Annotated in this window: 53 protein-coding genes (1 of these 53 cut by a window edge); 33 read left to right on the forward strand and 20 right to left on the reverse strand. The window is 67.9% G+C overall.

Translation table 11 applies throughout. The features are described from left to right. Positions 1-693 precede the first annotated feature (693 nt). The 8 genes from AC07PZ_RS05960 to AC07PZ_RS05995 all read right to left on the reverse strand — a co-directional run bounded on the left by AC07PZ_RS05960 (position 694) and on the right by AC07PZ_RS05995 (position 7,988). Positions 694-1,635 carry a ParB/RepB/Spo0J family partition protein gene (locus tag AC07PZ_RS05960; RefSeq protein WP_495294124.1) on the reverse strand — a complete coding sequence of 314 codons (942 nt, stop codon included), beginning with the start codon at positions 1,633-1,635 and terminating at the stop codon, positions 694-696. 3 nt (positions 1,636-1,638) lie between these two features. Then, entirely contained in the window at positions 1,639-2,229 is a 591-nt protein-coding gene (locus AC07PZ_RS05965) for an RBBP9/YdeN family alpha/beta hydrolase (RefSeq protein WP_495294125.1), read from the reverse strand. Further along, the gene (locus tag AC07PZ_RS05970; protein WP_495294126.1) at positions 2,226-3,089 is read right to left on the reverse strand and encodes a ParA family protein; all 864 of its coding nucleotides are present in this window, start codon (positions 3,087-3,089) and stop codon (positions 2,226-2,228) included. The genes AC07PZ_RS05965 and AC07PZ_RS05970 overlap by 4 nt, the downstream gene beginning before the upstream one ends. A gap of 7 nt (positions 3,090-3,096) precedes the next feature. Continuing rightward, the gene (locus tag AC07PZ_RS05975) at positions 3,097-3,711 is read right to left on the reverse strand and encodes a LysE family transporter (RefSeq protein ID WP_495294127.1); all 615 of its coding nucleotides are present in this window, start codon (positions 3,709-3,711) and stop codon (positions 3,097-3,099) included. Between the two features lie 71 nt (positions 3,712-3,782). Next, entirely contained in the window at positions 3,783-4,421 is a 639-nt protein-coding gene (gene rsmG, locus AC07PZ_RS05980; protein ID WP_495294128.1) for a 16S rRNA (guanine(527)-N(7))-methyltransferase RsmG, read from the reverse strand. After that, positions 4,418-6,388 carry a tRNA uridine-5-carboxymethylaminomethyl(34) synthesis enzyme MnmG gene (gene mnmG, locus AC07PZ_RS05985; RefSeq protein ID WP_495294129.1) on the reverse strand — a complete coding sequence of 657 codons (1,971 nt, stop codon included), beginning with the start codon at positions 6,386-6,388 and terminating at the stop codon, positions 4,418-4,420. The genes rsmG and mnmG overlap by 4 nt, the downstream gene beginning before the upstream one ends. A 167-nt stretch (positions 6,389-6,555) precedes the next feature. Continuing rightward, positions 6,556-7,533, reverse strand: coding sequence for a transglutaminase-like domain-containing protein (locus AC07PZ_RS05990; protein WP_495294130.1), 978 nt, complete (start codon positions 7,531-7,533; stop codon positions 6,556-6,558). A gap of 269 nt (positions 7,534-7,802) precedes the next feature. Then, on the reverse strand, positions 7,803-7,988 hold the full coding sequence (locus AC07PZ_RS05995) for a DUF1328 family protein (RefSeq protein ID WP_495294131.1): 186 nt from the start codon (positions 7,986-7,988) through the stop codon (positions 7,803-7,805). A 184-nt stretch (positions 7,989-8,172) separates the two neighbouring features. On the opposite strand from AC07PZ_RS05995, the gene gstA reads away from it, so the two are divergent. Next, a complete protein-coding gene (gene gstA, locus AC07PZ_RS06000; RefSeq protein ID WP_495294132.1) occupies positions 8,173-8,781 on the forward strand; it encodes a glutathione transferase GstA in 609 nt (202 codons plus the stop codon). A gap of 60 nt (positions 8,782-8,841) precedes the next feature. Here gstA and AC07PZ_RS06005 read toward each other — a convergent pair whose 3' ends face one another. After that, entirely contained in the window at positions 8,842-10,092 is a 1,251-nt protein-coding gene (locus tag AC07PZ_RS06005; RefSeq protein ID WP_495294133.1) for a YbfB/YjiJ family MFS transporter, read from the reverse strand. Positions 10,093-10,245: 153 nt separating this feature from the next. On the opposite strand from AC07PZ_RS06005, the gene AC07PZ_RS06010 reads away from it, so the two are divergent. Both AC07PZ_RS06010 and AC07PZ_RS06015 read left to right on the forward strand, forming a co-directional pair. Continuing rightward, the gene (locus tag AC07PZ_RS06010) at positions 10,246-11,349 is read left to right on the forward strand and encodes an alkene reductase (protein ID WP_495294134.1); all 1,104 of its coding nucleotides are present in this window, start codon (positions 10,246-10,248) and stop codon (positions 11,347-11,349) included. A 10-nt stretch (positions 11,350-11,359) separates the two neighbouring features. Further along, positions 11,360-11,824, forward strand: coding sequence for a GNAT family N-acetyltransferase (locus AC07PZ_RS06015; RefSeq protein ID WP_495294135.1), 465 nt, complete (start codon positions 11,360-11,362; stop codon positions 11,822-11,824). A gap of 42 nt (positions 11,825-11,866) precedes the next feature. Here the strand turns inward: AC07PZ_RS06015 and AC07PZ_RS06020 are convergent, their stop codons facing one another. Continuing rightward, the gene (locus AC07PZ_RS06020) at positions 11,867-13,267 is read right to left on the reverse strand and encodes a sensor histidine kinase (RefSeq protein WP_495294550.1); all 1,401 of its coding nucleotides are present in this window, start codon (positions 13,265-13,267) and stop codon (positions 11,867-11,869) included. A gap of 2 nt (positions 13,268-13,269) precedes the next feature. Then, positions 13,270-13,959: a response regulator gene (locus tag AC07PZ_RS06025; RefSeq protein WP_495294136.1), complete on the reverse strand. Its 690-nt coding sequence runs from the start codon at positions 13,957-13,959 to the stop codon at positions 13,270-13,272. An 83-nt stretch (positions 13,960-14,042) separates the two neighbouring features. Here AC07PZ_RS06025 and AC07PZ_RS06030 point away from each other — a divergent pair, with 83 nt between their 5' ends. The 8 genes from AC07PZ_RS06030 to AC07PZ_RS06065 are packed head-to-tail and all read left to right on the forward strand — an operon-like array spanning position 14,043 to position 24,430. Then, a complete protein-coding gene (locus AC07PZ_RS06030; protein ID WP_495294137.1) occupies positions 14,043-15,377 on the forward strand; it encodes a TolC family protein in 1,335 nt (444 codons plus the stop codon). Positions 15,378-15,382: 5 nt separating this feature from the next. After that, positions 15,383-16,591: an efflux RND transporter periplasmic adaptor subunit gene (locus AC07PZ_RS06035; RefSeq protein WP_495294138.1), complete on the forward strand. Its 1,209-nt coding sequence runs from the start codon at positions 15,383-15,385 to the stop codon at positions 16,589-16,591. Further along, the gene (locus AC07PZ_RS06040) at positions 16,588-19,692 is read left to right on the forward strand and encodes an efflux RND transporter permease subunit (protein ID WP_495294139.1); all 3,105 of its coding nucleotides are present in this window, start codon (positions 16,588-16,590) and stop codon (positions 19,690-19,692) included. The genes AC07PZ_RS06035 and AC07PZ_RS06040 overlap by 4 nt, the downstream gene beginning before the upstream one ends. After that, a complete protein-coding gene (locus AC07PZ_RS06045) occupies positions 19,689-20,531 on the forward strand; it encodes an alpha/beta hydrolase (RefSeq protein ID WP_495294140.1) in 843 nt (280 codons plus the stop codon). Before AC07PZ_RS06040 ends, AC07PZ_RS06045 begins: the two co-directional genes overlap by 4 nt. Positions 20,532-20,570: 39 nt before the next feature. Next, positions 20,571-20,855, forward strand: a complete 285-nt coding sequence (locus AC07PZ_RS06050; protein WP_495294141.1) for a phosphopantetheine-binding protein — start codon at positions 20,571-20,573, stop codon at positions 20,853-20,855. Next, complete coding sequence (locus tag AC07PZ_RS06055; protein WP_495294142.1) at positions 20,852-22,135, forward strand: beta-ketoacyl-[acyl-carrier-protein] synthase family protein; 1,284 nt, start codon at positions 20,852-20,854, stop codon at positions 22,133-22,135. Before AC07PZ_RS06050 ends, AC07PZ_RS06055 begins: the two co-directional genes overlap by 4 nt. Beyond that, positions 22,132-23,226, forward strand: a complete 1,095-nt coding sequence (locus AC07PZ_RS06060) for a DUF535 family protein (protein ID WP_495294143.1) — start codon at positions 22,132-22,134, stop codon at positions 23,224-23,226. The genes AC07PZ_RS06055 and AC07PZ_RS06060 overlap by 4 nt, the downstream gene beginning before the upstream one ends. Before the next feature lie 52 nt (positions 23,227-23,278). Then, the gene (locus tag AC07PZ_RS06065; protein WP_495294144.1) at positions 23,279-24,430 is read left to right on the forward strand and encodes a sterol desaturase family protein; all 1,152 of its coding nucleotides are present in this window, start codon (positions 23,279-23,281) and stop codon (positions 24,428-24,430) included. Here the strand turns inward: AC07PZ_RS06065 and AC07PZ_RS06070 are convergent. Beyond that, the gene (locus AC07PZ_RS06070; protein ID WP_495294145.1) at positions 24,396-26,627 is read right to left on the reverse strand and encodes a heavy metal translocating P-type ATPase; all 2,232 of its coding nucleotides are present in this window, start codon (positions 26,625-26,627) and stop codon (positions 24,396-24,398) included. The genes AC07PZ_RS06065 and AC07PZ_RS06070 overlap by 35 nt on opposite strands. Positions 26,628-26,742: 115 nt before the next feature. Between AC07PZ_RS06070 and AC07PZ_RS06075 the strand changes: the two genes are divergently transcribed. The 4 genes from AC07PZ_RS06075 to creC all read left to right on the forward strand — a co-directional run bounded on the left by AC07PZ_RS06075 (position 26,743) and on the right by creC (position 30,812). Beyond that, positions 26,743-26,937, forward strand: a complete 195-nt coding sequence (locus AC07PZ_RS06075) for a heavy-metal-associated domain-containing protein (RefSeq protein WP_495294146.1) — start codon at positions 26,743-26,745, stop codon at positions 26,935-26,937. Then, positions 26,934-27,371 carry a Cu(I)-responsive transcriptional regulator gene (gene cueR / locus AC07PZ_RS06080; protein WP_495294147.1) on the forward strand — a complete coding sequence of 146 codons (438 nt, stop codon included), beginning with the start codon at positions 26,934-26,936 and terminating at the stop codon, positions 27,369-27,371. The genes AC07PZ_RS06075 and cueR overlap by 4 nt, the downstream gene beginning before the upstream one ends. Before the next feature lie 1,219 nt (positions 27,372-28,590). Continuing rightward, entirely contained in the window at positions 28,591-29,370 is a 780-nt protein-coding gene (gene creB / locus AC07PZ_RS06085) for a two-component system response regulator CreB (protein ID WP_495294148.1), read from the forward strand. Beyond that, complete coding sequence (creC, locus tag AC07PZ_RS06090) at positions 29,370-30,812, forward strand: two-component system sensor histidine kinase CreC (RefSeq protein ID WP_495294149.1); 1,443 nt, start codon at positions 29,370-29,372, stop codon at positions 30,810-30,812. The genes creB and creC overlap by 1 nt, the downstream gene beginning before the upstream one ends. Here creC and creD read toward each other — a convergent pair. Then, the gene (gene creD / locus AC07PZ_RS06095) at positions 30,781-32,271 is read right to left on the reverse strand and encodes a cell envelope integrity protein CreD (protein ID WP_495294150.1); all 1,491 of its coding nucleotides are present in this window, start codon (positions 32,269-32,271) and stop codon (positions 30,781-30,783) included. The two genes, creC and creD, sit on opposite strands and share 32 nt — an antisense overlap. Before the next feature lie 193 nt (positions 32,272-32,464). On the opposite strand from creD, the gene AC07PZ_RS06100 reads away from it, so the two are divergent. From AC07PZ_RS06100 to AC07PZ_RS06155, 12 genes are all read left to right on the forward strand, one after another. After that, positions 32,465-32,716 carry a hypothetical protein gene (locus AC07PZ_RS06100; protein WP_495294151.1) on the forward strand — a complete coding sequence of 84 codons (252 nt, stop codon included), beginning with the start codon at positions 32,465-32,467 and terminating at the stop codon, positions 32,714-32,716. A gap of 20 nt (positions 32,717-32,736) precedes the next feature. Beyond that, a complete protein-coding gene (locus AC07PZ_RS06105) occupies positions 32,737-33,594 on the forward strand; it encodes an exosortase Q (protein ID WP_495294152.1) in 858 nt (285 codons plus the stop codon). Continuing rightward, complete coding sequence (locus AC07PZ_RS06110; RefSeq protein ID WP_495294153.1) at positions 33,575-33,805, forward strand: hypothetical protein; 231 nt, start codon at positions 33,575-33,577, stop codon at positions 33,803-33,805. The genes AC07PZ_RS06105 and AC07PZ_RS06110 overlap by 20 nt, the downstream gene beginning before the upstream one ends. 105 nt (positions 33,806-33,910) lie before the next feature. Then, on the forward strand, positions 33,911-35,173 hold the full coding sequence (locus tag AC07PZ_RS06115; RefSeq protein WP_495294154.1) for a biosynthetic peptidoglycan transglycosylase: 1,263 nt from the start codon (positions 33,911-33,913) through the stop codon (positions 35,171-35,173). A 112-nt stretch (positions 35,174-35,285) separates the two neighbouring features. Continuing rightward, complete coding sequence (locus AC07PZ_RS06120; protein ID WP_495294155.1) at positions 35,286-36,404, forward strand: ABC transporter ATP-binding protein; 1,119 nt, start codon at positions 35,286-35,288, stop codon at positions 36,402-36,404. Positions 36,405-36,466: 62 nt separating this feature from the next. After that, the gene (locus AC07PZ_RS06125; protein ID WP_495294156.1) at positions 36,467-37,744 is read left to right on the forward strand and encodes an ABC transporter substrate-binding protein; all 1,278 of its coding nucleotides are present in this window, start codon (positions 36,467-36,469) and stop codon (positions 37,742-37,744) included. 157 nt (positions 37,745-37,901) lie between these two features. Next, positions 37,902-38,819: an ABC transporter permease gene (locus tag AC07PZ_RS06130; RefSeq protein WP_495294157.1), complete on the forward strand. Its 918-nt coding sequence runs from the start codon at positions 37,902-37,904 to the stop codon at positions 38,817-38,819. Between the two features lie 296 nt (positions 38,820-39,115). Continuing rightward, positions 39,116-40,006: an ABC transporter permease gene (locus AC07PZ_RS06135; protein WP_495294158.1), complete on the forward strand. Its 891-nt coding sequence runs from the start codon at positions 39,116-39,118 to the stop codon at positions 40,004-40,006. Between the two features lie 23 nt (positions 40,007-40,029). After that, positions 40,030-40,764 carry an aspartate/glutamate racemase family protein gene (locus AC07PZ_RS06140; RefSeq protein WP_495294159.1) on the forward strand — a complete coding sequence of 245 codons (735 nt, stop codon included), beginning with the start codon at positions 40,030-40,032 and terminating at the stop codon, positions 40,762-40,764. A gap of 70 nt (positions 40,765-40,834) precedes the next feature. Continuing rightward, positions 40,835-41,158, forward strand: a complete 324-nt coding sequence (locus AC07PZ_RS06145) for a thioredoxin family protein (RefSeq protein WP_495294160.1) — start codon at positions 40,835-40,837, stop codon at positions 41,156-41,158. 121 nt (positions 41,159-41,279) lie between these two features. Then, positions 41,280-42,350, forward strand: coding sequence for a flavodoxin family protein (locus AC07PZ_RS06150; RefSeq protein WP_495294161.1), 1,071 nt, complete (start codon positions 41,280-41,282; stop codon positions 42,348-42,350). A gap of 150 nt (positions 42,351-42,500) precedes the next feature. Next, a complete protein-coding gene (locus AC07PZ_RS06155; RefSeq protein ID WP_495294162.1) occupies positions 42,501-43,088 on the forward strand; it encodes a Spy/CpxP family protein refolding chaperone in 588 nt (195 codons plus the stop codon). A gap of 117 nt (positions 43,089-43,205) precedes the next feature. Here the strand turns inward: AC07PZ_RS06155 and AC07PZ_RS06160 are convergent, their stop codons facing one another. The 3 genes from AC07PZ_RS06160 to AC07PZ_RS06170 form a co-directional block, all read right to left on the reverse strand. After that, positions 43,206-45,629, reverse strand: a complete 2,424-nt coding sequence (locus AC07PZ_RS06160) for a membrane-bound PQQ-dependent dehydrogenase, glucose/quinate/shikimate family (protein ID WP_495294163.1) — start codon at positions 45,627-45,629, stop codon at positions 43,206-43,208. 171 nt (positions 45,630-45,800) lie between these two features. Then, positions 45,801-46,373, reverse strand: a complete 573-nt coding sequence (locus AC07PZ_RS06165; RefSeq protein ID WP_495294164.1) for a TetR/AcrR family transcriptional regulator — start codon at positions 46,371-46,373, stop codon at positions 45,801-45,803. A gap of 111 nt (positions 46,374-46,484) precedes the next feature. Then, positions 46,485-46,841, reverse strand: a complete 357-nt coding sequence (locus AC07PZ_RS06170; protein ID WP_495294165.1) for a serine/threonine protein kinase — start codon at positions 46,839-46,841, stop codon at positions 46,485-46,487. Positions 46,842-47,088: 247 nt separating this feature from the next. On the opposite strand from AC07PZ_RS06170, the gene AC07PZ_RS06175 reads away from it, so the two are divergent. Genes AC07PZ_RS06175 through AC07PZ_RS06195 form a run of 5 tightly spaced genes read left to right on the forward strand, consistent with a single transcriptional unit; the run spans position 47,089 to position 52,446 of the window. After that, on the forward strand, positions 47,089-47,817 hold the full coding sequence (locus AC07PZ_RS06175; RefSeq protein WP_495294166.1) for an endonuclease/exonuclease/phosphatase family protein: 729 nt from the start codon (positions 47,089-47,091) through the stop codon (positions 47,815-47,817). Next, entirely contained in the window at positions 47,814-49,034 is a 1,221-nt protein-coding gene (gene clsB / locus AC07PZ_RS06180) for a cardiolipin synthase ClsB (RefSeq protein ID WP_495294167.1), read from the forward strand. Before AC07PZ_RS06175 ends, clsB begins: the two co-directional genes overlap by 4 nt. Before the next feature lie 19 nt (positions 49,035-49,053). Then, positions 49,054-50,088: a lysylphosphatidylglycerol synthase domain-containing protein gene (locus AC07PZ_RS06185; protein WP_495294168.1), complete on the forward strand. Its 1,035-nt coding sequence runs from the start codon at positions 49,054-49,056 to the stop codon at positions 50,086-50,088. 58 nt (positions 50,089-50,146) lie between these two features. Beyond that, a complete protein-coding gene (locus AC07PZ_RS06190; protein ID WP_495294169.1) occupies positions 50,147-51,436 on the forward strand; it encodes a putative DNA modification/repair radical SAM protein in 1,290 nt (429 codons plus the stop codon). Between the two features lie 41 nt (positions 51,437-51,477). After that, positions 51,478-52,446, forward strand: coding sequence for a TIGR03915 family putative DNA repair protein (locus AC07PZ_RS06195; RefSeq protein WP_495294170.1), 969 nt, complete (start codon positions 51,478-51,480; stop codon positions 52,444-52,446). Here the strand turns inward: AC07PZ_RS06195 and AC07PZ_RS06200 are convergent. Continuing rightward, complete coding sequence (locus tag AC07PZ_RS06200) at positions 52,434-53,150, reverse strand: acyloxyacyl hydrolase (RefSeq protein ID WP_495294171.1); 717 nt, start codon at positions 53,148-53,150, stop codon at positions 52,434-52,436. The genes AC07PZ_RS06195 and AC07PZ_RS06200 overlap by 13 nt on opposite strands. 46 nt (positions 53,151-53,196) lie before the next feature. Here AC07PZ_RS06200 and AC07PZ_RS06205 point away from each other — a divergent pair, with 46 nt between their 5' ends. Continuing rightward, complete coding sequence (locus AC07PZ_RS06205; RefSeq protein WP_495294172.1) at positions 53,197-53,703, forward strand: polyhydroxyalkanoate granule-associated phasin; 507 nt, start codon at positions 53,197-53,199, stop codon at positions 53,701-53,703. On the opposite strand, the gene AC07PZ_RS06210 is transcribed toward AC07PZ_RS06205, so the two are convergent. The 3 genes from AC07PZ_RS06210 to AC07PZ_RS06220 all read right to left on the reverse strand — a co-directional run. Beyond that, complete coding sequence (locus AC07PZ_RS06210; RefSeq protein WP_495294173.1) at positions 53,675-54,856, reverse strand: metallophosphoesterase; 1,182 nt, start codon at positions 54,854-54,856, stop codon at positions 53,675-53,677. The genes AC07PZ_RS06205 and AC07PZ_RS06210 overlap by 29 nt on opposite strands. A 135-nt stretch (positions 54,857-54,991) precedes the next feature. Further along, positions 54,992-55,468 (reverse strand): hypothetical protein, encoded by a 477-nt coding sequence (locus tag AC07PZ_RS06215; protein ID WP_495294174.1) that lies wholly within the window; start codon positions 55,466-55,468, stop codon positions 54,992-54,994. A 99-nt stretch (positions 55,469-55,567) separates the two neighbouring features. After that, on the reverse strand, positions 55,568-55,914 hold the 3' portion of the coding sequence (locus AC07PZ_RS06220) for a hypothetical protein (RefSeq protein ID WP_495294175.1). It continues 211 nt past the right edge of the window; only the last 347 of its 558 coding nucleotides appear in the window; its start codon lies off the right edge, out of view — the gene reads right to left on this strand; its stop codon occupies positions 55,568-55,570.

The raw sequence follows: 55,914 nt of genomic DNA on the forward strand, positions 1-55,914 counted from the left end.
TGCGGTTGCGGTTGCGGTTGCGGTTGCGGTTGCGGTTGCGGTTGCGGTTGCGGTTGCGGTTGCGGTTGCGGTTGCGGTTGCGGGGGAGGCGTCGGCGGATGGGATGCCTTTGGGCGGCAGACGTCTCCGGTCCTTCGGACTTCGCTGCTGCTCCTCGCGTCAGGCGGGGTCCGCGCAAACTCGCTTCGCTCAAACATGCGCGGCCCTTATCCGCCTGCCGCTGCGGTGCTCGCCGGAGCCTCAACAGCCGCCCAAAGGCATCCCACCCACCGACGCCCGACACGCCCGTTGCGTATCCGAAAGCCGAACACCCACCTGCGTTCGCTTCCAACGATGAGCTTTTGCGAACCATGGCGCAACCAAGACGCGCAGCGCTGGCTGTTCCCTTTGAGGTGCACACAACCGTCGAACACCCCCGAGCGCCCGGTATGCGGTGTGGGTCAGGCGATTCCCTTCTGCGCCGCTGAGGAGCGCAGCTTCAGGCGGATCAGGGCCGCAGCTGTTTGAGTGGAGGCGAAGCCGGAGCGAGTTCTGCGGACCCCGCCTGAAGCGAGCACCGCAAGGAAGCCCGAAGGGCCGGTGCAGCGGGTCGCCTGGCCCACACCGCATACCGGGCGCGTCCCACCAACGTCCACACGACCCGCCCACCCACGCCGAACGTCAGCCGTCAGCCGTCAGCCGTCAGCCGAAAGGCTAGCCGGCCGTCCCGCGAAGCCGCTCGATCAACCCGTTCAGTGCGTCGATCGACCCGAAATGGATCGCCAGCTCACCGCTTTGTTCGATCTTCCCGCCACGCTTGCTGCGCTTCTTGATCCGCACTTCCACTTCGGCGGTCAGCAGATCGGCGAGTTCTTCTTCCACCCGCTGCAGGTCCCGCGATTTTTCGGTGGCGCGGCGTGGCGTCGACACCGGGTTGTAATCGGCGGCCAACTTCTTGACCAACGCCTCGGTCTCGCGCACCGACAGCTTCTTGCCGGCGATCTGGTTTGCTGCCGTGATCTGCGTGGCCTTGTCCAGTGCCAGCAGCGCACGCGCGTGCCCCATATCGATGTCGCCCGCCATCAGCATCGCCTGCGCCGGCTCTGCCAGATTCAACAGTCGCAACAGATTGCTCGCCGCGCTGCGTGAACGTCCAACCGCCTGGGCAGCAGCTTCGTGAGTGAGCCCAAACTCAGCGACCAGGCGTTGAAGCCCTTGCGCTTCTTCCAGCGGATTCAGATCTTCGCGCTGGATGTTCTCGATCAGGGACATCGCCGCCGCAGCTTCGTTCGGCACGTCGCGCACCAGCACCGGCACGCTGTCCAGCCCGGCCAGCCGGGCTGCGCGGAAGCGGCGCTCGCCGGCGATGATCTCGAACTCGGCGTTCTTCGCAGCCGCCATGTCCGCATCGAGGCGGCGCACCAGGATCGGCTGCATGATGCCCTGCGCCTTGATGCTCTCGGCCAGTTCGTAGAGCGCGCCCTCGTCCATGCGCGTGCGCGGCTGGTAGACGCCAGCGACCATCTGGTCGAGCTTCAGCGTCGTCGGGTTCGGGATGACGAGGTCTTTCGCGCCGCCGGCGTCGGGACCGTTGAAGGTCGGACCCAGCAAGGCTTCGAGTCCGCGGCCGAGGCCCTTGGGTTTCTTGGTGGCCATCAGTCAGCTTTCTTTCAGGAGGTCGTTCAGCATGGCGCGGCCCTGAGGCCAGTCGCCCAGGCCGGATTCGCCATTGAGGTGGCCGCCGTCCGGCCCGGCGTCCACGAAGCGTGCACCCCAGTCACGGGCCATCTGGCGCGCACGTTCTGCGTCGCAATAAGGATCGTTGCCGGCGGCCACGAGCAGCGCAGGGAACGGCAGGCGCTGGCGGAAGATCGGCGCCCAGCCGGGGATCATCTGGCGCAGGTCGTCGCGCTCCAGATCACCCGGCGCGACCAGCAGCGCTGCCCGCACCTTCGCGGTGTTGAGCGAGTGCGCGGCCCAGGCGGCGACCAGCAGGCAGCCCAGGCTGTGCGCGACCAGCACGACCGGACGATCGGCGGCGAGCACTTCTTCTTCGAGCCGCATCGACCAGTCGCCGCGCAGCGGACGCAGCCAGTCGTGCTGCTCGACACGGTGATCGCCATACAGCGCTTCCCAGCGGCTTTGCCAATGCGCAGCCTCGCTGTTCAGCCAGCCGGGCAGCAGAAGGACACGCTGAGGGCTTTCGGGCGCCTTGCCCGCCGTCGGAGAAAGGGTCGGTTGGGCGTTCACAGCGCGCTGTCATGCGAGATGACGGCGGGCGGCGACAGATCGACCGGCGGTGGGGCCGACGGCACCGGCGGCGCCGTGCCCGTCAGCGCGCTGGCGGGCGGCATCTTGGCGACCAGCTCCTGCGCAAAGGCCACGAAGGCCTGGCTGCCCTTCGCCGCCGGGTCGAACACCACGCCGGGCAGGCCGTAACTCGGTGCCTCGGCCAGGCGCACGTTGCGCGGAATGACGGTGTCGAACACCTTCTCGCCGAAGTGCGCCTTGAGTTGATCGCTCACCTGCTGTTGCAGCGTGATGCGCGGATCGAACATCACGCGCAGCAGGCCGATGATCTGCAGATTCTTGTTGAGGTTGGCGTGCACCTGCTTGATCGTGTTGACGAGGTCGGTCAGGCCTTCAAGCGCAAAGTATTCGCACTGCATCGGCACGATCACGCCATGCGCCGCGCACAGGCCGTTCAGCGTGAGCATGCTGAGGCTGGGCGGGCAATCCATCAGGATGAAGTCGTATTCGGCGCCTACCGCCGCCAGGGCGGTGCGCAGGCGCTTCTCGCGGCGATCGAGCGCAACCATCTCGACCTCGGCGCCGGCGAGTTCGCGGTTGGCACCCAGCACGTCGTAGCCGCAGCGCTCGGCACGGACGCGGGCCTCGGCGACGGACGACGACTCCAGCAGCACGTCGTACACGGTGGTTTCAAGCTGACGCTTGTCGATGCCCGAACCCATGGTGGCATTGCCCTGCGGGTCCAGGTCGATCATCAGCACACGCTGGCCGACGGCGGCAAGGCCAGCGGCCAGATTGACGGTGGTGGTGGTCTTGCCGACGCCGCCCTTCTGGTTGGCGATACAGAAAATCTTGGCCATGGTGAGATCAGCGCGAAATCGCGAGCTTGGCGCCGAAGGCGATCAGGAACACGCCTGCGAGCTTTTCCAATGCACCGGAGATACGCGGATTGGCGCGCATTCGTTCCGCGAGAAAGTGGGTCAGCAAGGTCGCGGTGAGGCCGTAGAGAAAGGTCAGGAAGGCGATGGTCATGGCCATCACACCGAAGGTCTTCATGCCCTGATGGTGGACCGGATCGATGAACAGCGGAAAGAAGGCCATGTAGAACACGATGGCCTTCGGGTTCAGCAAGGTGATCGTGAAGGCCTGGCGCAGGTACTGGCGCGGATGGATGTTCAATATCGGCGCATCGCCCGGCTTGGCACGCAGCATCTTGAGGCCGAGCCATGCCAGGTACACGGCGCCCAGCCACTGAACGGCCTTGAAGGCTGCAGGATAGGCCGCCAGCACGGCAGCCACGCCACCCACGGCCGCCCACATCAGCACCTGGTCACCCAGGATCAGGCCCAGGGTTGCGGCGAGCCCACCCCGGATGCCGCCCTTGCCCGTGGACGTGATCAAGGCCAGGTTTCCCGGACCCGGAATCAGGAGAAACAGAACGATGGCGGCGACGAACGCGCCGTAGTCAGCGATGCCGAACATGTGGGATGTGCCTGAGATGGGAGAGCGTCGAGTCTAAGCGAGGGTCATTGCCACGAGCACTTTCCACCGATTCAGCTGACTGTTTTGCGCGCCCAGACAATGCAACGATCGGCGTCCAGACCTGGAACCTGCAGTTGTTCCACGTGAAACACACCCACGCCCGCGGGCAGTTGAGCCAGCTCATCGGCCGGCAGCTTGCCCTTCATCGCCAGCCAGACGCCGTCTGCCGCCAGCAGCTGCGACGAGCCGTTGTAGAAGTCCGGCAGCGACGCGAACGCCCGGCAGCTGATCACGTCGTAAGCCCCTGTCAGGGCTTCCACGCGTGCATGCACGCCGCGCAAGTTGGCCAACGCCAATTCGGCTGCCACCTGCTGCACGAACGCGGCCTTCTTGGCGACGGCGTCCAGACAGCTGACTTCGATGTCGGCGCGCAGGATCGCAATCACGACGCCCGGCAAGCCGGCGCCGGCGCCCACGTCCAACAGCTTTGCACTGCCCGGCCGTTCACGCTGCAGCGGCGCAATCACCGAAAGGCTGTCCAGCAAATGGTGCGTGAGCACCGAAGCCGGGTCGCGCAACGCTGTCAGGTTGTAGACCTTGTTCCACTTCAGGATGAGTGCGCCATAGGCCGCCAGACGTTCGCATTGGCGATCGTCGAGCGTCAGCCCGAGTTCGGCGGCGCCTTGGCGCAGTGCGGTGGAATCGATCATTCGGTAGTCTGGGCAGCGTTGGCATGTTCCACCGCCGGATCCGCGGCCTCGCGCGAAAAGGCGCGGTGACCGCCCTTGCGCAGATGCACCATCAGCAGGGAAATGGCAGCGGGGGTGACACCGGAAATGCGAGATGCCAGGCCAAGCGTCTCCGGCCGATGACGCGCCAGCTTCTGACGCACCTCGAAGCTCAAGGCGGTGACCTGACCGTAGTCGAAATCGTCGGGCAGCTTGAGATTCTCGAAGTGCGATGCCCGCTGGACTTCGTCGTGCTGACGATCGATGTAGCCCGAGTACTTGGCTGCAATCTCCAGCTGTTCAATTTCGGCCGCGCCCAGGGCAACGCCACTGTCGTACTTGCCGCCGTCGAGCGACATCAAGGCCGCGTAGCTCACATCCGGCCGGCGCAGCAGATCGCCGAGGTTGTACTCACGCTCGATCGCCTTGCCCAGGACACGCTCGGACTCCGAGGCGGGCAGGCTGCGCGGATTCACCCAGGTCGACTTCAGGCGCTCTGTTTCACGTGAAACAACGTCTCGCTTCCGAGAGAAAGCGTCCCACTGCGCGTCGCTGACCAAGCCTAGCTTGCGCCCTGCTTCAGTCAAGCGCATGTCGGCGTTGTCCTCGCGCAGCTGCAAACGGAACTCGGCCCGGCTCGTGAACATGCGGTACGGCTCGGTCACGCCCTTCGTGATCAGATCGTCGACGAGAACGCCCAGGTAGGCCTCGTCGCGCCGCGGCAGCCACGGGCCGTCACCGCGACATTGCAGCGCTGCGTTGATGCCCGCGAACATGCCTTGCGCAGCCGCCTCTTCATAGCCCGTCGTTCCATTGATCTGGCCCGCAAAGAAGAGGCCCTGGATGGCGCGCGTCTCGAAGCTGCTCTTGAGCTCGCGCGGATCGAAGTAGTCGTACTCGATCGCGTAGCCGGGCCGAAGGATGTGCGCGTTCTCCAGCCCCACCATCGACCGCACCAGCTGGTACTGGATGTCGAAAGGCAGGCTGGTGGAAATACCGTTCGGGTAGTACTCGTTGGTCGTCAGGCCCTCGGGCTCCAGGAAGATCTGGTGGCTTTCCTTGTCGGCGAAGCGATTGATCTTGTCCTCCACGCTGGGGCAATAGCGCGGGCCGATGCCGTCGATCTTGCCGGTGAACATCGGACTGCGGTCGAAGCCCGAACGGATGATTTCGTGCGTACGCGCATTGGTGTTGGTGACCCAGCAAGGCATCTGCTGCGGATGCATGTCGGCGCGGCCCATGAAACTGAAGACCGGCATCACGTCGGCCGTACCGCCAGGCATGCCGTCACCAGGCTGCTCGACGCACTTCGAGAAGTCGATGGTTCGGCCATCGAGCCGCGGTGGCGTGCCGGTCTTCAAGCGGCCCTGCGGTAACTTGAGCTCCTTGAGCCGTGCGGACAGGCTCACCGCCGGCGGATCGCCCGCCCTGCCCGCCTGGTAGTTGTCCAGGCCGACGTGGATCCGGCCGTCGAGAAAGGTGCCCGCCGTCAGCACCACGGTGCGCGCGCGGAAGGAAATGCCCACCTGCGTGATCGCGCCGACCACCCGATCGCCGTCGATCATCAGATCGTCGACGGCCTGCTGGAACAGCGACAGATTCGGCTGGTTCTCCAGCCGGCGCCGGATCGCCGCCTTGTAGAGCACGCGGTCGGCCTGTGCGCGCGTCGCACGAACGGCCGGGCCCTTGCTCGAATTGAGGATTCGGAACTGGATGCCCGCCTCGTCCGTGGCGATGGCCATCGCACCGCCCATCGCGTCGACCTCGCGGACCAGATGGCCCTTGCCGATGCCGCCGATGGACGGGTTGCAGCTCATCTGACCGAGCGTCTCGATGTTGTGGCTCAGGAGCAGCGTCTTCGCGCCCATTCGTGCGGAGGCGAGTGCAGCTTCGGTGCCGGCATGGCCGCCGCCGACGACGATCACGTCGAATTCTTCTGGATAAAGCATGGGGAGGAGGCGCACTTTTCGCGTGCGCAGCGCTGACTCTGCTGGAGAGGGGGCGCTGATTTTAATCCGCCGCTCCTACCACGGAACACGTGAGGGCATCCGCAGCCGCGGCTGAAAAGAAGGCAAGCGCTTATCGCAGAAGCGCTCTCGCTATCAATTGAATAGCGTCAACCAGCGCTGACGGCAACGTCGTGCGCCGCTCCCAGCGCAGGGTCGGCACGCCCCACTCGGCCCGCATCGGCCACCTCGGCATCCGCATCCGGGGCCTGCGCCATCAGCTGCGTCACCGGCACCGGTTTCTCGATACCCACGACCAGCCCGGTGGCCTTGGGTTCGACCTGCGGCGTGGCCGACTCGTCCTGGTACTCGCGCACGGTGATCGCCTTGTTCGTCATGCGCACCGGCCCGAAGATCGTGCAGAACGCCACATCCTTGGCGTCGCGCCCGGTGCCCACCCGCACCAGCCGGTCGACCGGCGCCATGCGGGTCGCGTCGAACAGCACCCATTGGCCACCGATCCAGGCCTCGAACACCGCATGGAAGTCCTGCGGCGGCTCCTCGAAATACACGTAGCCCACCACCAGCCGCGCCGGTATGTTGAGCGCCCGGCAGAAGGTGATGCCCAGATGCGCGAAATCGCGGCACACCCCGGCCCGCTGCACGAACACCTCGCGGGCGGTCGTGGTCGACTCGCTGCTGCCCGGCTCGTAGGTGATGCTGTCGTGGATCCAGTCGACGATCGCCTGGACCCGCCCGATGCCCTGCGGCAGATCGCCGAAGAGCTGCTGGGCGGCACGCGCCATGACGTCCGATTCGCAGTACCGGGTCGGCATCATGTAATGGAGGATCTCGCTCGGCACCTCGTTGACAGGCACTTCGGGAAGATCGGGCGCCACGCTCGCAAACGAGCGTTGGACGCTCGCCCGATAGCGGATCGTCAGCGGCCCTGGCGCGGCGTCGAAGCGGATGAAGCGGTTGCCGCTGTTCTCGTCGCAGAAGGCCTGCATCGGCACAGGCGGTTCCAGAACGAGGTCTTCGCTGATCAATGCCTGCGCACCGCTGCGCGCGGCCTCGATGTTGAGCAGCAGGTGCGACGGTGCCGCAACCTCGTAAGAGAGCACCGTGTCGATATGGGAAAAATGCACAGCGCCTTCTGCGCCATGCGCGCAGCCTCTGAAAGGGATCGATGAAGAAGATCAGGCTGCGGCGAACGCGCACGCCTGTGGAAGATGCAGACAGGCGGCATGGGATGCCGCCGAAGAAGCAGGAACCGGCCCGCCCCGACGCCCTCTTCGCTCAGGCAATTGCCAGTGCGACTGCGTGACGTGCAGCACCCGCATCACACGGTGCGCGGGCGACTGCAGCAACACGCCGAGCGGGCGCACACGGGGCCAGCGAGCCTCGAGCCGGGTCATCAGTCGATGGCCTTTCGCACCGCGCCCACGCCCAGCGCAGCCAGCACCAGGAACACGACGGCCAGAACCAGGAACAGCCCGAACAGGATCTTGGCAATACCGGCCGCACCAGCCGCCACGCCGCCGAAACCCAGCGCGCCGGCAACGATCGACACGATGGCAAAAATAATCGCGTACTTCAACATCACGCATCTCCTTGAAACGGCACATCGCCGCAATGGAACAGAGCTTAAAAAGCTGCCCCCGGCGTCCGGATAGTCGGCGCGCCCAAGCAGCCGTAGGACAAAAACGCCGCGCGAACCGGCTAGCATCCGCGTGCGATCCGTTCCTTTAAAACCCGTCACAGACATCCCTTCGGAGCCCGACACCATGAAGCTGTATTACTCCCCTGGCGCCTGCTCGCTGTCGCCCCACATCGCGCTGCACGAAGCCGGCATCGCCTTCGAGGCCGTGCTCGCCAGCACCAAGACCCACAAGCTGCTGGACGGCACGGACTACTACGGCATCAACCCGCTGGGCTACGTGCCGCTGCTCGAACTCGACGACGGCACGCTGCTGCGCGAAGGCCCGGCCATCGTGCAGTACATCGCCGACCAGGCGCCGCTGAAGAACCTGGCACCCGCCAACGGCACGCTCGCGCGCTACCGCCTGCAGGAGTGGCTGACCTTCATCGGCACCGAGCTGCACAAGGGCTTCAGCCCGCTGTTCAACCCGGCGATGCCCGACGAGGCCAAGACCATTTCGCGCACCCGCCTGCTGTCGCGCTACACCTGGCTCGACAAGGAACTCGCCGGCAAGGACTTCGTGATGGGCGAGCACTTCAGCGTCGCCGACGGTTACCTCTTCACGGTGACCAACTGGGCCAAGGCGATGAAATTCGACATGTCGGCCTTCCCCAACGTGCTCGCCTGGCATGACCGCGTCGGCGCCCGTCCGGCCGTTCAGGCTGCCTTGAAGGCCGAGAGCGCAACCCGATAAACGCCACGTAAGCCTGCGCACACTTCTGGCGCAGCTGCAGCCGTTTCGACGATCGGGTGATCAGGTCGGGCTCAATGGCTGCTGGCGCGCCGCCAGGAGCGCGCCCGCCCACAGCGCCAGTGCGGACGCCACCAGTCCGCGCGCCAGCCCGCCCGGGCCGTCCGAGATCCAGCCGGTCGCGGTCGGCCCGACGATCTGCCCCAGTGCGAAGGCGATCGTGAAGGCGCTGATGCCCGTCGCCCATCGCGCAGGCGGCAGGTTGTGCCGCACCAGCGCCGTGGTCGACGCCACCACGGACAGGAAGACCCCGCCGAACAGCAGCCCCGAAGCCAGCGCGACGGGCCAGGCATGGCTCAGCACCGGCAGCAAGGTCGCGACGCCCAGCAGCGCATTCAACACGGCCTGCGGCCTGCCGCCACGGTGCCGATCGAGCAGGCCGGCCCAGAGGCGCGACGAGGCGACGACGGCCAGGCCCAGCAGCGCATAGAACCAGGTGATGCCGACGCCGCTCGCGCCCTGCTCCCGCAGCAGCGCGATCACGAAGGTCATGTAGCCGATGTACCCCGCACCGAACAGCGCATAGCCCGTCAGCGCCCAGCCGAAACGCCGGATCGGCGCACCTGCCGGCGCGACCGCCGTGGCCGCACCGGCAGCCGTCGGCGCAGCCGCGGACTCCGGCCCGGACCGGAGCCCTCGTGCCGCCAGCGCGAGCCAGGCCGTCGCCAATCCGCTGGCGATGGCCAAGGCCCACCAGGCCCATGCCCACCCGTGCAGCCGGCCTTCCGCGGCATGCAGCACCTGCGGCACCAGCAACGCCGACAGCAGGATTCCGAAACCCGTGCCGCCGTAGTACACGCCCAGCAGGAAGCCCATGCGGGACGGATGCTGTGCACCCAGCCGTGCGGCCAGCAGCCCGCCCGCGACGAACACCCAGGCGCTCGCCACGCCCGCCAGCAAGCGCTGCAGCAGCAACGAAGGCGCAGCGCTGAAGAAACCACTGGCGGCCATGAACAGACTCGCGAGCAACGCACCCACGACCAGCAGCCGCGTCGGCCCGACCCGCCGCATCAGCGCGGGTGTCATGAGGGCGCCGAGCAGATAGCCGGCCGCGTTCGCCGTGTTCATGCCGCCGGCGAGCGTGTAGCTCCAGTCCAGGTCGGCGCGCATCGGCGGCAGCAGCAGCCCGTACGCGAAACGCGTGATGCCCAGCGAGATCGCCGCACCCATCGACAGCCCGAGTGCCAGGCCGAAAACCCGCCATGGCGAGTCCTGCGGCACAGCGGAGGAAGACGGGGAAAGCGGTTTCGTCATGCGCAGCCATTCTCGCGCAGGCAGGCATCGGCTGCCTCGGGCCGCACCCGCGCCGGCACCTAGCAAAACTTCGACAACCTTGCGACAGCAGGTTTGTGCAGCGGCGCTTAGGCTTGCCCACCCTTGACCCTCCAATCTCACCGAGAAACACCGATGCCCACCCTCTTCGACCCCGTCCAAGCCGGCGACCTGCAGCTTGCCAACCGCATCGTCATGGCGCCGCTCACGCGCAACCGCTCGCCGAACGCCGTGCCGCCGGCCATCGCAGCCACCTACTACGCCCAACGCGCCAGCGCCGGCCTGCTGATCAGCGAAGCCACCGCCATCAGCCACCAGGGCCAGGGTTATGCCGACGTGCCCGGCCTGTACGGCACCGAGCAGCTCGATGCCTGGAAGCACGTGACCGACGCCGTGCATGCCGCCGGCGGCAAGATCGTCACGCAGCTCTGGCACGTCGGCCGCGTCTCGCACACCAGCCTGCAACCGGACGGCGGCGCACCGGTTGCGCCTTCGGCCATCGCGGCCAACACCAAGACCGTGCTGATCGAGAACGGCGCGGCGACCTTCGTCGAGACCTCGAAGCCACGCGCGCTCGATGCCGGCGAACTGCCGGGCATCGTCCACACCTACGCCGCCGCCGCACGCAACGCGGTCGAGACCGCGGGCTTCGACGGCGTGGAAATCCATGGCGCCAACGGCTATCTGCTCGACCAGTTCCTGAAGACCGGCAGCAACCAGCGCACCGACGACTACGGCGGCAGCATCGAGAACCGGGCCCGCCTGCTGCTCGAGGTGACGCGTGCCGTGGTCGACGCCATCGGCGGCGGCAAGACCGGCATCCGGCTGTCGCCCGTGACGCCCGCCAACGACGTGAACGACCCCGACGCGCAGGCGCTGTTCACCTACGTCGTGCGCCAGCTCGCGACGCTGAACCTGGCCTACCTGCACATCATCGAAGGCGCCACCGGCGGCCCGCGCGAGATCGCCGATCGCCCGTTCGACTACGAAGCGCTGAAGGCCGCCTACCGCACGGCCGGTGGCCGCGGTGCCTGGATGGTGAACAACGGCTACGACAAGCCGATGGCCGAAACCGCCGTGGGCGAAGGCGACGACCTGGTCGCCTTCGGCCGCCCGTTCATCTCGAACCCGGACCTGGTGCGCCGCATTCGCGAAGGTGCCGCCTTCGCACCCATCGACAAGGCGACGATGTACGGTGGCGGCGCCAAGGGCTACACCGACTACCCGACGCTGGGCTGAGCCCGCTGCCATGGCCGCGTTGCCGATCCGGCTCGCCCATGCCGCCGATGCGCCGGGCGTCGCGCGCTGCGTGTCCGATGCCTTCGTGCACTACATCGATCGCCTGGGCCGCACGCCCAGGCCGATGCAGGCGGACTTCCCTGCGCTGATCCGCGCGGAGCAGGTCTGGGTGGTGGCCGACGGCGACGCGATCGCCGGCGCGCTGGTGCTCGACCCGCAGCATGAAGGCGGCTTCTACGTCGACACCGTGGCGGTCTCGCCCTCGCACCAGGGCACCGGCCTCGGCCGTGCGCTGCTGCACTTCGCGGAAGACATGGCGGCACGCGCCGGCCATGCGTCGATCCATCTCGTGACCAACGCGAAGATGACCGAGAACCAGCGGCTGTACCCCTACCTGGGCTATGTCGAGACCGGCCGCGGCATCACCGAAGGCTACGACCGCGTGTTCTACCGGAAGACCTTCGCCAACGGCTGAGGCCGCTGCGCACCGCCCCCGCCACCAGCAGCGCGGGACGGCTCAATGCCGCGGCAGCACGACCTGCGCGCGCAGACCGCCTTCGGGCCCCGCGGCGTCCAGCGTGAGTTCGGAGCCGAGCAGTTGCGCATAACGCGCGACGATCGCCAGGCCCAGCCCGGCACCCTGCCCCAGCTTCTGCCCGTCCGGCCCCTGCGCCCAGCGCGCCAGCAGGTCGTGCCGCTGCGCTTCCGTGATGCCCGGCCCATCGTCGACCACGGCCAGCGTGCTGCCGCCACCGGACAGCTCGATCGTGATCGTATGGCCGCCGTAGCGCAGCGCGTTGTCGATCAGGTTGTCCAGGATGCCTTCGACCAGCGCCGCGTTCGCCAGCACGGTGAAGTCGGCTTCGTCCTCCAGCCCGCGCGCGCCCAGGTCGACGCTGCGCGCATCGGCGCGCGCGAGATGGCGCAGCACCGCCTCGCCGACCAGCGCGTCGAGTTTCACGGGTGTGCGCTGCAGCACGGCCTCGGCCTCGTCGGCCAGCGCGAGCGCCAGCAGCTGGTCCACCAGATGGCTGGCGCGCGCCTGGCTGGTCGCGATGCGCACCAGTTGCTGGCGCCACACGTCGGGCTCGCCGTTCGCCAGACCGTAGTCGGCCAGCGCGCGGATGCCGGCCAGCGGCGTGCGCAACTCGTGCGCCACGTTGCCTGCGAACTGGCGCTGCGCTCGCACGCTGCGGTCGAGCCGGCCGAACAGCGCGTTCACGGCGGTGCCCAGGCTTTGCAGCTCGCGCGCGGTATGCGGCACCGGCACCGGCGACAGATCGCTCGCGTCGCGCCGGTCCAGCGTGTTCTGCAACTGGTTCAGCGGCGCCAGATCGCGCGCGATGCCGCGCCAGAGCCAGCCCGCCAGCAGCAGCATGAGCACCGTCTGCGGCAGCGTCGCGTAGACCAGCAGCCGGCTCAGCAGCGCCGTGCGCGTGCGCGTGGTCTGCGCCACCACCACCTGGTAAGGCTCGTTGTCGAGCTCGACGTGCAGCGCCACCGCCCGCAGCGCCTTGCCCTGGTAGGTCACGTCCGAGAAGCGATAGACCATGCTCTCGGTCGGCGAGGCCGGATGCAGCCCCGCATGGCCGGACAGCAGCGAGCCGTCGGGCCGAAGGACCGCGAAGAACACCGACTCGGTCTGGTCGAACAGCACCGCGGTGACTTCACGCGGCGTCAGCAGCAACTGCACGCGGCCGCTCTCGTCGGCCCGCACGTTGACCGAGATCGAATAGGCGTCGTCCAGCATCGCGCGGTCGAAGGCCTGCTGCGTGAAGTAGTTGGCGACGATCATCGTGACCACGCTGCCGGCCAGCCAGGTCAGCGTGAGCGGCAGCATCACGTGCCGCAGCACGCGGGCGCGCAACGACGGGATGGGCCGGCGCGGCGCGTCTCCCGCCGGCTCCGCCGGCGCCACGCTCACGCCTCGGCTTCCAGCAGGTAGCCGATGCCGCGCAGCGTGCGGATGCTGGCCCCGCTGCCGGCCAGCTTCTTGCGCAGCCGCGAGATGAAGGCTTCGAGCGCGTTGTCGCCGAGCGACTCGTCGAAGCTCGACAGCTTGTCCGACAGCGTCCGCTTGCTCACCGCATGGCCGGCCGGGCTCATCAGCTCCCAGAGCACCTCGAACTCGCGCGCCGGCAGGTCGAGCGGCGCGGTGCCGACCGAAAAGCGCCGCGCCTTGCGATCGAGCTTGAGCTGTCCCAGCATCGCGACGTCGTCGGTGCCCTGGGCACGCCGCACCAGCGCGCGCAAGCGGGCCTCGACCTCGGCCAGATCGAAGGGCTTGCCGAGGTAGTCGTCGGCGCCCGCATCGAGTCCGGCGATGCGTTCCTCGGTGCGGTCGCGCGCCGTCAGCACCAGCACCGGCGTGCGGTCGCCGCGGCCACGCGCCTGGCGCAGCGCCGTCAGCCCGCTGCCGATGCCGCTGGTCGGGCTGGCGGTGGACGGCAGGTTGAGATCGAGCAGCACCGCATCGAAGGGCTGCACGCGCCAGAGGTAATCGGCATCGGCCACGCTCGCCGCGACGTCGACGCGGTGGCCCGCATCGGCCAGGCTGCGCCGCATCACGTCGCTCAGGACGGCATCGTCTTCGACCAGGAGGATTCGCATGTGCCAAGGCTATCAGCACCGGCCTTGACCCCACAAGCGGTCCGTCAGTGATCGGTCAGTACGCGGCGTCGATAAACGGCGCCATGACTTCTGGCACCCGGGCCGCACGCATGGCCTTGCTCACCACCGCCGCCCTGGCTGCGGGGCTGGCCTGCGCCCAGGCATCGGTGCCGGCCGGCGCCCGTGTCCTCACGCTGGCCGAGGTGCTGCAGGCTGCGAGCGACAGCACCGAGGTGGCCATCGCACGCCAGTCCGTGCGGGCCGCCGAAGCCGACGTGCAGGCGGCCGACCACGCGCCCGCGCCCGTGCTGTCGACCAAGCTGAGTTCGATCGACCTGCAGAACGGCATCGGCGCCGGCGCACCGGGACGCAAGCGCATCGACACGGCGCTCGGCATCGACTGGACCTGGGAGCGCGGTGGCAAGCGCGTGGCACGCACGCAGACGGCGCAACGCGCCGCCGAAGCCGCGCAGGGCGACCTGGACGAGACGCGGGTGCAGCAATTGATCGCCGCGGGCAGCGCCTTCTACGACCTGCTGGCGGCGCAGGATCGGCTGCAGGAAGTCGGCGAGATCGAACGCAGCGCGGCACAGCTGTCGGCCAGCGCACAGCGGCGCGTGCAGGCCGGCGACCTGCCGGCACAGGACGCATCGCGCGTGCAGATCGAAGCCGAGCGCAGCCGCGTCGACACCCGCGCAGCGCAGCTCGAGCGCGACCGGGCACAGCTCGCGCTGGCCCAGGTGCTCGGCCCGGCAGCGCAAGCCTCGACCGGCAAGCCGCTCGCGAGCGCGACGGCCGACCCGGCCGCCTGGAACGCCACGCCCATTGCATCCGCTGCCTCCGTTGCAACAGCCGCACCGGCCGGCGATGCCGACATCGACGCGCTGGTCGAATCGCGGGCCGACGTGCGGGCCGCCGCAGCCCGCGTGGCGGCAGCCGAAGCCGCGCTGGCCACCGCCGAAGCGCAACGCAGCGCGGACGTGACGCTCGGCGTGTCGCTCGACCACTATCCCGGCACCTCGAACCGGCTGCTCGAAGTCCGCGCCAGCATGCCGCTGAACTGGGGTTATCGCTTCGACGGCGAGATCGGCCGCGCACAGGCGCAGCTGATGCAGTCGCAGGACCTGCTGGCCAAGGCCAGGCTCGACGCCCGGCTCGACCTGCAGCGCCTGCGCACCGAAGCCGACATCCAGGCACGCCGCTGGCAGGCCTTCGACGCCGACATCCTGTCGCGCGCCCGCCAGGTGGCCGACAGCGCCGAACTCGCCTACCGCAAGGGCGCGATGTCGCTGTCGGACCTGCTCGATGCGCGCCGCACGCTGCGCGCCACCCAGCTCGACGCCATCGCCGCACGGGCCGACCACGCCAAGGCCGCGCTCGCCTGGCGCCTGCGCACCCAAGCCCTCGCCACCCCATGACCGCCATGCCGCACCCCATCCCCTGCACCCGTGCGTCGCTGCACGCCCTTGCCCTGGTCATGGCCGTGGTCAGCCTCGGCCTGCTCGGCGCCTGCACCGACCGCAGCGCCGTCGCCGCGGTGCAGGCCGAGGCACCCGCGCCCAGCGTGCAGGGCAACCAGATCCGCTACGCGCCCAACCACCCGCAGCTCGCGATGCTCGGCGTCACGGCCGCCGTGCCGAGCCACGCGCTGCGCGTGGAACTGCCTGCGCGGCTGGTCTGGAACGAGGAGCGCACACAGCGCCTCTACCCGGCCTTCGCAGGCCGCGTGAGCGCGATCGAAGCCGACGTCGGCAGCCGCGTGAAGCGCGGCAGCGCGCTCGCCCAGATCGCATCGCCGGACTTCGGCATCGCACAGGCCGACACCGCCAAGGCACAGGCCGATGCCCGCCTGAGCAGCGCCAACCTGCAACGCCAGCGCGAGCTGTTCGAGGCCGGCATCGTCGCGCGCAAGGACCTGGAGCAGGCCGAGGCCGACGCCGCGCGCGCCCGTGCCGAGGTCGCACGCGCCGGCGCGCGCACCGCGATGTACGGCGGTGCCAAGGGTGGTGTCGACCAACGGCTGGCCATCGTCTCGGGCATCGATGGCGTGGTGGTCGAACGCAACCTCAACCCCGGCCAGGAACTGCGGCCCGAGCAGTCGGGTGTCGGCGTGCCGGCGCTGTTCGTGCTGAGCGACCCGACCTCGCTGTGGGTGCAGATCGACGCGCGCGAATCGGAAGTCGGCACCCTGCAGCCGGGCACCGTCTTCACGCTGACCGCGCCCGGCCTGCCGGGCCAGACCTTCGAAGGCCGCGTGACCGCCGCCGCGGACTACATCGATCCGCTGAGCCGGACCATCAAGGTCCGCGGCGTGGTCGCCAACCCCGACCGCCGGCTCAAGGCCGAGATGATCGCGACGGCCCAGTTCGAGCGCTCGCCCGGCAACGGCGTCACGGTGCCGGCCTCGGCCGTGCTGCTGCGTGGCGCACGCCATTCGGTGCTGGTGCAGGTCGAGCCCGGCGTGTTCGAACCGCGCGAAGTGCAGATCGGCTGGTCGGGTTCGCGCGAAGTCATGATCTCGCGCGGCCTCGCCGTGGGCGAACAGGTCGTGAGCGACAACACGCTGCTGCTGGCCCGCCAGCTGCGGCTGGCGCAGGACGTGGCCGTGGCCACCACCGACGGCAAGCCATGAAGCGGCTGATCCATTACGCGCTGCACCAGCCGCTCATCATCGTGCTGGGCACGCTGCTGTTCGCGCTGGCCGGCGTGATCGCGTTCAAGAACCTGTCCGTCGAGGCGTTTCCCGACGTGACCGACACGCAGGTCACGATCATCGCGCTGTACCCCGGCCGCGCGGCGGAAGAGGTCGAGAAGCAGGTCACGCTGCCGATCGAAGTCGCGCTGTCGGGCCTGCCGGATTCGATCCGCGTGTTCTCGCACACGCAGTTCGGCCTGTCGTACACGGTGGTCACCTATGGCGACAAGGCCGAGGTCAACCTGGTGCGCCAGCAGGTCGCCGAACGGCTGCGCGGCATCGACCTGCCGCCGGGCGTCGAGGCCGACATCGCGCCCAACGCCACGCCGGTCGGCGAAATCATGCGTTACCGCGTGCGCGGCGACGGCAAGAACACCACCGACCTGCGCACCATCGAGGACTGGACCGTGGAACGCGCCTTGCGCCAGGTGCCGGGCGTGGCCGACGTGGTCGCGATGGGCGGCGCCATCAAGCAGTACGAAGTGCAGCCCGATCTCGACAAGCTGCGAGCCTACAAGCTCACCTTCCAGAACCTGCTCGATGCGCTGGGCCGCGGCAATTCGAACGCGGGCGGCAGCTATGTCGCCCAGGGCGCGCAGCAGTATGCGATCCGCGGGCTCGGCCTGCTGCAGTCGGCCGACGACATCGGGCGCATCGTGGTGTCGGCACGCGGCACCACGCCCGTGCTGATCCAGGACGTGGCCCAGGTGCAGATCGGCGCGGTGCCGCGGCTCGGCGTGAACGGCCAGGACGACGACGACGACGTGGTCACCGGCATCGTCGTGATGCGCAAGGGCGAGAACCCGAGCGTGGTGCTCAAGGGCGTCAAGGACAGGATCGCCGAACTCAATGCGCGCGGCCTGCCGCAGGGCGTGCAGATCGTGCCTTTCTACGACCGCACCTGGCTCATGGCCAAGACGCTGTCGACCGTGTTCCGCAACCTGGTCGAAGGTGCGCTGCTGGTGTCGCTGGTGCTGTACCTGTTCCTGTCGAACATGCGCGCCAGCCTCGCGGTGGTGGTGGTGATACCGCTCGCGCTGCTGGCGACCTTCCTCGGGCTCAAGGTGATGGGCGTGCCGGCCAACCTGCTGAGCCTGGGTGCGATGGACTTCGGGATCATCGTGGACGGCGCGGTGATCGTGGTGGAGAACATCCTGCACCGACTCGCCGAGAAGGGCGAGAACATGCCCGACGAAGAGCGCCGCACGACCATCATCGAGGCGGCCAACGAAGTCGGCCGGCCGACGCTGTTCTCGATGCTGATCATCATCGCGGCGCACATCCCGATCTTCGCGCTGCAGCGCCACGAAGGCCGCATCTTCCAGCCGATGGCGCTGTCGGTGTCGACCGCGCTGGTGGGCTCGCTGATCTTCTCGCTCACGCTGGTACCGCTGCTCGCCTACTGGCTGCTGCGCCGCAAGCTGCCGCACGGCGACAACCGCGTGGTGCTGCGCGCCAAGGCGATCTACGCACCGGTGCTCGACTGGGCGCTGGACCACCGCCGGCAGGTGGTCGGCATCGCGCTCGCGGTGTTCGCGCTCGCGCTGGGCGCCGCCTCGCGGCTGGGCTCGGAGTTCCTGCCCGAGCTCGACGAAGGCAGCATCTGGGTCAACCTGCGGCTGCCTTCCAGCGTGTCGATGGACGAGGCCACGCGCATCCTGCGCAACGTGCGCCACGCGCTGCATACCGTGCCCGAAGTGCGCACCGTCGTGAGCAAGGCCGGCCAGCCGGAAGACGGCACCGACCCGAAGACCATCAGCATGGCCGAGATCTTCGTGGACGTGAAACCGGCCGAGGAATGGCGCAAGGGCCTGAGCAAGGAACAGCTGATCGACGACATGGACAAGGCCGTGTCGGCGATCCCCGGCATGGAGCCCGCGTTCTCTCAGCCGATCCGCGACAACGTGCTGGAGTCGATCTCGCAGATCGACGGCCAGATCGTCATCAAGATCGCGGGCGACGACCTGGCCGTGCTGCGGCGCCTGACCGAGTCGATCGAACGCGAGATCAAGGAAGTGCCTGGCGTGTACCGCGCCGAGATCGACCGGCTGGGCGACCTGCCGCAGCTGGTGATCGACATCGACCGCGCACGCGCCGCACGCTACGGCCTGAACGTCGGCGACATCCAGGACGTGGTGGAAGCCGCGCTCGGCGGCAAGACCGCCACCACGCTGTGGGAAGGCGAGCGCAAGTTCGCGGTGGCCGTGCGGCTGCCCGAGGAGCGCCGCGCCATCGCCACGCTGGGCAGCACGCCGATCGCCACGCCCGACGGCAACTACACCACGCTGGGTGCGGTCGCCAACATCCGCGAGACCAGCGGCGCGATGAACATCGCCCGCGAGGCCGGCCGCCGCACCATGGCCATCGGCATCTTCATCAAGGACCGCGACATGGGCTCGGTGGTGAAGGACATGCAGGCGCGCGTGGCCGCGAAGATCGCGCTGCCCGCCGGCTATGCGGTCAACTGGTCGGGCGAATTCGAGAACCAGGAACGCGCGATGTCACGGCTCGCGGTGGTCGTACCGATCTCGCTGCTGCTGATCTTCGTGCTGCTGTTCGACGCCTTCAAGTCGCTCAAGATGGCCGCGCTGATCCTGGTCAACGTGCCGCTCGCGCTGATCGGCGGCTTCATCGCGCTGTGGGTCTTCGGCATTCCGCTGTCGGTGTCGGCGGCGATCGGCTTCATCGCACTGTCGGGCCAGGCCGTGCTGAACGGCGTGGTCATGCTGTCGGTGTTCCAGCAGCTGCGCCAGCAGGGCCGCAGCGTGATCGACGCCGTGCGCGAAGGTTCGATGCAGCGCCTGCGCACCGTGCTGATGACCGCCATGCTCGCGGCGCTCGGCCTGCTGCCGATGGCGTTGTCGCACGAGATCGGCGCCGAGACGCAACGTCCGCTGGCCATCGTCGTGATCGGCGGCCTGGTGACGGCCACGCTGCTCACGCTGGTGGTGCTGCCCGCGCTGTACGTCGCCTGGTTCGCGCCGAAGCGCACGGGCGCTGGCGCGGTCGAGCTGCCGGCGCAGGAGGCCACGGTATGAGCTCACGCCACCCGACACCCGAAGCGCTGCGCGTCGACCAGTCGGCCGCCGCCCGCACCGCCGTCGTGCTGCTGCACGGCCTGTGCAGCACGCCCGACGAACTGCGCTCGGTCGACACCGCACTCCGCACGCTGGGCTACACCGTGCAGGCGCTGGCGATCGAGGGCTATTCCTTCGACGCGAGCACCGAACTGCAGGTCGCCGCGCCGTGGGTCGAATGGATCGACACCATCGAGCGCCGCGTCGATGCACTGCGCCTGGCACACGACCGCGTGCTGCTGATCGGCATCTCGGCGGGTGCATCGCTCGCGCTGGGCGCTGCCATCCGCTGCGGCGAACGCATCGACGCGCTGCTGCTGATGTCGACCGCACTGCGCTACGACGGCTGGGCCGTGCCGCGCACCCAGTGGCTGCTGCCGCTGGCGCTCTACACACCGCTTGGCCGCTTCTGGCGCTACCGCGAGCGCCCGCCCTATGGCGTGAAGAACGAGCGCGTGCGCGCCTGGATCGAGCGCGAGCTGCGCACGCGCCGGATCTCCAGCGCCGGCAGCTCGGTGATCGGCATCGGCCATCTGCGCGAACACGACCGGCTGTTGCGCCACGTGCGCCGCAACCTCGGCCGCGTGCAGTGCGCCAACGTGCTCGCGCTGCATGCGCGCGAAGACGAGGTCGCGAGCCTCGAGAACGTCGCGCTGCTCGCGCGCGGGCTCGGCTGCGGCGCGTTCCGCAGCGTCATCCTGAGCAACAGCTTTCACATGATCACGATCGACAACGACCGCCAGCAGGTGGTTCGCGAGACCGTGGTATTCGCCGCTGCCATTGCGCACGGCACCGCCTGAAGGCGCGGTCCGCCTTCGTCTTGTTTTTACGGGGACACCATGAACTCACTCACCTTCAACAGCGTTGCCGCCATCCTGGAACACGAATTCCATCTCAAGCCCGAACAGATCGAACCGAGTGCGGCGCTGACCGATCTCGGCCTCGATTCGCTCGCGCTGATGGAATTCGTCTTTGCCGTCGAGGACGCGTTCCGCCTGCGCATCCCGGAAGAACGGCTCGACCCGCGCGAAGCCGGCATCACGCTGCAGCGCCTGTGCACCGTGATCGACGAGATGCAGGCCAGCTCGGGGACGGCATCGGCCACGATGCTGGCAGGCGCATGAGAGACCCGTTCGGCAGCGCCGGTGTCGCCACCGCGCACCGCGGCACGCCGGTCGCGCACGCTGCACGCATCGCCGTCACCGGGCTCGGACTGGTCACGCCGCTCGGCCGTTCGCTGGCCGACTTCGACGAAGCGCTGTTCGCGGGCCGCTCGGCGGTCACGCCCTACACGCTGACGATCGGCACGCTGGAGCCGATGACGATGGCCATCGCGGCCTGCGACTTCGACGACAGCGAACGCAGCAGTTCGCGCCTGCCGCTGGACCGCGGCACCGCGATGGCACTGGCCGCCGCGCGCGACGCGGTCGCGCAGGCCGGGCTGGCCGACGCGGCACTCGACGGTGACCGCATCGGCGTGTACTGGGGCAGCGGCATGGCGGGTTCGTCCAGCTTCGACGCGACGGCGCGCGGGCTCTATGCCGACAACCGCCGCGTGCGCCCGACCACGGTGCTCACGACCATGCCCAACGCTGCGGCGGCCGAACTGGCCCTGCTGTTCGGTGCGCGTGGCGCGGCATTGAGCTTCGCCTGCGCCTGCGCCTCGTCGGCGGTGGCCATCGGCGAGGCGATGCGCGCCATCCGCGGCGGCTGGCTCGACGTGGCGATCGTCGGCGGGCATGAGGCGATGCTGACGGCGGGCACGATGGCCAGCTGGCACGCCATGCGCGTGATGGCACCGCCACCGGCCGATGCGCCGTCCAGCGCCTGCCGGCCGTTCTCGGCCGATCGCGCCGGCTTCGCGCTGGGCGAAGGCGCGGGCGCACTGGTCATCGAGTCGGAGGCGCATGCACGCGCGCGCGGCGCCGCCGCGGCCTTCACGCTGAGCGGCTACGCAACCAACTGCGACAGCGTGCACATGACCAACCCGGACGCGTCCGGCCAGGTCCGTGCGATGCGCGCCGCGCTGAAGGACGCCGGCCTGCAGCCGGAAGACATCGGCTACGTCAATGCCCACGGCACCGCGACCGGCGCGGGCGATGCGGCCGAGGCCGCGTCGGTGCACGAGGTCTTCGGCGACCGCGTGCCGGTGAGCTCGACCAAGGCGATCCACGGGCACCTGCTCGGCGGCGGCGGCGCGGTCGAACTGATCGCATCGATGCGCGCGCTCGCGCACGAATCGCTGCCGCCGACCGCGAACCTGCAGACGCCCGACCCGGCCTTCGCGCTCGACCTGGTGCGCGGCGAAGCGCGTGCGGCGCCCGGCATTCGCCACGTGCTGTCGAACTCCTTCGCCTTCGGCGGGACCAACGCCGTGCTCATCGCCAGCAAGGTCGCCGCATGATCCATCACATCGTCGGCAGCACGCTGGTCCAGGGCATGGTCATCACGCTGCAGGGCATCGCGCTGGCCAGCGTGGCGGCGCGCCAGCTCGGCGCGCACGAACCGCGGCGCCGCCTCGAGACCATCGCCAACATGCTGCTGTTCGCGGCCATGCATCCGCGCGCGACCCTGCGCTGGCTGCGCTACCTCGAGCACCCAACGCTGAAGACGCTGGTGCAGCAACAGCCGCACCTGCTGGACAAGCCGCGCCGGCTCTACCTCAACAGCCGCTGGACGCCCGACGAGCGCGTCCAGGCGCTCATGACACACTACCGCTGGATGGCCGAGCACCTGCGGCCCGACATCGTCGAAGCGCTCTACGCCGGCCAGCCGCTGAAGCTGTGCGACATCGCCACGCGCGGCGACACGCACCGGGCCAGCCTGTGGCTCGACCACGCGCGCCTGCAGATGCGCGAAGGCGAACTTGCATTGCAGCTGCGTGCCGCAACCACCGAGGCCATGCCGGGCGACGGCCTGGCACCGGTGCTCGCCACGCTGTCCTTCAGCGTGGTGGACGGCAGCGGCCGGCCGAACTTCAGCATCGGCTGCGTGCAAGGTCCGCGGCAGGCCGGGCTTCCGGAATTCAAGGCGCTGACGAAGGCCATGAACGGGCTGCGGCCGAAAGCCTTGCTGGTGCTGGCGGCACAGACCTGCGCGATGCGCTGGGACCTCGACGTGCGCGGCATCGCGTCCACCGCCCATCCGCTCACCGACAAGCGCTACCGCCGCCGCAACCCACTGCGGCATGCGGCCGCCGAGAACATCCACGCAGCCTACGGAACGCTGTGGCGCGAGAGCGGCGGCGCCGACGCCGATGCCGACGGCTGGGTGCAATTGCCGGCAACGCCGACGGTCAAGTCGCGCGACGAAGTCGAGAGCGCCAAGCGCAGCCTCTACGAACGGCGCGGCGTCCTGCTGGCGCGGCTCGATGCCGACCTCGCGCAGGCGCTGCAGAACATCGCACCCGGGCACGCCGAGGTGCGCAACGCAGCGGCCGCGCCGCTCGCAGCCAACGCCGACTGGCACGCCGCGCACGACGCCACGGCCGCCTGAGCCAGCGCCGCTTTCCGACCGCAACGGCACGCAAGCCACATCCGCCTCCGCCATGCATCGGCTCGTCGTCCTCGCCATCCCGGTGTTCGCGCTGCTGATGGCCTGCGAGTTCGTCTACGGATGGCTGCGGCAACGCAACACCTACCGGCTCAACGACAGCATCAGCAGCCTCGGCCAGGGGCTGCTGAGCCAGGCTGTTGCGGTCTGCACGCAGCTTTTCCAGATCGGGCTCTACGCGGCGGTCTGGCGGTGGATTCCGCATCCCGCGGCCGATGCGTTCTGGGACGGTGCAGCCGGCTGGATCGTGGCCGTGCTGCTGTTCGATTTCTGCGACTACTGGCTGCACCGCACCGGCCATGAATGCGCGGTGTTCTGGGCCGCGCACGCGGTGCACCACCAGAGCCAGGACTTCAACTTCTCGACGGCACTGCGCCAGGAAAGCACCGTCGCCTTCCTCGGCTGGCCCTTCTACCTGCCGATGGCGCTGGTCGGCGTGCCGCCCGACCTGTTCGGCATCGCAGGGCTGATCGTGCTGGTCTACCAGTTCTGGATCCACACCGAGCACGTCGGCCGCCTCGGCTGGTTCGACCGCGTGTTCTCGTCGCCGTCCAACCACCGTGTGCACCATGCGGTGAACGACGAATACCTGGACCGCAACTACGGCGGCATGCTGGTCGTCTGGGACCGGATGTTCGGCACCTTCGCCGAAGAGAAAGCGCCATGTGTCTACGGCACGCGCCAGCCGCTCGACAGCTGGCGGCCGATTCAGGCGGTGCTCGGCCCCTACGCGCCACTGCTGCGCGACACCTGGCGCACGCGGCGCTGGCGCGACAAGCTGCGCGTGTGGTTCAAGGCGCCGGGCTGGCGGCCCGCGGACCTGGCGGCGCAGGACGCACAGGAGGGGCGCCCGGCGTTTTCACTCGACGCCGTGCAGCGCTACGACCCGCCCGCCACCGCCGCGCAGCAATGGGCGGGCGGCCTGCAGTTCCTGCTGTGGATCGGCATCGTGCTGACCTTCCTCTGGCAGGCCGACGCATTGAGCTTCGGGCGCAGCCTGGCGCTGCTCGGGCTGAGCGCGGCCGGTTTGCAGGCGGTGGGCCAGGTCTTCGAAGGCCGATGGCACACCGCATGGAGCCCGGTGGCGCAGGCGCTGCTCGCGGCCGGTGCGATCAGCCTGCTGGTGTTTCCGTCCTGGCCGTCCTGAGCGGCTTCCAGCGCCGCAGCAGCAGCGCGTTCGTCATCACGCTCACGCTCGACAGCGCCATCGCCGCGCCAGCGACCACCGGGCTCAGCAGCCCGAAGGCCGCGAACGGAATGCCGACCACGTTGTAGGCGAAGGCCCAGAACAGGTTCTGCCGGATCTTCGCGACCGTGCGTGCGGACAGGTCGAGCGCATCGGCCACCAGCGCGAGATCGCCACGCATCAGCGTGATGCCGGCCGCCTCCATCGCCACGTCGGTGCCGTTGGCCATCGCGATGCCGACGTCGGCCGCGGCCAGCGCGGGCGCGTCGTTGGCGCCGTCGCCGACCATCGCGACCACGTGGCCGCCCTGCTTCAGCGCGGCGACCTGCGCGGCCTTGTCGGCGGGCAGCACGTTGGCGCGCACGTCGTCGGGTGCGATGCCGACGCGCAATGCCATCGCCTGTGCGGCACGCAGGTTGTCGCCGGAAATCATCACGACGCGCAAGCCGCGTGCGCGCAGCGCGGCGATCGCTTCGGCGGCCTGCGGCTTCGGCTCGTCGGTGAAGGCGAGCAGCGCGCGCACCCGCGGTACGCCGCCATCGAAGGCCAGCAACGCCGACACGGTGGCGCCGGCCGCTTCCAGCCCGGCACGCTGCGCGGCGTCGGGCTGCACACCGAGCTCGTCGCACCAGCGCAGGCTGGCGATCGCCCATTCGGTGTCGCCGATCCGCCCGCGCACCCCGCGGCCGGGGACGGACTGCATGTCCTGCGCGGCATCGGCCGCGAGGCCCCGCGCCGATGCCGCGGCCAGCACCGCATGGGCGAGCGGATGCGTGCTGCCGGCCTGCAGCCCGGCGGCGATACCAAGCAGCGCGGCGTCGTCGTCGTCGCCAGCCACCGGCCGCAGCGCCGTGAGCACGGGACCGCCCAGGGTCAGCGTGCCGGTCTTGTCGAAGGCCACCGTGTCGACGCGGTGCGCACGTTCGAGCGCGCTCGCGTCCTTGATCAGGATGCCGCGCCTGGCCGCCACGCCGGTGCCGGCCATCACGGCCACGGGCGTCGCCAGGCCGAGCGCGCACGGACACGCGATCACCAGCACCGCGACCGCATGGATCAACGCCGTTTCGACGGCTGCGCCCGTCGCCAGCCAGGCGCCGAAGGTCAGCACCGCGATGACCAGCACGACCGGCACGAACACCGCCGCAACCTGATCGACCAGCCGCTGGATCGGCGCCTTGGCCGCCTGCGCGTCCTCGACCAGCCGGATGATCCGCGCCAGCACGCTCTCGGCGCCGACGGCGCGCACTTCGACGACCAGCCGGCCGTCGCCATTCACCGATCCGCCGGTGAGCAGATCGCCGGGCGCCTTGGCCACCGGCAACGGCTCGCCGGTGAGCATCGACTCGTCGACTTCGGAACGTCCTTCGAGCACGCGCGCGTCGGCCGGCACGCGCTCGCCGGGCCGCACGGCCAGCCGGTCGCCGGCCATCACCTCGGCCAGCGGGACGTCGCTTTCGCCGCGGCGGCCGATCAGGTGCGCCAGCTCGGGCCGCAGTTGCTGCAGCGCACGGATCGCCGAGGTCGCCTGGCGCTTGGCGCGCGCCTCCAGCCATTTGCCCAGCAGCACCAGCGCGATGACGACGGCCGAGGCCTCGAAGTACAGGTGCGGCATCTCGCCCGGTTCGGCGCGCCACCAGAGCCACAGCGACAGTCCGAAGGCTGCGCTGGTGCCGAGCGCGACCAGCAGGTCCATGTTGCCGGTCAGCGCGCGCGCCGCATGCCAGCCGGCGCGGTAGAAGCGCGCGCCCAGCCAGAACTGGACCGGCGCCGCGAACAGCAGTTGCCAGGCCGGCGGCAGCATCCAGTGCACGCCGGCCAGGTCGAGCAGCATCGGCGCCAGCAGCGGCAAGGACAGCAGCAACGCCGCAGCCACCGGCGCGAAACCCTGCCAGGCGGATGCGGAAGCCTCCGCCTGCGCGGCCGCGGCACTGCGCGGCTCATAACCGGCGGTGCGCACGGCGCGCCGCAGCCGCGGCTCGAAATCGTCCGCGGCCTGGCCCGGCCCGGCCACGCCCACGATGCGCGCGGATTCGGTCGCCAGATTGACGGAGACGTCCTGCACGCCAGGAACCTGGCGCAATGCACGCTCGACACGCGCCACGCACGACGCGCAGGTCATGCCGCCAACGGAAATATCCAGGGTTTGGGTGTTGTCCATGGTCCGAGGCTAAAGCCTCACACCATGGCAAGGTCAAGGCCCGATCGCTTGACCTTGCCACCGCGTCAAGGTTCACACTCTTCGCAACCCATCCACATCCAGAAGGAGCCCTGAAATGAGTCAGACATTCGAAGTCACCGGCATGAGCTGCGGCCATTGCGTCAACGCCGTCACCGAAGCCGTGCTCACGGTCGATCCGCACGCCCAGGTCACGGTCGACCTGCCGACCGGCCATGTCGACGTGCTGAGCGAACAACCGCGCCAGGACCTGGTCGCGGCGATCGAGAACGCGGGCTACAAGGCGCGATGACCCGCGTGGCCGGCCCGGCGGCATCGCCGGCCGTCTTCAACATCGGCGAAGTCGCGCGCCGCACCGGTGTGTCGGCCCGCATGGTGCGGCACTACGAGGGACTGGGGCTGCTGGCCAGGGTTGCCCGCACCGACAGCGGCTACCGCCAGTACGGCGAAGCCGACATCCACACCCTCCAATTCATCAAGCGCTCGCGCGACCTCGGCTTCTCGATGGACGAGATCGCCGAACTGGTCAGCCTCTGGCATGACCGCCAGCGCGCGAGTGCCGCCGTCAAGCACATCGCCCAGCGCCACCTCGGCGAACTGGCCCAGCGCATCGCCGACCTGCAGGCGATGGAGCGCACCCTGTCCCACCTCGTCCACTGCTGCCACGGCGACGCCCGGCCCGACTGTCCGATCCTGGACGACCTGGCAGGCAAAACCGCGCACTGAGCTGACAAACGCCGGCAGCCGCCAGCGCCGTTACGGCTCCCCCTCTTCCCTCTTATTCCAGAAACACCGCGGACGGGCTTCGCCCGGCCGCCGGTGTTGCCCCCGGAAGGGGGTTGGCGAAAGCGACACGAAGTGCGCGAAGCCTGGGGGAGAGCCAATGTTTCCCCCGAAACCTTGGACAACTCTGTGAGTAACTCAAGCACTTCCTTGTAAGGATGCGCTAAGTCCTTGTTTTTCAATGCGAATCTACAGTCTGCTCAATTTTTGAGCAGTGGAATACTTTCGTCTGTTTTGCGCTTTCTCAGATTTTTCCGGTGCTGTCAAAGGACAACTCTGGGGAGCATTCCGGCACAACTGGCCAGTTATCCACAGCGCGAAGGCGTTTACTTAAGTTGTACCCGTTTGCGTGCCACCAGAAAAGCAGGGCTGCGCACATGCATGTGACAACGCCAAGTCATTGCTGTGAAAGGAAAAAGAGCGCCTGTCCACAGAAATGGCCAAACACCTATTACTACTACTAATTTAAATAAGAGAAGTAAGAGATAGAAGCGAAAGCGAAGCCGCGCCCGAAAAAAACCGAATCCCGTGGGTTCGCCGCCACTCGGCCCGAAAACATCCGTCCCCTTTTCGATGGGCGTTTCGGACCGGACAACGCGCCGAAGTCGCAGTGGAGAAAGCGCTGAGGTGCGCGGCGCCACCGCCGAGCCGAAGCAAATCCAGCCGGCAACGCCGGCTTGTCCTCACAAAGCTTGCACAACTTTGTGAATAACTACGGCGTTTCCTTGTAAGAGTGCGCCAAGTCCTTGTTTTTATTGAGCTATCGACAATCTGCTCAAAAAAAGGGCAGTGGAATAACTGCCACCGGCCGCTCCTTTCCCAGATTTCCGATTCGCTGTCAAAGGACAACTCTGGGGAGCGTTTCCGCGTAAACGGGTGCTTGTCCACAGCACGAGCGGTCTTCGCCAGGTTGTCCCTGTGCGGACGACAGCAGAAAACACGGCTGCGCACATGGCTGTGACGGCGCCAAGTCCTTGTCGTGACAGGAAAAACAGCACATTTCCACAGAAACGGCGCGACACCTACTACTACTACTAAATTGAATTAAAGAAATAAGAGATGAAGACAGGGGACAGCCGGGTGCGAAAAAGAAAAGCGCGACCGTCGAAGGCCGGGGCCTGGGCCCCGCTCTGCAGCTCCCCATGGTCGCTACCATTCCCGGATGAGCGTTCCGACCCCCGTCTTCAAGCCGCGCATCCTGATTGCGGAGGATGAGTCGGGCATCGCCGACACGCTCCAGTACGTGCTGAAGAGCGATGGCTTCACGCCCGTGTGGTGCGCCACGGCGGAAGAAACGCTGGCGGAGTTCGCGCGCGAGCCACCTGCGCTGGCCATCCTCGATGTGGGTCTGCCGGACATGAACGGATTCGAGCTCTTCAAGCAGCTGCAGGCGTTGCCCGGCGGCGCCGGCGTGCCGATGATGTTCCTGACCGCACGCAGCGACGAGATCGATCGGGTCGTCGGGCTGGAGCTCGGCGCCGACGACTACGTGGCCAAACCTTTCTCGCCCCGGGAACTCGTCGCCAGGGTCAGGACGATCCTCAGACGCAGCGTACGCGGCCTGTCGCCGACCCCGGCAGGGGGGACCCCGCCCTTGCCCCCTGCAACGCCGCCACGGCCCTCTGAGCCTGCCGGACCTTTCCTCATCGACGGCGAGCGCCGGCAGATCCGTTATTACGGCCGCGCGCTCGAACTCTCCCGCTACGAATACGGCCTGCTGTGCCTGCTGGTGCAGCGGCCGGGCCGCGTCTACACGCGCGACGAGCTGCTCGACATGGTCTGGGACGATCCGGGCGACAGCCTCGATCGCACGGTCGACGCGCACATCAAGACGCTGCGCGCCAAGCTGAAGGCGGTCGCGCCCGGCATCGAACCGATCCGCACGCTGCGCGGCACGGGCTACGCGCTGTACGAAGACCTGCCGCCGCGCGCCGAACCGTGATGAGCCGGCGCTCCCGGATCTTCCTGGGCATCCTGCTGATCTACGTCGCGGGCATCGCCTTCCTGCTGTACCGCGTGGTGCTCGACATCGACCCGCGCTACCGCGAGTCGGCTGAGGAGTCGCTGGTCGAGAGCTCGCAGCTCATGGCCAGCCTGGTCGAGCAGGACCTGATCGCCGGCGCGATCGACGTGCGGCGGCTCGAGCCCTTGTTCCGCACGGTCTATTCGCGCCAGTTTTCGGCGCAGATCTACAACCTGCACAAGAACCGGGTCGAGCTGCGCGTCTATGTGACCGACCGCAACGGCCAGGTGCTGTTCGACTCGCTCGGCCACAGCACCGGCGCCGACTTTTCGCAGTGGAGCGACGTGCGGCGTTCGCTCGCCGGCACCTACGGTGCGCGCACCACGCGCGACCTCGAATCGGACCCTCGCACCTCGGTGATGTACGTCGGTGCGCCGATCCGCTGGAACAACGAGATCGTCGGCGTGGCCACGGTCGGCAAGCCGGTGCAGAGCTTCGGCCAGTTCGTGGAAGATGCGCGCGCCCGCACGATCTGGGTCGGCGTCGGCTCCGCCTTTGCGCTGCTGCTGCTGGCGATCATCGTGTCGATCTGGCTGGTGCGACCTTTCGGGCTGATCACCGACTACATCGCGTGGGTGCGTGCGCAGCGCAACCTGAGCCTGTGGCGCATGGCGCGCCGCGCGGTCGATGCGCTGCGCGGCGGTTTCAGCGAGATGCGCGATGCGCTCACCGGCCGCAACTACGTCGCCGACTACGTGCAGACCTTCACGCACGAGGTGAAGAGCCCGTTGTCCGCGATCCGTGGCGCGGCCGAGCTGCTGCAGGAACCGTCGATGCCGCAGGCCGAGCGCGAACGCTTTCTGGACAACATCGCACGCGAGACCCAGCGCATTCAGGAAATCGTCGACCGCATGATGGAGCTGACGGCGCTCGAGACGCGCCGCGTGCTCGACCGCAGCGAACCGGTGAAGCTGGCCGTTCTGCTGGAGGACGTGGTGGCCAGCGCCCAGGCCTCGGCGGCAAAGCGCGACGTGCGGCTGGTGCTTGCGCTCGGCAGCCGGCCGGCGACCGAGGGCGACCCTTTTCTGCTGCGGCGCGCGATCAGCAACCTGCTCGACAACGCGATCGACTTCGCACCGGCCGGCAGCCAGGTCGAGATCGCGCTGCAGGCGACGTCGCGCCGGGCGCGCATCACGGTGCGCGACCATGGGCGCGGCATTCCGGCCTATGCGCGCGACAAGGTGTTCCAGAAGTTCTATTCGCTCGCGCGTCCGCACAGCCAGAAGAAGAGCACCGGCCTCGGGCTGGCCTTCGTGAAGGAGATCGCGGCGTTGCACCGTGGCCGGATCGAACTCGCGAACGCGACCGGCGGCGGTGCGGTCGCGACGCTCAGCCTGCCGTTGCTGCAGCCGCGGCGCTGACGCCGGCCTTGTTCCCGGCGGGCACCGACGGACCGCCGAGCGCATACCAGTCGACCTTGCGTGTGGCCAGCATCAGGAGCGACAGCATGCCGAACACCAGCAGCGCGCCCAGCAGCAACGCATCGTTCTCCGAGGCGAGCAGGCCGTAGAGCGCGCCATACAGCAGTGCGATGTAGCCGCCGAAGGCCAGGCCGAGCCGCCAGCTCGCCAGCACGCCGCCGAAATACAGGCCGAGCACCGACACGCTGGCGCCCGCCGCCAATGCATAGGCCTGCCAGAACGCCAGCTTCTCGGACAGCGCGAGCAGCAGCAGGAAGAACAGCGCGATCGACAGGCCGACCAGCGCGTACTGCACCGGATGCAGGCGCAGCTTGCGGAACAGCTCGACCATGAAGGCGGCCATCAGCACCAGCGCGATGAACAGCGCGCCGTACTTGCCGGCGCGCGTCGACATCGCATAGACGTTGAGCGGCTGCGCCAGCGTGACGTCGAAGGTCTGCAGCGGCCCGCGCGCGCGTTCGTCCGCCGCGCGCATCGATGCCGCCTCGTCGGAACCGACCGCCGTGGCGTGCGTGGCCAGGTCGCGGCCGACCATGCCGGCGCGGACCTGTTCGCGCGCAGAAGTCACCAGTGACGAAATGCGCCAGCGCGCATCGAAACCCTGCGCGCTGACGCTGCGTTCGGTCGCCAGGAAGTTGCCGCCGAAACTCGGATGCGCCCAGCTCGATGTCAGGTGCGCCGTCGTTTCATTGGCGATCGGTGCCAGAGACAGGGTTTCATGGCCGACCAGGCCCAGAGCCAGGTTGAACGGCAGCGGCCGGCCGGCACGCCATGCGGCCAGTGCCTGCCCCGACAACGGCGCATGCAGGCCGTCGGCATAAGGCGATTTCTCGGCCAGGCCGGGAATGCGCTGCGCAAAGGGCAGTTTCTCGCCGTCCAGGACGAGCACCGGCGAGCCATCGAGCCCACGCAGGTCGCTCACGTGCAAGGCGATGAAAGGCGTGCCGATCTCGAGCCTCGAGTCGTCTTGGTTGCGCTGGATGTTGTCGGGATCGAAGCCTGCGAAGCCGCCGGTCAGCGTGGCCCGGAGTGCATAGAACGGGATCTTGAAGATGCCGCGGTACCGCAGTTGCGGCGTCAGGCTGCCGTCGACATCGAGCGTGTCGGGGAAGACGACGTGACGCTGCAGCTTGCTGCGGACTTCGGTGCCGGTGATGCGCCCTTTCGCGTCGCGCTGGGTGGCCGTCCATCGTTCCACGTAGGGCACGACCAGCACGGGCGCGATCAGTGTCTGCGCGCTGGCATGTGTGCGCGCAAGTTCCTCGGCTGCTTCTCGCTGGCTGTCGCCGCGCTCGTTGTTGAGCATGTCGATGCGGGTGAGCGGTATGCACAGCAGCAAGGTCAGCAGCAGCAGGCCAAGCACCTTGGCGATCACGGAATGTCGAAACAGCATCAGCATGCGGGTCTCCCTGTCGATTGAAGAAGACCGGAGCTTCCGGTGCGCGATCGAAGGGCCGATGAAGCCACGCCGGTGCGCACCGTACATGGACTTCACGCCGACTTCACACAGCGCGCACGGCCGCACACAGGCTTCGCACCTGCTTCCCGCGTGGAACCGAAAGTCCTTGCTCGTGCAATCACAGGACCACCCCATGCAACATCACTCCACCCCATCCGGCCGCTGGCTCTGGTTCGCCACGCTGGCCGTGGCCGGCCTGGCGTTTGCCACGCTCATCGCCCGGCCGCTTCATCCTGCACACGCCACGCAGGACAACGGCACGCGGCGCAGTGCAGCCGCAACGCCGGGCGAGATGGAGATGCCGTGCGCCGATGCCATGCCCTCGATGCGCGCCATGATGGAACGCCGCATGCGTCGCCACGACGTGCGTCGCTACACCGCATGAAGGCGCTGGACATGCCATCGATGCCGCCTCGTCCGGCGCTGACGCTGGCCGCGCTGGCACAGCGGCGCCCGCAATTCGTCGACTGGGGAATCCGACTCGACCGTGCGCCGGCCTGCGGCTGGCTCGGACTGCAGGCCGTGGCGCTGATACCCACCGGCATCTGGATGACGCGCTCGCTGCGCAGCGGATGGGATGAGCCGCTGGGCCTGCTGGCCCTGGCCGTCCTGGCCTTCTTTGCATGGCGGGTCCGGCGCGAACTGCGTGCGTCGCCGCGACTGGGCTGGCTGCTGGCGAGCGCGCTGGCGACCTTGTCGGCGACGGGTGCCCACGCCGGCATCGGCGGCCTGCCCGTGATGGCTCCCTGGGTCGTCGGATTGCTCGCCGGGGGCGCTCTGGTCTGCGGTCTTCGTGCTTTTCTGCCGCAGCGCATCGCGCTGGCACCGCTGGCCGGTCTGGCCATGCTGGTGTTTCCGGTCCTGTCTTCCGTCAAGGGCGCTGTCGAACCGTGGTCGTCCGTGGCGCAGGTCGAATTTCTCGGCCGGTTTGCGGGGACGGACATGCCGGTCGACGGCATTCAACTGCTGTGGCTCGGAATCTTCACGGCCTGTTCGGTGGCTCTCTGGTTCGGCCGGGGCGGACACGCCTTCCGGTCGCGGCTGCCCTGGGCCGCGGTGGCGATCCTGATCGGCTGCGTCGTCGGCGACGCTTCATGGATCGGCCTGGTGGCATCCGGCAACGCATCGCATCCATGGCTGCGGCAGGCATTGAGCCTGCTCGTGCCGGCACTGACCTGCGGCGGCATCGCCGCGCTGATGGCGCCCGCGCGGCGCATGACCCGATCAACCCACGGAGACAAGCATGGTGCGCGCACTGTTTGAAGGCTGGTTCGACAACCGCTTCGTCAATCGCATCGTCCACAAGGCGGTGTTCGGTCTGGTCATGCTGCTCTGCCTCGGCTGGTCGGCGCTCGCCGCGCTGAAGTCCGGTGCTTCGGTTGCCACCTCGGCTGCCGAGCAAGGGCAAACCATGTGTACTTTCGAGCGACTCGTGGATGTAAAAGATCGTACTTTCCCCGACACTGCAACCTGATACCGGCTATCGGCGATTTCCATCGTCGGCACGGTTCCGGCAAGCCGTGACGGGTGTGGCACGACAAGGGTCGGTGCATGCGTCGTCGATGATTTGGAGGAAGTCTTGAAAAAGACACTGCGCTTCCTGTTCTTCGCTTTGTTGGCGCTGATGCTGACGGCTGGTGCAGCGGTCTTCCTGATCGTGAAGCTGGCCCTTGCGCCGGCATCGGGCGAATGGTCGACGCGTGTCGATCTCGGGCCGGTGGAGGTCGATGTCGGTGTGCCGACCGCGTTGCGGTTGATCACCTCGCCATGGGTCGCGCAGCAGCTGTCGGGCCGGACTTTCGACACCCGCTTCGGTCCGGTGCGCCTGGCATGGGACGCCGGCGGCCAGTCGCTCGAGGCGAGTTGCGCGGCTTGCAGCATCGCGATGGCATCGCTGGGCCCCCGGCCGCTGCGCCTGGACGGTGTCTTCGTCACGGTGCGTCGCGACGGCAACCTGCTGAGCGGGCTCATGCAGGGCATGCCCCTGGCGGGCACCGTGCCTTCGCCGGTTCCCTTCAAGGCCACCTGGAACGGGCGCCTGTCGATGCAGACCCTGCAATTGCATGTCGACGTGGCCGAGGCGCCGATCGGCCAGTGGTATGCCGTGCTTGCGCCGCAGGTGTCGGAGCTTCTGCGTGCCCGCATCGGTGGAACGATGGCCTTTGCCGGCGACTTCACGTTGCCCGCAGGAAGTTTCGCCGTGCAGCCGCGTCTGTCGCAGTTCACCGTGTCGGGTCTTGGCAGCGACGCCATGCTGCGTGCCCGTCCGTCATGCGGCGCACCGGCCCAGCTTGCCGTCGACAGCTGGCTCGCGCGTGCGGTGATGGCGGCCGAGGATCCGCGCTTTCTCACGCATCCGGGCTATGAGCTCGGCGATCTGGCGATGTCTTCGGACGAGAGCACGCGCGGCGGATCGCCCGCCAGGGCCCGCGGCACGCTCACGCAGCAACTGGCCCGCATGCTGATTCCGGGCGATCCCCGCAGCAGCGAAGGCCGGTTGCGCGAGCTCCTGTATGCGGTCGAGATGGAACAGGCACTCGGCAAGCCGCGCATCCTCCAGCTGTATCTGGACGGCATTCCGTGGGGCGGCGGTGTCTGCGGCGCCGAGGCTGCGGCGCGTCTCTATTTCAAGCGCAGCGCGCGCTCGCTCGAACCGGCGCAGGCGGTCTGGCTGGCGGCCATGCTGCACGATCCCGACGCCGAACTCGCGCGCTGGCGACAGAGCGGGGCGCCGGATGCGGCGCGCACCAAATGGGTGGCTGAAGGCGTGCGCGGGCTCAGTCGCGTTCAGCGTGACGGCTTCCTCAAGAACGTGGGCACCGCCCGATTCACCGCGCCCTGAAAGCGGTTTCATCGAGCCACGCCCAACACAGGGGCATGGTGCATCGCCGGACCCATGCCGCACAGCGTCAGTGCACGCAGCGCTTGGCACATGTCTTGCTGAATTTGTCCAAATGGATGCTGTCACCACCCTCCCGCCTGCAGCGGTCGAGATCATTGCGCTGACCAAACGTTATGCACCGGGCACACCGGCTGCAGTCGACCAGATCGACCTGCGGATCGCCAGCGGGAGCTACTGCTGCCTGCTGGGGCCGTCCGGTTGCGGCAAGAGCACCACGCTGCGCATGATCGCGGGCCACGAGTCGGTGACCAGTGGCGACATCCTCCTCGACAACCGCAACATCACGAACCTGCCCGCGGCAGCGCGCGGCACGGCGATGATGTTTCAGAGCTTCGCGCTGTTTCCGCATCTGTCGGCGCTCGACAACGTCGCCTTCAGCCTCAAGATGAAGGGCGTTGCCAAGGCCGAGCGGCGCCGGCGTGCAGGCGATCTGCTGGAGCGCGTCGCCATGGGCCATCTGGCGGAACGCAAGCCCGGCGAACTGTCCGGCGGGCAGCAGCAGCGCGTGGCGCTGGCGCGGGCCCTGATCACCGAGCCGCGCGTGCTGCTGCTGGACGAGCCGCTGTCGGCGCTCGATCCCTTCCTGCGCATCCAGATGCGCGCCGAACTGCGGCGCTGGCAGAAGGAACTGGGTCTGACCTTCATTCACGTCACGCACTCGCAGGAAGAGGCCATGGCGCTGGCCGACACCATGGTCGTGATGAACCACGGACTGATCGAACAGGTCGGTTCGCCGCACCAGGTCTACAACCATCCGGCCAGCGAATTCGTCGCGCGCTTCATGGGCGGCCACAACGTGCTCGACACGCCGGCCGGTCCGGTGGCCGTGCGCAATGACCACATGCAGATCGCACCGACTACCGCCGCGACCTATGGCGATGCGGGCATTGCGGCGCAGGTCACGGACGTCGAGTACCAGGGGACTTATGTGCTGCTCGGTCTCGAGCTCACCGACGGCGCGCCCGGCCGAAAGACGGTGTCGGTGCTGATCGGCGAAACCGCCTTTCTCTCGCGTCCCTACGTGCAAGGCGAGAACGTGCACTTGTCGTGGGGCCATGCGGATGCGCGTGTGCTCGGCCCGGGTGTGCAGCGGCCGGGCGATCGCGTGGTGCCGACATCCGGCGCGCTGCGCGACGACACCGTTGCGCTCGCCGGCATCGCCACGCTTTGAGCGTGCATCACGCGCGCTCGTCCATCGTTCAACTTTTTTCAAACCAGAAGCTGGAGGCTTTCATGTCCGACACCCCCGATTCGATCCATGGCGTGCAACGCCGCACGCTGCTCAAGGGCACGGCCGGCATGGCCGGCATCCTGGCCGCCGGCATGGCGCCCGCGGTGCATGCGCAAGACAAGGTCGTCCTGCGCTACCTCGGCACGGCCGTGAACCAGGACAAGGCGATCGCCGAGAAGTTCAAGGCCGACACCGGCATCGAGATCCAGTACGTCGCCGTGACCACCGACGACGTGACCAAGCGCGCCGTCACCGCACCGAACAGCTTCGACCTGATCGACACCGAATTCTTCTCGCTCAAGAAGATCGTGCCGACCGGCAACCTGAAGGGCATCGACAGCAAGCGCGTGAAGAACGCCGACAAGATCACCTCGCTGTTCACCAAGGGTGAAGTCGCCGGCAAGAAGGTCGGCGACCAGGGCACGGCGCCGGTCAAGGTGATCTATCTCGAAGGCGAGAAGAGCAAGGTCTTCGCGAAGTCGGCGACGCAGTTCATGTCGCTGATCCCGACCACCTACAACGCCGACACGCTGGGCATCCGCCCCGACCTGATCAAGCGCCCGATCGGCTCCTGGGCCGAACTGCTGAACCCGGAATTCAAGGGCAAGGCCGCCATCCTGAACATCCCGTCGATCGGCATCATGGACGCCGCGATGGTGGTGGAAGCCAAGGGCATCCACAAGTACAAGGACAAGGGCAACATGACCAAGGCCGAGATCGACCTGACGATCAAGACCCTGATCGAAGCCAAGAAGGCCGGCCAGTTCCGCGCGCTGTGGAAGGACTTCAACGAGTCGGTCAACCTGATGGCGTCGGGCGAGGTGGTGATCCAATCGATGTGGTCGCCGGCCGTGACCGCGGTGCGCAGCAAGGGCATCGACTGCACGTTCCAGCCGCTCAAGGAGGGCTATCGCGCCTGGGCGTCGGGCTTCGGTCTGCCGGCCACGCTGTCGGGCAAGAAGCTCGACGGCGCCTATGAGTTCATCAACTGGTTCCTCGACGGCTGGGCCGGCGCCTACCTGAATCGCCAGGGCTACTACAGCGCCGTGCTCGACACCGCGAAGACCAAGATGGAAGCCTACGAGTGGGCGTACTGGATGGAAGGCAAGCCCGCCGCGCAGGACATCAAGAGCCCGCAGGGCGACGTGATCGCCAAGGCCGGTTCGGTGCGCGACGGCGGCAGCTACGAACAGCGCATGGGCGGCATCGCCTGCTGGAATGCCGTCATGGACGAGAACGAGTACATGGTCAGGAAATGGAACGAATTCGTGGCTGCCTGACGGCAGTCCACGAATTCGACCCCCAGGCTGCGCTTCGCTTCGCCCACTCGCTGTAAGGGGGCGACACCAGCGGCCCGGCAAAGCCGGTTCCGCGGTGTCCCGCCAACGGGCTTTGCTTCGCTCGCCTGGGCCAGTCAACCTAGTTGCTCTTTGATCGATGAGTTCACCCGCAACCTCCGCCCACGCCGCCACCATGCCCACGCACACCGTCAAGGCCTGGTGGCAGGCGGCGCCGTTTGCGCTGGTGTTCCTGCTGTTCTTCCTGATCCCGCTGGCGCTGATCGCGATGGTCAGCCTGTGGGACTTCAACGAGTACGAGCTGATCCCGGCCTTCTCGCCGCGCAACTACCTGAGCATCTTCGAAGGCTGCTCGCATCTCACCGACAACGGTGACTTCTGCGTCACGCTGTCGACCTATCTCAGCACGCTCAAGTTCTGCCTGCTGGTCTGGGGCATCACGCTGCTGATCGGTTTCTCGGTGGCCTATTTCCTGGCCTTCCACGTGCGCTCGTCGGGCATGCAGACGGTGCTGTTCGTGCTGTGCACCGTGCCCTTCTGGACCTCCAACGTGATCCGCATGATCTCGTGGGTGCCGCTGCTGGGACGCAACGGCCTGGTCAACCAGGGACTGATGGGGATCGGTCTCGTGCACGAGCCGGTGGAGTGGCTGCTGTTCTCCGATTTCTCCGTGGTGCTCGCCTTCGTGCACCTCTACACGATGTTCATGATCGTGCCGATCTTCAACAGCATGATGCGCATCGACCGCAGCCTGCTCGAGGCCGCCAACGATTCGGGCGCATCGGGCTGGCAGACGCTGTGGAACGTGATCGTGCCGCTGTCGCGCACCGGCATCCTGATCGGCTCGATCTTCGTCATCACCATCGTGATGGGCGACTTCGTCACGATCGGCGTGATGGGTGGCCAGCAGATCGCCTCGATCGGCAAGATCATCCAGGTGCAGACCTCGTACCTGCAGTTCCCGCTGGCAGCAGCGAACGCGATGATCCTGCTGGCCGTGGTGCTGATGATCATCTGGGGCCTGACGCGCCTCGTCGACATTCGGAAGGAGCTCTAGGTGAGACGGAGTCATTCGATTCACTGTGGGCGCGATCACGCCGACGGCGTACTCTGCTCCGCGAATGTCCCCCGGCCTGCGGCCTCCTCCTTGATTTCGCTGCGCAGAGCACACCATCGACGCGATCCGTCACGGTCGTCGTGGTTCAACGCCTTGCACAACGCGGGGTTACCTGTGGCGAGGGCATGGGGTGTCCCCCGCAGCGAAATCAAGGAGGAGCCGACGCAGTCGGCGGGGGACATTCGCGGAGGGGGATACCCCTTGGCCTCGCCACGCGCCAACCGGCCACGACCATCATGAGCACCCGCATCGGCGAGAAACGCAGCCCCGGCTTCTGGCCGCTCGCGATCGTGTTCGCGCTGTTCGTGGTCTTCCTCTACGGGCCGATGATCACGATCTTCGTGCTGAGCTTCCAGGGGCCCGAAGGCGGGCTCACCTTTCCGCTGCGCGGCATGTCGCTGCACTGGTTCTACAAGCTGGCCGAAGGGCTGGGCACGGTCGACATCGGCGCGGCGTTCAGGCGCTCGCTGGCGCTGGGCGCGGTGGTGATGGGCTTCACCGTGGTGCTGTCGGTGCTGGCGGGGCTGGCGTTCCGCAAGAAGCTGGCGGGCAGCAATGCGCTGTTCTTCGTGACGGTGGCCAGCCTGATCATGCCGTCGATCATCGTGTCGCTCGGCATCGGCCTGCAGTTTCGCCTGCTCGACACCGGCATCAAGCAGGCGCTGACCGCGATGGAAGCGACCGGCACGCTCGAGAACTACGGCACCGCACTGGGCCTGTTCACTTCCGCACTGGGCGCGCACCTGACCTGGACGCTGCCTTTCGGCCTGCTCATCATGTTCGCGGTCTTCAACCGCTTCAACCCCGCCTACGAAGAAGCCGCGCGCGACCTGGGCGCCACGCCGTGGCAGACCTTCCGCCACGTGGTGCTGCCGCTGATCGGGCCCTCGGTCGTGGGCATCGGCATGTTCGGCTTCACGCTGAGCTGGGACGAGATCGCGCGCACGTCGCAGGCCATCGGCGATGTCAACACGCTGCCGCTCGAACTGCAGGGCCTCACGTCGACGGTGACGACGCCATCGATCTATGCGCTGGGCACGGTGACGACCATCGTGTCGTTCGGCGTGATGGCGATCGCGATCGGCTCTGCCGCATTGCTGGGTCGCCGCGCCAAACGCCGCCGCTGAACCGTCGTCGAACGAAAGCCGCCATGCATCGCCTGCTCGTGATCAACCCCAACACGTCGACGGCGATCAGCGGCCTGCTGCAGCGCCATGTGCAGGCCGGGGTGGGCGACGCGTTCAAGGTGCAGACCGTGACGGCACGCTTCGGCTCGCCCTACATCTCGTCGGAGGCCAGCTACGCGGTCGCCAACCACGCGGTGCTCGACGCCTGGGCCGTGACGATGGCGGCGGATGCCGGACGGCCCGACGCCGTGCTGATCGGCTGCTTCGGCGACCCCGGCCTGTTCGCGCTGCGCGAAGGCGCGGGCGTGCCGGTCGGCGGCCTGGCGGAAGCGGCGTTCTCTGCGGCGGCATGGCATGGGCGCTTCGCGATCGTGACGGGCGGCGAACGCTGGCGGCCGATGCTGGCGCGGCTTGCTCATGCGCTGGGCCACACGCAGACGCTGGCCGGCATCCACACCGTGGCGCCGAGCGGCGCGCAACTGGCTGCCGATCCGGCCGGTGCACGCACCTTGCTGGCGGAAGCCTGCTGCCAGGCTGCCGAGCGCTTCAAGGCGCAGGCCGTGATCCTCGGCGGCGCGGGGCTGGCGGGCATGGCGGCCGACATCGCATCGAAAGTGCCGGTGCCGGTGATCGACAGCGTGCAGGCGGGTGCGCAATGGGCGATCGACGCGCTGCGCCGCCGCGACGCGCCACGGCTCGATTCGGGCTTCGGCGTGCCGTGGCAGAACGTGTCGTGGGAGCTGGCCGCGCTCCAGTGAGCGCCGGCTGGAAGACCCGCGGGATCCCGCGTGCTGGCAGAGCTTTCGGCGGCGTGCCAACATCTGCGCCATGACGCTTGCCTACACCCCAGAAACACTTGACCGCAGCGCGGCCGACCAGTTGGCCGGCGCGACGGTGATCGACTTCGGCACCAACTGGTGCGGCCATTGCCAGCGCGCGCAGCCGCTGGTCGACGAAGCCTTCCAGGCGCACCCGGAAGTGCGGCATGTGAAGGTCGAGGACGGCGCCGGCCGCCAGCTCGGCCGCAGCTATGGCGTCAAGCTGTGGCCCACGCTGATCTTCCTGCGCGATGGCCGTGAAGTCGCGCGGCTCGTGCGTCCGCTGGAAAGTGCGCCGGTCGCGCGCGCGCTGGCCGAGATCACCTCCGCCTGACCCCTGTGCCCGCTGCGGGCGGGCGCCTGCCGCCCACTGCGGCTGTCGGCACCGGCCTACCGCGCGACGCGACGGCAGGTCGTGCACCGTGCCATGCCGCGCACCTAGCGTCATGGGCACCATGATCGATATCAGAAAAGGCCAATGGCCGGGACGCCTGGAGCGCGACGCGTTTCATCAACGCTTCATGCAATCCTTCGAGGATCCGGCCTTCGGTGCCGAAAGCGACGCGCTCAGGCGGATCGAAGACATCGCCTGGGATGCCTACCAGGAAGGCCGGAAGGCACCCGTCACCCGCAAGGCGGGGCCCGGCTATGCGGATCCCGACTACGACCTGGCGGTCGAGTGGATCGACACCCGCGCGAAGCTCGACCGGGCCCAGGCCGCCTGGGCGCTGCCCGGGACGCCATCGCGCGTGCTGCTGGTCAACGGGTCGCCGCGCAACGACGGCACCTGCCCCGGGGAGATCTCCAAGACCTGGCGCCTCACGCAGTCCGCGAAGGGCGAACTGCAGGAAGCCGGCATCGAGGTCGACTTGCTCGACCTGAGCCTGCTCACGTCCGATTACGGACGGCACATCCATCCCTGCAAGGGTTGCGTGTCGACCGCGATGCCGCTGTGCCACTGGCCCTGCAGCTGCTATCCGAACCATTCGCTGAACCAGACCGGCGACTGGATGAACGAGATCTACGAGCGCTGGGTGTCGGCGCACGGCGTGATCCTGATGACGCCGACCCACTGGTACCAGGCATCGAGTCCGCTCAAGCTGATGATCGACCGGCTGGTCTGCGCCGATGGCGGCAACCCCGACCCGACCACCACGCATGGCAAGAAGCCCGACGAGGCGAAAGCGCTGGAGATGAAGGGCTGGGACTATCCCAAGCATCTCGACGGGCGCGTCTACGGCTTGGTGGTGCACGGCGACGTCGCGGGCGTCGAAAGCCTGCGCCGCAACCTGAGCGACTGGCTCGACTGGATGGGCCTGATCGACGCCGGCATGCAGGCCCGGCTGGACCGCTACATCGGCTATTTCGAGCCCTATGCCACCAGCCACCAGACGCTCGATGCCGACGAGAAGCTGCAGGAAGAGGTGCGCAATGTGGCGCGCGCGGTCGGCCAGGGCGTGCTGGACCTGCGCGCCGGCCGCCTGCAGCCGGCGGACCGCGGAGTCCGGCATCCACGGCCGAAGTAGAGGCGATGGCCGCCGGGCGGCTGTTCACGCTTCTTTACGCGTCGACATCGCGGCGTTACCTGCCGCGCAAGCGGTCGATACAGAGCGATTCCACACTACGTTTCACCTGCTGCCCCGTGGCATCAGGCTTCTTAGAAAGGAAGCAATCTCATGATCACGTCACGTCAACGCATTCTCTGGGCCGGTCTTCTGGCGACCGCCGCTTTCGGGGCTTCGGCCCAGACCCCACCGCCGCCGGCAGCCGCACCCGCCGGTGCGCCCGCTGCCGAACATCGCATGCACAGGCCCGACCACCGCATGCACAAGCCGCGCGACGGCAAGGGCTTCGAGCGCATGCATGAGCGCCGCGCCAAGCACCTCGCCGACCTGAAGGCCAAGCTGAAGCTGACGCCCGCCCAGGAAGGCGCATGGAGCACCTTCACCAGCGCGACACAGCCGCCGGCGCCACCGGCCCAGCGTCCGGACCGTGAAGCCGCCCGCGCCGAGTTCGAGAAGATGACCACGCCGCAGCGCATCGACCGCATGCAGGCTCGCCAGGCCGAACGTGCGGCGATGTTCGCCAAGCGTGCCGATGCGACGAAGAGCTTCTACGCCGCGCTCACGCCGGACCAGCAGAAGACCTTCGACACGGAAGCCATGCGCCACGGCCCGCGCGGTGACCACGGTCCCCATGGCGGCCCGCGCGGTGACCATGGTCCCCAGGGCCATCGTCCCCCGCCCCCGCCCGCAAAGGGCTGAGCCAGCAAGGGCTGCCCGCAGCCCTTGCATCCGCGGCCAGGCGCCGCAATGCGCGCGCCATGAAAAAAGCCCGCCCCGGGCAACCGGAGCGGGCTTTTCGACGTCTGTCGCCTGCGGCTACTTCGGCAGCGCGTAGGCGATGATGTAGTCGCCACGGTCGGGCGATCCGCGTGCGCCACCGACGGAGATGACCACGTACTGCCGGCCGCTGTCGGGCGACATGTAGCTCATCGGCGTGGCCTGCGCGCCGACCGGCAGCCGGGCCTTCCAGAGCTCGTCGCCGTTGGCGGCATCGATGGCGCGCAGGTAGTAGTCCTGCGTGCCCGCGTAGAACACCAGGCCGCCCTGCGTGGTGACCGGGCCGCCCAGCGTGGGCATGCCGACCGGCATGTTCATGCCGGTCGCGATGCCCAGCGGACCGCTGTCGTGCACCGTGCCCATCGGCACCTGCCAGACGACCTGCCGCGTGTTCAGGTCGATGGCCGTGAGCGCGCCGTACGGCGGCTTGTGGCAAGGCACGCCGAGCACCGACATGAACATGTTCTTGTCGGCGCCGAAGGGCGTGCCGGTCTGCGGCGCCAGGCCTGCGTGGCCGTCCGCGCCGGCGCGTTTGGCGGCCAGGCGGCGTTCGGTTTCTTCGCGCGGGATCAGCTGCACGACCTGCGGGATGCGCATGTCGTTGACGATGAGCATGCCGTTGCGCTCGTCGATCGACGAGCTGCCCCAGTTCATGCCGCCATAGAAGCCGGGATATTGCAGACTCTTGGTGGTGCCCGGCGGCGTGAATTCACCTTCGTAGCGCATTTCCTTGAAGGCGATGCGGCACAGCATCTGGTCGAACGGCGTGGTGCCCCACATGTCGGCCTCGGACAGCGTGTTGGCGCCGATGCTGGGCATGCCCACCGAATACGGCTGCGTGGGCGACAGGAAGTCGCCTTCGGCAGCGCCCTGCGGCACCGGCTTTTCCTGCACCTCGGCGATCGGCTTGCCGTCGCGGCGGTCGAGCATGAAGATCTGGCCGCGCTTGGTGGTCTGCACCAGCGCCGGCACCGTGCTGCCGCTCTTGTCGCGCACGTCGTACAGCGCCGGCTGCGAGGGCACGTCGTAGTCCCACACGTCGTGGTGGGTGGTCTGGAACTTCCAGCGCTCGCGGCCGGTCTGGATGTCCAGTGCGACGACGGACGCCGAGTATTCCTCTGCTTCCTTGCTGCGGCTGCCGCCCCAGAAGTCGGGCGTGGCGTTGCCGGTGGGCAGATAGACCAGGCCGAGCTTGTCGTCGAAGGACGGCGTCGACCAGACGTTCGGCGTGCCGCGCGTGTAGGTCCCGCCGGCGGGTGGTTCCGCCGTGATGGCCGGGTTGCCCATGTCCCAGGCCCAGACCAGTGCACCGGTGCGCGCGCTGAAGGCGCGCACCACGCCGGACGGCTCGCCCAGCGCCATGTTGTCCCACACCCAGCCGCCGACGATCACGAGATCGCGCGCGACGGTCGGGGCCGAGGTCTGGAAGTAGTAGCCCGGATCGACCTTGCCCATGCCGGCCTTCAGGTCCACGGTACCGTTGGTGCCGAAGTCGGCGCAGGGTGTGCCGGTGTGGGCATCGATCTCCATCAGGCGGCTGTCGATGGTGGTCATCACGATGCGCTGGGCGCAGGCGCCTTCGGCGGGTGCGGTCGGAGCCGGCGCCGTGGCCGGAGCGGCAGTTGCCGTCGCCGTCGCCGCAGCGGTCGCCGGCGCCTGGCTTGCGTCGAAATAGCCGACGCCGCGGCAGCGCTGCCACAGCGGTGACTTGGCCTGCGGATCGAACTTCCAGCGTTGCTCACCCGTGTCGGCGTTGAGCGCGAAGATCACGTTGTGCGGCGTGCAGGCATAGACCGTGTTGCCGATCTGGATCGGCGTGTTCTGGTCTTCCGTCATGCCCTTGGTGTCGCGTCCGGTGCGGAAGGTCCAGGCGACTTTCAGGTCCTTCACGTTGGCCGGCGTGATCTGGTCCACCGGTGCAAAGCGGGTGCCGTTGGGCGTGCGGCCGTAGTGCGTCCAGTTCGACGCGACGGGCGCGGCAGCGGGCGCAGTGGTTGCGGCTGCGGCGGTTCTCGACGGTCGCGTCACGCCGTGCGGCACGAAGGCGAAAGCAAGGGTGCCCAGCAGGCAGACGAAGAGCACGCCAGCCAGGCCGAAAGCCGGCTTCGTGCCCAGCGAACCCAGCCGGGGCGCCAGCAGCATGCCGATCATCGTCAGCACGGCCAGCATCACCAGGCGCGGCAGCAGTTGCCAGTAGTCGAGCCCGACCTCGGCGAGTGCCCAGATGACGGTCGCGACGAAAACCAGGCCGAGCCAGGCGGTGGCCGAAGGCCGGCGCCGGACATATTGAAAGCCTGCGATCAGTAGGCCGAGGCCTGCCAGCAGGTAGTACCACGAGCCGCCAAGGCTCATGAGGCGCACGCCACCGACGGCCAGCGCGGCGCCGCACAGCAGCAGTACGGCGCCGAAGAGCAGCGGCAGCCACCCCGCGCTGCGCTGACGGGTTTTGGATTGAGTCGACAAACAGGTTCTCCTTCTTCTATCTTCTGAAAGCGACGCCGCCTCGGCGGACGTCGCGCGAGGGCGGCGCAGCGATGCAACGCGCCGCCCGTTGTCGGCGCGAGAAGCGGCTGGCTTTTGGAGTGCTGGCGTTTCTTCGGCGCGTGCCGACAAATGGGGATTTGCGACGGCGCGCTATCCGGACGCGTCCGGAACGGCCGGGGCGTTCACGCCGGCACGCAGCAACTGCAACGCACGGCGCGCGAGCCCGCGCCGATCGGCGACGCTGGCGCCGCGCAACGACGCGCCAAGCATGTTGCAGATCAGCAGCACGTCGGCCATCTGGAGATCGGGGCGGCACGCGCCTGCCTCCACCGCGCGTTGAAGTGGCTTCTTGAAGATCTTGGCGATTCGGCGCCGGGCGGACTGGACGATCGGGTCTGCACGGTCCACTGCACGCCAGAAGTCCACCAGCGGCGCGGAGCCTGCGATGTTCTGCCCGAATCGTTCGAACAGAAGGAACAAGGCACCGTCGCTTTCGGCAAGCGATGCCGCATGCGTTTCCAGCGCGCCCAACGCACGGTCGAGCAGCGCTTCCATCAGCGCAGTGCGATGGGGAAAGTTGCGGTACAGCGTGGCGCGGCCGACGCCTGCGCGGGCAACCACGAGGTCCAGCGCGGCGGTGACGCCGTGTTCGCAGAACACCGCATCGGCCGCGGAGAGAAGGACTTCACGGTGCGCGGTCGCATCGGCTCGGGGTTTGCGCATCCGAAAATTATCGGACAAAAATGTCCGCTTTGCCGGCGGCCTCTCCGCAGCCGCCGAAGGTGCGAGCGATCGCAAGGAAGCATGTCGGGCATGCCGCCTTCGTTCAGCGCATCACTTGGGCGTGCCGGTCGCCGTCGTGGGGTTGGTCGGCACCTCGGGTCTTTCACCCTTTTGTCCGAACTGCGGCTTGGTCTTCAGAACGTCCTGCCGCACCTCTGCGCGGGTGGTGCCGCTGATCGGCGTGGGCGCCATGTTGGGCTGGTTGTTGTGCATGGTGCTGGCCTCGCCAGCGGGCGTGTTCGTGTTGGACATGCTCTTGTTATGCATGCGGGCCTCGGCCTTCACGGCTTCGCGCGAGGCCGGCACGCTGCCCGCGACAGGCGGTGTGACGACCGGTGCCTGCGCCGACGCCACACCGGCAACCAGGACGCCGGCGAACAAGGTGGATGCGAGGATGTGCTTCTTCATTTCTGTCTCCTTTGAAGGCGTTGAAAACGAGGCGTCGCCTTTTCGAGGCCTCTGAAGTCACCGTAGAAGCCTCAGGCATCGCGAATGTCAGGCAGCGGTTGCCGGTGCTGTAGGACGTGGTGGTGCCTGCGCCGAAGACGGTGGGGCGTCCTACAGCGGCGGTGTGGTCGGCCCCCTAAAAACAGGTCTCCCCCGTCCATTTGTTGTCAGGCCCATCGTGACCGTCGCGCCAACGTCCCTCAAAGTCATGACGGTGAACACCCACAAGGGATTCACCGCGTTCAATCGCAAGTTCATCCTGCCCGAGTTGCGCGATGCGGTGCGCACGGTCGGTGCCGATGTCGTGTTCCTCCAGGAGGTCCAGGGCACGCACGACCGGCACGCGCGCAAGCACAGCAACTGGCCGGAAGCACCGCACTATGAATTCCTGGCCGACACGATATGGCCGCAGTTCGCGTACGGACGCAATGCGGTCTATCCGAAAGGCCATCACGGCAACGCCGTGCTGTCGAAGTTTCCGATCGTCAACTTCACCAACCACGATGTGTCGATCGCCGGGCCGGAAAAGCGCGGGCTGCTGCACTGCACCCTGCGCATTCCGGGCCGCGCCGGCGACGTGCATGTGATCTGCGCCCACCTGGGGCTTGCGGAGGCGCATCGGCAGCAGCAGCTTGAACTGCTCTGCCACATCGTGCGCGATGAGGTGCCACGCGATGCACCGCTCGTGGTGGCCGGCGACTTCAACGACTGGCGCGGTCGGGCGCATGACATCCTGGCGGAAGGCGCTGCGCTGCAGGAGGTCTTCGTGCAGGCCAATGGCAGTGCGGCGAAGACCTTTCCCTCGCGCTTTCCGTTGCTGTCGCTCGACCGCATCTACGTGCGCAACGCGGGCGTCCACTCGCCGGTGGTGCTGCCGCGCAAGCCGTGGTCGCATCTGTCGGACCATGCACCCCTGGTGGCGGAGATCGCGTTATGAATCGCTGGATCGGCGGCAATCGTGTCGAGTTGCTGGAGAACGGCGAAGCGTTCTTCCCGCGCGTGTTCGAGGCCATCCGCGAGGCCGAGCGCGAAGTCATCATCGAGACCTTCATCCTCTTCGACGACAAGGTCGGCCGCGGGCTTCATCAGGCGATGCGCGACGCCGCACTGCGTGGCGTGAAGGTCGACCTGATGATCGACGGCTTCGGCTCGCCCGACCTGTCGCCCGAGTTCATCGGCGAGCTGACGTCGGCCGGCGTCAAGGTGCGCGTGTTCGATCCGGGCGAGCGCATCTTCGGGCAGCGTCTCAACATGTTCCGCCGCATGCATCGCAAGATCGTGGTGATCGATGGCGTGCGCGGCTTCATCGGCGGCATCAACTATTCGGCCGATCACCTCGCCGATTTCGGACCGATGGCCAAGCAGGATTACGCCGTCGAGCTGGGCGGACCGATCGTGGCGGACCTGCACCGCTTCGTGCTCCATGCGATCGCGGTCGGCGGCAAGGGACCCGGCTGGTTCCGTCGCCGGCTCAAGCGTGCGGACGGTGCGGCGACTGCGCCGGTCGGCGATGCGGAGGTCCAGCTCGTGACGCGCGACAACCGCCGGCATACCAACGACATCGAACGCCACTATCGCGCCGCGATCCGCACGGCGCGGCACCGCATCGTGATCGCCAATGCCTACTTCTTCCCCGGCTATCGCCTCATCAAGGAGATGCGCCGCGCGGCGCGCCGCGGTGTCGACGTCCGGCTGATTCTTCAGGGCGAGCCCGACATGCCGATCGTGAAGACGGCAGCGAGCATGCTGTACCACCACCTGCTGCATGCGGGCGTGAAGATCTACGAGTACTGCGACCGCCCGCTTCACGGCAAGGTCGCGCTGGTGGACGGCCACTGGAGCACCGTGGGTTCGAGCAACCTCGACCCCTTGAGTCTCTCGTTGAACCTCGAGGCCAACGTCATCGTGCGCGACCGTGCCTTCAACCACACGCTGTCGGAGCGGCTCGACCATCTGATGCGCCACAGCTGCAAGCAGATCGAGGCCAGCGACATGACCGACTGGAGCGGCTGGCGCCTGGTGCGCAGCTTCTTCATCTTCCATCTGATGCGCTGGTACCCGTCATGGGCCGGTTGGCTTCCGCGCCATGCGCCGCGGCTGAAGGACGCGTCCGAACTGCCGGTTGGCGGTGCGACGCAGACGGACGCTGCCTGAAGTCCACCGAGGCACGACCATGAACGCCGCCATTGCGCCGTCGCATTCCGCTGCCTCCGGCAAGGCGCCTTCACTGCTGTCGCGATGGAGCGCGAAGCCGTGGTGGCCGTGGGCCAAGCGCATCGTGCTGGGCGGCTTCTTCGTCTTCGTGGTGGCGATGCTCGCGATCCAGGCGCGTGCGATCCAATGGCACGAAGTCTTCGACGCGATGCGGGCCTATCCGGCCAGCGTCGTGCTGATCGCGGCGTTGCTCGCGGCGGCCAGCCATCTGATCTACAGCAGCTTCGATCTGGTCGGCCGCCACTACACCGGGCACAGCCTGCGTGCGCCGACCGTGATGGCCATCACCTTCGTGAGCTACGCCTTCAACCTGAATCTGGGCACGGTGGTCGGCGCCGTCGCCATGCGCGTGCGCCTCTATTCGCGCCTGGGGCTCGATGCCGCGGTCATCGCCCGCATCGTCGGCACCAGCATGCTGACCAACTGGCTCGGCTACTTTCTGCTGGCGGGGCTTGCCTTCATCTGGTGGCCGCTTGCATTGCCTGCGGACTGGCACGTCGGCATCGGCGCACTGCGCGTGCTTGGCGCGGCACTGGTTGCCATGTCGCTGGGTTATCTGGCGATGTGCGCGATCTCCAAGCGACGGGAGTGGACCGTGCGCGGCCATGAAATCGCATTGCCCAGCCTGCGCGTGGCCATCGTGCAGGTGCTGCTGTCGACCGCCAACTGGGCCGTGATGGGCGCGACCATGTATGTGCTGCTGCAAGGCAAGGTGGCCTATCCGATGGCGCTCGGCGTGCTGCTGATCGGCGCGGTGGCCGGCCTTCTGTCGCGCGTCCCGGCCGGACTGGGCGTGCTCGAAGCGGTCTTCATGGCCATGCTGTCCACGCAGATGGCCGGCTCTGCCCTCGTTGCCGCGGTGTTGCTGTATCGCGCGGTCTACTACTGGGCACCGCTCGTGGTGGCCACCCTGCTCTATCTCGCGATGGAAGCGTCGGCGAAGCGGTTGGCCGTGAAAGCGGCGGACGAAGACCTGCCCGTGCCTCGCGGATAGCCCTGGCGTCGCAGGGGCCGGAAGGCATCGCGGCGCTCTTGAGCTGTATATTCATACAGTGAACATCCAGAGCAAGCTTGCCATCCTGGCCGACGCGGCCAAGTACGACGCATCGTGCGCATCCAGCGGTACCCGCTCGCGCAATTCCGTCGGCGGCCGCGGCATCGGTTCGACCGAAGGTTCGGGCATCTGCCACAGCTATGCGCCCGACGGCCGTTGCATCTCGCTGCTGAAGATCCTGCTCACCAACTTCTGCCAATACGACTGCCTCTACTGCGTGAATCGCGTGACGAGCAATGTGCCGCGTGCCCGTTTCACGGTCGACGAGGTGGTGGCGCTCACGCTCGATTTCTATCGGCGCAACTGCATCGAAGGCCTGTTCCTGTCGAGCGGCATCATCCGCAGCCCGGACTACACGATGGAGCAGGTGGTCGAGGTGGCCCGCGTGCTGCGCGAGGAGCACGACTTCCGTGGCTACATCCATCTGAAGACCATTCCCGATGCGTCGCCCGAACTCCTGCGACTTGCCGGCCGCCACGCAGATCGCCTGAGCATCAACATCGAGCTGCCCACCGTGCAGAGCCTGGCCACGCTCGCGCCCGAGAAAGACGGCGTGGCGATCCGGCGGTCGATGGAGCGCCTGCGCGTGCACATCGACGACGCCCGGGGCGAAGCACGCGAGGCGGCGGCCAGGCCGGCCCTGTCGATGCCGCAGGCGTCGCCACGCCGCGCCCAGGCGCCGCACTTCGCGCCCGCCGGCCAGAGCACGCAGATGATCGTCGGCGCCGATGCCACCGACGACCGCACCATCCTGTCGACCAGTGCCGACCTCTATGGCGCCTATCGGTTGCGCCGCGTGTACTACTCGGCATTCAGTCCCATCCCCGACGCGTCCGCCGCGCTGCCCTTGCGCGCGCCGCCCATGGTGCGGGAGCATCGGCTGTACCAGGCCGATTGGCTGATGCGGTTCTACGGCTTCACGCACGACGAGATCGTGCCGCCCGCCTCCACGGCCGGAGCGAGCGGCATGCTGTCGCTGGAACACGATCCCAAGCTGGCGTGGGCGCTGGCACACCGCGAGCGCTTTCCCGTCGACCTCAACCTGGCGCCGCGGGAGATGCTGCTGCGGGTGCCCGGTCTCGGCGTGAAGACGGTCGACAGGTTGCTGGCTTCACGCCGTGTACGCCGCCTGCGCAGCGCCGATCTCGCCAAGCTGCACGTGCCGCTGGCCAAGGTCATGCCCTTCGTCGAATTGCCGGACCATCGGCCCGGCCGGGCGCTGGATGCCGCGGACCTTGCCGCGCGCCTGCAACCCGCGCCAGCGCAGGCCTCGCTCTTTTCAACCTGAGCGCCTACACGAAGCCCGCACGGGCTCCGCAACATCGCCGCATGGCTTCTTCCAACGTCACGATCATCACGCTGGATGGCGATACCGACTGGCCCGGCTTCCGGCGTGAAGCCCGGCAGTTGCTGGCACGCCAGGTGCCGCCGGATGCCGTCGCCTGGCATACACGGGCCAGCGCGGCGGCAGATCTGTTCGCTTCTGCCGCAGAGCTCGCGCTTGATCTGCCGGCGGAGTCGCCGGAGTCACCCAAGGCAACGCACGCACCGCTCGGCAACTCGGCCGTCGTTCCACCCGCTTTTCTCCGCCTTTGCGAGACGGTGATTCTTCACGAGGAGCCCGGCCGCTTCGGTCTTCTCTATCGGCTGCTGTGGCGGATGGTGCTCGAGCCCGGACTGCGGCACGACCCGCTCGATCCGGACCGGTTGCAGGCACAGCACATGGCGCAGGCGGTTCGCCGCGACATGCACAAGATGAAGGCCTTCGTGCGTTTCCGACCGGTCGGGCAGGCGGAAGGCGAGCCTCCCCTGCACGTCGCCTGGTTCGAGCCCGACCACCATATCGTCGAGGCCGTGGCGCCTTTCTTCGTGCGCAGGTTCACGCAGATGCGCTGGGCGATCCTCACGCCGGAACGCTCGCTCGAATGGGTGCCGGAGTCGGTCCAGCCGACCGGCACGCCCGGCACGGGACATGGTGCCTTGCGCTTCGGTCCCGGTGCACAGCGGCGGGACGCTCCGCCGGCCGATGCGGGCGAAGCGCTCTGGCTCACCTACTACAGCCACATCTTCAATCCGGCGCGGCTCAAGCTGGCCATGATGCGCAAGGAAATGCCACGCCGCTATTGGCGCAACCTGCCCGAGGCGGATCTCATCGGCGCGCTGTCCGCGGAGGCGGTCGCCCGCAGCGGCCGGATGATCGACGCGCCCGCCACCCGACCGAATCGCCGCATCAAGCCGTCACCGCCGGTACGCCAGGAAAGTCAGGCAGCCGCGTTGCCGAACGCTCAGAACCGGTAGGCATAGCGCACGCGCCAGGTGTTCTCACCCGGATTCGGGCTCTTGATGCCGCCATTGGAGACGTGCTGGAACCGCATCGAAAGCTCATGCTCCTGCCGGCTGCCGAAGCTGCGGCCGACGCCCAGAACCTCGGTGAACTGGAAGGCCGTGCTGAATTCGCGGGAGGGTGTTTTGTAGACGTTGTCCATCACGAGCGCGCCGATACCGGCCTCGGCGAACCAGGGCGATTGCCCGGCGTCGAAGCGATAGCGCCAGGTGGCGATGGCACCGAGCTGCGTGTAGCTGTGATGGCCGAAACCGTTGCGCTCGTCAGCCTGCCAGTTCGCCACGAACACATCCCAGTAGGCCGATTGAGCCCCGCTCGACGACAGGAACGAGGGCGACCAGGGGAGCATCACGCCGATGGAAGCGATGCGCGTCGTCGCGGCGGACCCGTGCGGCGCCGAGCCGCCCTCGGCATAGACAGCCATGCCGGCCGTGTCCAGCGCCAGGGCCGACTGAGGGATTGCGCACAGCATCAGAAGAGGAGCACTCGCCGCAAGCGCACGAAAAAGTGAGATGGACATGAGGGAGAAAATTTGAAGAGGAGAGAAAGTGCGAATTTCCAGGAAGCGCGAAAGCGTAACAATTGGCAAGCCACCCTTCACTCGGTAGGACACTCGCCCGCACCGCGATTTGTTGCAGTGCAGCAGAGAAAGCGCCATGCGCTTAAAGTCGACGGCACCCACTTGTCCCGTCGACCGGAACCCCATGAATACCTCTCTCTCGAGCCGCTTTTTCAATCCGGTGATGCTGTGGCTCGACGTCGCACTGACCACGCAGGAGATGCTGGTCTCATCCGGCGAAGTGATCCGGCTGCGCACCGAACGGATCGCGCGCGCCGGCCTCCTGCCGAGCGCCTCGGACCTGGCGGAAATCCAGCTCATGGGCCACGAGAAGCTTGCTGCCGCGAGCGAGGCCGGCGCGGCGATCACGTCGCAACTCAATACCTCGGGCATCTCCCTGATGAATCGCGCGCTTCAGCAATGGCTCCACGGCACGTCGGCACTGATCGGTCTGGCGACCAGCCAGACGTCGGCCGAGGCGGTGGCGCATGGCAACGAATTGGTCGAGGTCGGCAAGCGTGCCGTCGCCAACGTGTCGCACCTGTCCAGCGCGGGTGCGCGGGTTGCGCAGCGGGGCTTGAAGCCCATCCACGCCAAGGCCGCGTCGAACGCGCGGCGGCTCTCTAGGCTCGCACCAGGCGCAGCAATGTGATCTCGGAAGGTGCGCCGAAGCGTTTCGGCGGACCCCAGTAACCGGTGCCGCGGCTCGTGTAGACCCACATCGCACCCAGCTTGTGCAGGCCCGCGACGAAGGGCTGCTGCAACGGCACGAACAGGTTCCATGGAAAGAACTGGCCGCCATGCGTGTGGCCGGAAAGCTGGAGCTGGAAGCCGGCTTCGGCTGCCGCAGGTGCGCTGCGCGGCTGGTGGGCAAGCAGCACCCGGGTGGTGGCCGCCGCCGGTGCGCCAGCCAGGGAGCCTTCCGGATTGCTGGTGTGCGTGACGTCGAAGTGGCCGGCCGTGAAGTCCGTGACGCCAGCGAGGACCAACAGGTTGGCGGCCACCTCTTCGTCCGTCTGCGCACCACCGCGCGGGTCGCGCGCGCCGAGCAGCACATGCTCGTTCATCAGCACACGCAGGCCGATCCGCCGAAGCTCGGCGACCCAGGCCGGCGCGCCTGCGTAGTACTCGTGGTTGCCGGTGACGACGAAGGTTCCGTGGTGCGCCTGCAGGCCCGCCAGCGGCGCGATGTGCTCGCGCAACTCGGGGACGCTGCCGTCGACCAGATCGCCGGTGATCGCGATGGCATCGGCGTCGAGCTGATTCACCGCATCGACGATGCGCTGGATGTAGCCGCGTTTGATGGTCGGGCCGACATGGATGTCACTGAGCTGTGCGATGGTGAAGTTCTGCAGCGCTGCCGGCAGGTTCGGCATGGGCACGTCGACGCGCACCACGCCGGCGGTGCGCCGTGCATTGAAAAAGCCGATCAGCGACGTGAGCGTCGCGATCGCCGGCACGGCAAGCGCCGTCCACAGCGGCCAGCGGTCGATGTCCATCACCGGACCGCCCAGTGCGCCGACCAGCCAGGCGACGACCAGGCCGATGTCGCGCAGCGCGGTCAGCACGAACATCGAGGAGAACCAGCCCATGCTGATCAACCCGATCCATTTCCAGGCGTCGGCCGGCGGCTTGGCGGCCGAGCGCATGCCGATGAAGGGCAAGGGCATGGTGATTGCCGAAATCGCGATGGCGATACCGACCACGACGGCCACGGGCATCGAAGCGGCCAGCATGGGCAGCAGCCGCACGGCGAGATAGACGTGCAGCAGCGTGGTCAATGCGGTCAGGGGAAGCAGGGACATGGGGGAACTCGATGGAGAAGCGTGAGCAGAACAGGCGTTCTGCGGCATCGCATGTGCGAGCCATCGCTGCTGCATTCAAGGCGCATGCCAGCTTGAAAACTGCGTCGGTTGCCGGCGGATGGCCGGCGCCACCGCTCAGGACGGTGCGCGGGTGCTGCGAGACGCCATGTCGGTGCCTGCCGGCCAGACGAATGTTGCCTTTGCAGCAGCACCAGCCATGACGGTGAGCGGCTGCTTGAGCGTCTGGCTGCCCAGCGTGGCTTCGACCTCGTAGCGGCCTGGGTCGAGTCGCGCGAGGAGGAACGGTCCGTTCGAGACCACCTGGTCGAGCAGCGTGTTGCCGCTGCTGTCGCGCACGCTGACACGCACATCCGAGGCGAAATCGGCGGTCTTGCCGTCCTTGACGGCGAATTCGAGTGTTGCTGCCCAGCGCGGCGACACCGTCTCCATGAGCTGCGCTTCGTCGCTGCCGATGCCACCGCTCATGTATTCGATGCCGTGGGTCATGCGGATCGGCGGATTGACCACCGCATGCGCTGAAAGTGCGCCCAGCAGCGCACCGCCGCAGAGCATTGCGACCGCCAGCGGCCGCGCTTTTTGCCAAGTCGTCATGACTGAAATCCTTTCGTCGTGGCCCGAAGCCACGCGCGTACTGTGTCGCGCGGGCCTTAGGCCAGACTTAAGCATGACGCGTGCCGTGGCGGCACACGCTCACTCGTCGAGACTGGCAGCGGCAGCCTGGCGCCCGCGCGCCGATGTGGCCTCAGCCGCCTTGACTTGTGGCACGACGGGTTTGCCCGCGGCACCGGCGAGCATCGTGCCGCTGTCGGCGGCAGCCGCCGCGACGAAATCGAAATTGGACGGCCACTGGAAGACGGCCTTGGAGGAACTGCCGTCGAACACCGTCAGCGTCTGCGTGAGCGTCAGGCCACTGACGGTCGCCTCGACGTCATAGGTACCGGCATCGAGCCGGGCGACGAGAAACGGGCCGTCCGCCACGGCATGCATCACGGGGCGGCCGGTGTACTTGTCGCGGATCGCCACCTGTACGTTGGCGG

It is taken from the genome of Variovorax sp. GW821-FHT10B04, from assembly GCF_059415645.1.

What these genes read in the sequence shown, in the direction of transcription:
- AC07PZ_RS06165 (WP_495294164.1), bottom strand. Translation starts at nt 46,373, where the DNA reads ATGCGCAAACCCCGAGCCGATGCGACCGCGCACCGTGAAGTCCTTCTC.
- AC07PZ_RS06205 (WP_495294172.1), top strand. Translation starts at nt 53,197, where the DNA reads ATGAATACCTCTCTCTCGAGCCGCTTTTTCAATCCGGTGATGCTGTGG.
- AC07PZ_RS06060 (WP_495294143.1), top strand. Translation starts at nt 22,132, where the DNA reads ATGATCCATCACATCGTCGGCAGCACGCTGGTCCAGGGCATGGTCATC.
- AC07PZ_RS06150 (WP_495294161.1), top strand. Translation starts at nt 41,280, where the DNA reads ATGATCGATATCAGAAAAGGCCAATGGCCGGGACGCCTGGAGCGCGAC.
- AC07PZ_RS06005 (WP_495294133.1), bottom strand. Translation starts at nt 10,092, where the DNA reads ATGACGAAACCGCTTTCCCCGTCTTCCTCCGCTGTGCCGCAGGACTCG.
- AC07PZ_RS06200 (WP_495294171.1), bottom strand. Translation starts at nt 53,150, where the DNA reads ATGGCGCTTTCTCTGCTGCACTGCAACAAATCGCGGTGCGGGCGAGTG.
- AC07PZ_RS06215 (WP_495294174.1), bottom strand. Translation starts at nt 55,468, where the DNA reads ATGACGACTTGGCAAAAAGCGCGGCCGCTGGCGGTCGCAATGCTCTGC.
- clsB (WP_495294167.1), top strand. Translation starts at nt 47,814, where the DNA reads ATGAATCGCTGGATCGGCGGCAATCGTGTCGAGTTGCTGGAGAACGGC.
- rsmG (WP_495294128.1), bottom strand. Translation starts at nt 4,421, where the DNA reads ATGATCGATTCCACCGCACTGCGCCAAGGCGCCGCCGAACTCGGGCTG.
- AC07PZ_RS06055 (WP_495294142.1), top strand. Translation starts at nt 20,852, where the DNA reads ATGAGAGACCCGTTCGGCAGCGCCGGTGTCGCCACCGCGCACCGCGGC.
- AC07PZ_RS06120 (WP_495294155.1), top strand. Translation starts at nt 35,286, where the DNA reads ATGGATGCTGTCACCACCCTCCCGCCTGCAGCGGTCGAGATCATTGCG.
- AC07PZ_RS06040 (WP_495294139.1), top strand. Translation starts at nt 16,588, where the DNA reads ATGAAGCGGCTGATCCATTACGCGCTGCACCAGCCGCTCATCATCGTG.
- AC07PZ_RS06015 (WP_495294135.1), top strand. Translation starts at nt 11,360, where the DNA reads ATGGCCGCGTTGCCGATCCGGCTCGCCCATGCCGCCGATGCGCCGGGC.
- AC07PZ_RS06010 (WP_495294134.1), top strand. Translation starts at nt 10,246, where the DNA reads ATGCCCACCCTCTTCGACCCCGTCCAAGCCGGCGACCTGCAGCTTGCC.
- AC07PZ_RS06025 (WP_495294136.1), bottom strand. Translation starts at nt 13,959, where the DNA reads ATGCGAATCCTCCTGGTCGAAGACGATGCCGTCCTGAGCGACGTGATG.
- AC07PZ_RS05970 (WP_495294126.1), bottom strand. Translation starts at nt 3,089, where the DNA reads ATGGCCAAGATTTTCTGTATCGCCAACCAGAAGGGCGGCGTCGGCAAG.
- mnmG (WP_495294129.1), bottom strand. Translation starts at nt 6,388, where the DNA reads ATGCTTTATCCAGAAGAATTCGACGTGATCGTCGTCGGCGGCGGCCAT.
- AC07PZ_RS06135 (WP_495294158.1), top strand. Translation starts at nt 39,116, where the DNA reads ATGAGCACCCGCATCGGCGAGAAACGCAGCCCCGGCTTCTGGCCGCTC.
- AC07PZ_RS06195 (WP_495294170.1), top strand. Translation starts at nt 51,478, where the DNA reads ATGGCTTCTTCCAACGTCACGATCATCACGCTGGATGGCGATACCGAC.
- AC07PZ_RS06110 (WP_495294153.1), top strand. Translation starts at nt 33,575, where the DNA reads ATGGTGCGCGCACTGTTTGAAGGCTGGTTCGACAACCGCTTCGTCAAT.
- AC07PZ_RS06140 (WP_495294159.1), top strand. Translation starts at nt 40,030, where the DNA reads ATGCATCGCCTGCTCGTGATCAACCCCAACACGTCGACGGCGATCAGC.
- AC07PZ_RS06130 (WP_495294157.1), top strand. Translation starts at nt 37,902, where the DNA reads ATGAGTTCACCCGCAACCTCCGCCCACGCCGCCACCATGCCCACGCAC.
- gstA (WP_495294132.1), top strand. Translation starts at nt 8,173, where the DNA reads ATGAAGCTGTATTACTCCCCTGGCGCCTGCTCGCTGTCGCCCCACATC.
- AC07PZ_RS05995 (WP_495294131.1), bottom strand. Translation starts at nt 7,988, where the DNA reads ATGTTGAAGTACGCGATTATTTTTGCCATCGTGTCGATCGTTGCCGGC.
- creD (WP_495294150.1), bottom strand. Translation starts at nt 32,271, where the DNA reads ATGCTGATGCTGTTTCGACATTCCGTGATCGCCAAGGTGCTTGGCCTG.
- AC07PZ_RS06105 (WP_495294152.1), top strand. Translation starts at nt 32,737, where the DNA reads ATGCCGCCTCGTCCGGCGCTGACGCTGGCCGCGCTGGCACAGCGGCGC.
- AC07PZ_RS06125 (WP_495294156.1), top strand. Translation starts at nt 36,467, where the DNA reads ATGTCCGACACCCCCGATTCGATCCATGGCGTGCAACGCCGCACGCTG.
- AC07PZ_RS05960 (WP_495294124.1), bottom strand. Translation starts at nt 1,635, where the DNA reads ATGGCCACCAAGAAACCCAAGGGCCTCGGCCGCGGACTCGAAGCCTTG.
- AC07PZ_RS06145 (WP_495294160.1), top strand. Translation starts at nt 40,835, where the DNA reads ATGACGCTTGCCTACACCCCAGAAACACTTGACCGCAGCGCGGCCGAC.
- AC07PZ_RS06030 (WP_495294137.1), top strand. Translation starts at nt 14,043, where the DNA reads ATGACTTCTGGCACCCGGGCCGCACGCATGGCCTTGCTCACCACCGCC.
- cueR (WP_495294147.1), top strand. Translation starts at nt 26,934, where the DNA reads ATGACCCGCGTGGCCGGCCCGGCGGCATCGCCGGCCGTCTTCAACATC.
- AC07PZ_RS06175 (WP_495294166.1), top strand. Translation starts at nt 47,089, where the DNA reads ATGACGGTGAACACCCACAAGGGATTCACCGCGTTCAATCGCAAGTTC.
- AC07PZ_RS06045 (WP_495294140.1), top strand. Translation starts at nt 19,689, where the DNA reads ATGAGCTCACGCCACCCGACACCCGAAGCGCTGCGCGTCGACCAGTCG.
- AC07PZ_RS06100 (WP_495294151.1), top strand. Translation starts at nt 32,465, where the DNA reads ATGCAACATCACTCCACCCCATCCGGCCGCTGGCTCTGGTTCGCCACG.
- AC07PZ_RS06155 (WP_495294162.1), top strand. Translation starts at nt 42,501, where the DNA reads ATGATCACGTCACGTCAACGCATTCTCTGGGCCGGTCTTCTGGCGACC.
- AC07PZ_RS06035 (WP_495294138.1), top strand. Translation starts at nt 15,383, where the DNA reads ATGCCGCACCCCATCCCCTGCACCCGTGCGTCGCTGCACGCCCTTGCC.
- AC07PZ_RS06210 (WP_495294173.1), bottom strand. Translation starts at nt 54,856, where the DNA reads ATGTCCCTGCTTCCCCTGACCGCATTGACCACGCTGCTGCACGTCTAT.
- AC07PZ_RS05975 (WP_495294127.1), bottom strand. Translation starts at nt 3,711, where the DNA reads ATGTTCGGCATCGCTGACTACGGCGCGTTCGTCGCCGCCATCGTTCTG.
- AC07PZ_RS06170 (WP_495294165.1), bottom strand. Translation starts at nt 46,841, where the DNA reads ATGAAGAAGCACATCCTCGCATCCACCTTGTTCGCCGGCGTCCTGGTT.
- creB (WP_495294148.1), top strand. Translation starts at nt 28,591, where the DNA reads ATGAGCGTTCCGACCCCCGTCTTCAAGCCGCGCATCCTGATTGCGGAG.
- AC07PZ_RS06050 (WP_495294141.1), top strand. Translation starts at nt 20,571, where the DNA reads ATGAACTCACTCACCTTCAACAGCGTTGCCGCCATCCTGGAACACGAA.
- AC07PZ_RS06075 (WP_495294146.1), top strand. Translation starts at nt 26,743, where the DNA reads ATGAGTCAGACATTCGAAGTCACCGGCATGAGCTGCGGCCATTGCGTC.
- AC07PZ_RS06070 (WP_495294145.1), bottom strand. Translation starts at nt 26,627, where the DNA reads ATGGACAACACCCAAACCCTGGATATTTCCGTTGGCGGCATGACCTGC.
- AC07PZ_RS06185 (WP_495294168.1), top strand. Translation starts at nt 49,054, where the DNA reads ATGAACGCCGCCATTGCGCCGTCGCATTCCGCTGCCTCCGGCAAGGCG.
- creC (WP_495294149.1), top strand. Translation starts at nt 29,370, where the DNA reads ATGAGCCGGCGCTCCCGGATCTTCCTGGGCATCCTGCTGATCTACGTC.
- AC07PZ_RS06065 (WP_495294144.1), top strand. Translation starts at nt 23,279, where the DNA reads ATGCATCGGCTCGTCGTCCTCGCCATCCCGGTGTTCGCGCTGCTGATG.